Raw genomic sequence first — 57,671 nt, forward strand, 5'->3', positions numbered from 1 at the left:
AGCGAGCCCGGATGGAGCTCACCGTAGCCCGCCACCGCCGCCGCGCAGCCGAGCGCGAGGACGCCGCAGCCCGCGAGCGCGACCGCCGCCGGCTGGGCCCTCGCGAGAGCGCGGCGGGGGAGTGTCATGAGGCCGATGCTGGCCCCTCCGAGCGGGGCCGGGTGCGCGTGCTGTCCGCCGTCACGGGACGTCGAGGCTACGGGCGACCGCCGGACGTGCCGACGCCAGAAGCAGCAGAACACCTTGGCGGCCGAGGCATGCCGGTTGGGATAGCGACGTCGCTGGGACGGCGGTGCAGCGGTCGGCCCCGCCGCGGAGATCCGGCGCCACGCCGGCCGTCACGGGGCTGCCACGCCGGGAGCCGCCACCGGAGCCCGGCCCGCGGCTAGCGTGGGACACCGCTGTCCGGGGGATCGCCATGCGCCGCACCGTTCTGCTCGCTTCCTGCCTCACCGTGCTCGCCGGTTGTGGTTCCGGAGGTGATGACGCCGCGCCGGGCGAGGGCGCCGCCAGTACCAGCACGCCGGCGCCCGTCGCGGACGTGGGGGACACCGTTGCGTTCACCGACCGGGTGGGCGGGACGGCCACCATCACCCTCGACGGGGTCTTCCGCACCGATCGGGCGGACAGTTCCCAGCTCATCGCCGACGTCACCGTCACCGCCGCTGGCGGTGCAGTGTCCGTGGATCCGCTGCGCTTTCGGGCGCAGACCGTGGAGGGTTCCTCCGTCGACCCCGGGAACGGCGTGATCGGTCGTCCGGCGGAGGGCGGGATCGCGTTCGACGTCCCGGAGGGCGAGGTGCTGATCTCCTACGTCGACCCGGACGGGGAGGTCCTGGTGGCATTTCGCATCAACCTGGCCAGTCAGGTGCCCCCGGACGACGAGGTCGAGTTTCCGCCCTTCAGTTGCGACATGGGCGTGGACGGCATCCCGATCTGCGAGGGTGACGTCCCCGACTCGGTCGGCGTCTATCGGACGCCTGACGGTGTCCTGGTCGGCGACTGACAGTGCTGCCGGGTAGGCGTCGCTGGACGTCAGGTGCACGTCCCCGAAGCGGTCGGTGACGATGGCGCCGAAGTCGACGGGGACGACGTCGGCGACACTCTCGGCGCTTGCGGGGCGGCGAGGATTGCCACGCGGTCGGCGGCATCCTCGTGCTCCGTGATGAAGCACAGCGTCCGGTGCAGGAGCAGAGGCCGCGCCGTCCCGGTCGTTCGAGCCCGCGGGCACTGTCGATGACGAATGCCCACCGCTTGCAGCGATGTGGGTTCAACTCGGTGTCCGAGGGGGGACTTGAACTCCTAGCCCCGGCTAAGCATCTAGATGCGCCCTAGTGCCCTGAGCTGCGCGTTCGTGAGTTCGGTGGCGTGTGGTCGGACCTCAGGAGGCATCCTGATACCGCCAGATACGCCGTCGTCAGTATCACGTTGGGTATCACGGGCCGGCTCCGCCTGGGGGTGGGACTTGGGCGGGACGGGCTTTCCACGCCAGCATGCCGCCGCACCGATCGCGGAAGAACGGCCGCGGGTCGTCGGGGTCGCCGCTAAGAGATCGTTTCTGAATGACTCCGGCGTGGCAGCCGGGGTTGGCGCCGGTCCCGAGCAGCCTGGTGCGGGTGATCGAGGAGCTCGTCCCTGACGGGCTGTGGGAGCGGATCGCGCCGCTGCTGGCCCCCGCCCAAGCCACGTCGCTACCGGCATCCGGGTCGGCGGCCGGTCGATGACCGGGCCGCACTCGCCGGGATCGTGTTCGTGCTCAAGAGCGGGATCACCTGGAACCAGCTGCCCACCTCCCTGGTCGGCTGCTCCGGGGGTGACCTGCTGGCGGCGACTGCGGGACTGGACCGAGGCCGGCGTCTGGCCGGCCCTGCACGCACAGCTGCTGGACCAGCTGCGCGCCCTCGGCGAGCTGGACCTGGACCGGTGTGCGGTCGACGGCTCCCACATCCGCGCCCTCAAAGGGGGGACCACGTCGGCCCCTCCCCGGTCAACCGCGGCCGGCCCGGCTCCAAGCACCACCTGATCGTCGACGCCGGCGGCATTCCGCTGGCGGTCACCCTGACCGGCGGCAACCGCAACGACATCACCCAGCTGATTCCGCTGGTCGACGCCATCCCGCCGATCCGCGGCCGGCGCGGGCGGCCCCGCCGCCGACCGCGGGAGCTGTTCGCCGACCGCGGCTACGACCACGACGTCTACCGCCGCCGGCTGCGCCGGCGCGGGATCACGCCGCGGATCGCCCGCCGCGGCGTCGCGCACGGCTCCGGCCTGGGCCGCCACCGCTGGGTGGTCGAGCGCGGCTTCGCCTGGCTGCACGCCTTCAAGCGGCTGCGCATCCGCTACGAGCGCCGCGCCGACATCCACCTCGGGCTACTCCAGCTGGCCTGCGCCCTTATCTGCTACCGACAGCTACCCGTCGTTCTGAAGTGAGTTCTAAGGGTGGCGGCGAACCCCACGTGCACGAAACAGCGGAAAACCGCAGTGCCCGAGGGCGCGTGACGCTGCTGTGACGGCCCGCGCCTAGCGTCGTCCCCGGCCCGGGTCGTGGCGTGTCGTGCCACTGCGCAGGCTGCTGTCGGCGGCCGTGGCGGCAGCCAGTCGTACGCGACCGCTCCGTGAGGATCGGGGCCCGGAGGCAGAGAGGGCAGTCCATGGCGGTCGGAACGACCTCGTTCCACATGGCGGCCTCACCGGTGCGGTGGCGGCGGAGCGCTCGCCGGCTCACCCCCGGGCAGGTCACGCTGCTGCGCGAGGCCTTCAGCGCGACGATGGCCATCGGCGACGAGCGGGGCTACAACTACTTCGCCGGCCTGCACGGCCTCCCGCGCCCGATGGACTGCACCGTGGCCCACGGTCGGCCGTTCTTCCTGCCGTGGCACCGCGCGTACCTGTACTTTTTCGAACGAGCACTCCGCGACCAGGTCCCGGAGGCCACGCTGACCTGGTGGGACTGGCGGACGCCGACCGTCCCGGCGATCTTCGCCGCCGAGCGGTCACCCGACGGCCGACCGAACCCGCTCCACTCGGCGCCCGTAGACCCGGTCGCCCTCCAGCAAGGGGAGGCTGCTCGGCCGCCGGTCCTGGCGAGGAGGTGGACCGAGCGGGACCCGGGAGCACCGGGCACCCCTCCGCTCCCGACCGCTCAGGACGTGCAGAACGCTCTCGAGCAGAACGACTACTTTTCGTTCACCGACGCGCTGGAAGAACTGCACAACCGGGTGCACCTGTGGACCGGCGGTCGGTTCGGTCACATGCGGCTGGTCGAGTACTCGAGCTTCGACCCCATCTTCTGGGCGCACCACGCGATGGTCGACCGGCTGTGGCGGTTGTGGCAGTTGGAGCACCCCGGGGCGCGACCGCCCTCTTCCATCCTGCGGACCGCGCTGCCACCCTTCCCGATGACGGTGGAGCAGACACTGGACACGACAGCACTCGGCTACGACTACGCCGTGTCCACGAGCTCGGCACCGACCCCCTGAAGGCAGCCATGGAGATTTACACGTCACCGCCCCTCGACGTCGCCGCCCCGGGCGCGGCCGGCGGGGCCACGGTCGCCGTCTTCGACCGAGCGGACCTGATCTTCCACGGCGTGGACCACTCCGGGCCATCGTTCACCGCACGGGTGTACCTCGCCCACCCCGAGGCCGACGCCGCCACCCCGACGACCGCCGAGGCCGGTTACGCCGGCTGCTTCACCATCTTCGGGCACGGCGGCTGCGTGGGTACCGACGACGACCACTGCAACCCGAAGGCCCGGACCGTCGACGACTTCGACCTGCGCATGCCGCACCCGCTGCTCCCGCAGACCAAGGTCGTGACCGTCACCGAGGCGCTGCGCCGGCTCGGGCCGGTCAGCCAGGTCACCGTCACGGTGGTGCCGGTCGTGCCCGGCGAGACGGGACCCGAGGTCACCGATGCACTCAGCTTCACCACGCTGCGGCTCGCCGTGTACCGGGATGACCGGCGGCTGGAGGAGGACATGGAGGAGGAGGAAGCGGTCTCCGGCTCCCACCCGGGGTGACGCCGACGTGACGGGGGCTGGGCACGCTGACCGGAGGAGATCGAACTCCTCAGCCTGTGCCACGGCGGGGCATCACCCGGTCCCGCGCGAGGGGAAGCCGCCATGTCGTCCTACGGAGATGACCGGCCCGGCGACGGGCCCGACCGACCGGACCCCGGGCAGGGCCGTCGACGTCCGCCCTGGCTGCTCGTCCCGCTGGTGCTGATCGCCCTCGTCGCGCTCGCGGGGCTGTTCCTCCCCGTCAACGACCGGGGCCGGGCAGGGCCGTCGACGTCCGCCCTGGCTGCTCGTCCCGCTGGTGCTGATCGCCCTCGTCGCGCTCGCGGGGCTGTTCCTCCCCGTCAACGACCGGGGCCGGGCAGGGCCGTCGACGTCCGCCCTGGCTGCTCGTCCCGCTGGTGCTGATCGCCCTCGTCGCGCTCGCGGGGCTGTTCCTCCCCGTCAACGACCGGGGGACGACCACAGTCAGCTCCACGCCCGGGCCGACGGGGTCCGCCGGGCCGAGCGGCCCGCCCGGGTCCAGCGCCTCTGCAGTGCTCCCCGGGTCCACCGACGGGCCAGGCACGAGCAGCGGGTCCGCCGCAGGTGGTGCCCCGGCTCGGGGGGCACGCCGGCGGCTGTGACGCCTGTCGGCTCCCCGGACACGGGCGGGGGCGGCACGTCGTCGTCCGCAGACGTCGTCCTCGTCGCCGCAGGGGTGACGGCACTGGTCGGTGCCGCCTTCGTGGCCGGGTGCGTGGTGCGGCGGCGCGACGACGGTGTTGAGCACGGACCGACCGGGACCGGCCCGGGAGGCCCGTGACCGGCCTCGCAGGCGGCCGGCGCGGCTGGCCCGCGGCGCTCGGCGTCGGCCTGCGCCGCCGGGGTCGCTGGGCCAGCGCCCTGCTGGGCGCGGCGGGCCTGGTGCTGCTCCTCTGGGGTCTGCCCCGCTCGCCGGAGGCCGCGCTTCCGCGAGCCGCGGCGCCACCCAGCGCCCAGGACCTGATGGTCGATCCGGTTGCGGGTGCCGGTGGGACGGGCACCGCCACCCCGACGTCGGCTCCGCAGCAGTCCCGACCCGTCCACCTCGACATCCCGCGCATCGAGCTGCGCACGGACCTGGTCCCCGTGGGCCTGAACCCGGACGGCACGGTCGTCGTCCCACCGCTGGTCCCGGGAGCCCCGGCCGCCTGGTACCAGTATCTCGCCTCGCCCGGGGATCCCGGCCCCGCCGTCCTGCTCGGGCACGTCGACACCTACCGCGGACCTGCGGTGTTCCACCGGGTCCACGAGCTGCGGTCCGGTGACGCGATCGAGGTCCAGCGAGCCGACGGCCGTTTCGTCGACTTCGTCGTCGATGCCGTGCACACGTACGCCAAGACGGAGTTCCCGTCCGAGGCCGTGTACGGCCCGTCCGCCGAACCGGTGCTGCGGCTGCTGACCTGCGGCGGGACGTTCGACCGGGAGCGGCGGACGTACCTGAGCGTCGTGGTGGTCTACGCATCTCTCGGAGCTGCCCCGGGACGCTGAGCTGCGGCCCCGGTTCGGGGCGGCCACCCTCCTCGAGCGGGTGGCCGCCGTCGACGTGACAAAACGGTGACGCCCCGCCTCCTATCCTCGTCCGCGATCGAAACGGAGGGGGAGACATGCCAGCTCAGCCGTTGTCCGATCACAAGGCGCTGCCGGAGCGGGTCCCGACGGGACCGGTGCTGCACCTGCTCGACGGTCCTCATGTCTGTGTCGACGGATCTCGCCGAGAGGTCCCTGAGGGCGGCAAGCGACTGCTCGTCTTCGTCGCTCTGCGGCGCCGGCGCGTGGAGCGGCGGTACGCGGCCGGCTTGCTGTGGCCTCTCGGCAGTGACGACCGTGCGGCGGGGAACTTGCGCTCGGCGTTGTGGCGACTCCGCGGGGCGGACATCGACCTCATGAGCGTTGACAAGTGTTCGCTGCGTCTGCGCGAGGACGTCGCGGTGGACGTCGAACTCGCCCGCGACTGGGCCACCGGCCTCATCAGCGGCACGACACCCGCCGATGAGCTCACCATCACCCCGTCCTGGTTCGATGCGCTCGATCTGCTCCCCGGTTGGTACGACGACTGGGTGATCATGGAACGCGAACGGCTGAGGCAGCGGATGCTGCACGGACTGGAGGCGTTGAGTCGCCAGCTCGTCAGGGAGGGACGCTTCGCCGAGGCTGTCGAAGCGGCGATGGTGGCTGTCTCGGTCGAGCCGCTCAGAGAGAGTGCCCAGCGGGCACTGGTCACCGCCCATCTCGCTGAGGGGAACCGTGTGGAGGGCCAGCGCTGCTTCGACGCTTACCGGGAAGTCCTCCGCCGCGATCTGGGAGCAGAACCGGCACCCGAACTGACCGCCCTGGTGCACCCCGACTCGTCGGGGACCCGAGCCCCGGAGGTGTGGCGGTTGAGGCCCGCTGCGGTCGCCACCGGCTGACCGTCGGACGGGATGGACGAGCATGAGGCGACGGTTCGACGCGGTCGTGGTCGGTGCGGGCATCAACGGCATGGTCGCCGCTGCTGAACTGGCGCTCGCCGGCTGGAGCGTCGCCGTCATCGAACGCAACCAGAGGATCGGTGGATTCATCGCCACCGAAGAACGTACGAAGCCGGGCTATCGGCATGACACGTACTCGTCCTGGCACACGCAGTTCGTCGCTAGTCGTGCCCACGCAGCGCTCGGCGAGGACCTGCGCCGCCACGGTCTCGAGTACAGCAACACCGACCAGGAGCTGTGTGCCACCGTCTCGTACGACGGCGAGGTCACCCTGGCGTACCGGAGCCTCCGACAGACGGCTGCGCTCGTGGGCAGTCCCGAGGACGGCCGCACGTACCGCAGGTGCATCGAGCGGATGACCCGGGACGCTGCCGACCTCAGCGCGCTCACCGCCGGTGACCTGAAGTCCCTCGCGGCTGCACGAGCCGCACTGTCATTGCTGCGGAGCAACGGGCTCGCCGGTTGCGAACGGCTGTTGAGGGACCTCGTCACGAGCGGCCGCTCATGGTGTCGCCGTGAGTTCGACGGCCCCGACGTGGACCGTCTCTGGGTCCCGTGGCTGCTGCAGGCCGGGCTGTCGCCTGACCACGCCTCCGGAGGGGTCCGGCTGCCGGCCATCGCGGCCTCCCTCCATGAGGACGGGGTCCCGGTGGTCGTCGGAGGCGCTGCCCGTCTCGTCGAGGCCTTCGAAGGCCTCCTCGGATCGCTCGCCGTCGAGACGATCACCGGAGTCACCGTCGAGCGCGTCGTGCTCCGCGACGGCCGGGCTGCAGGCGTTGTGACCAGCGGGGGCGAGGTCGTCGACGCGGAGGTCGCTGTCCTGGCTTCAGTCACACCCAGCGCGTTGTACTGCGAACTCCTACCGCCCGAGGTCGTCGGCGAGCAGCTCGCGCGTGAGGCGCGACGCTTCCGTCACGGGCGTGCGGCCATGCAGCTGCACGTGGCCCTGCGCGCTCCGCTGCGATGGGATGACAGCCGACTGGACACGACTCCGGTCGTGCACCTCTCCGACGGCAGTTCCAGCACCGGAATCGCCTGCGCTCAAGCGGAGGCCGGGTTGTTGCCTGACCGGCCGACCGTCGTCGTGGGTCAACAGCACGTCCTCGACTCCACACGAGTGCCGCCCGGCGGCGGAGCGCTCTGGATACAGCTCCCCGAGGTGCCCTTCGTGCCGCTCGGGGACGCACGAGGCGAGCTCGACGTCTCCGGTGGCTGGACGGCTGACCTCACCTATGCGTGCGCCTACCGTGCGTTGGACTGCCTCTCCCGGCACGTGCACGGCTTGAGGCGGGCCGTGCTGAGGGTGGACGCGATCAGTCCTCCGAGCTTGTGGGACCACAACGTCAACGCGGTCCGGGGCGATCCGTACGGTGGGGACCCCCAGCTCGACCAGTCCTTCGGTTGGCGACCACTGCCGGGGAGTGGTCACCGGACCGCCGTGCGGAACCTGTGGCACATCGGTGCCAGCACTCGGCCGGGTGCTGGTCTCAGTGGGGCGTCCGGTCACCTCGTCGCGCAACGGCTGATCGGGACCACCTGTGTCCAGCCTCGCGCCCGCGACGCGGTGTCACGGTGGACCAAGCACCACGGGCGGTCGTTCCTGCGCTGACCGGTGGATAACCCGCCCGCGGCGGTCGCCGGGTGACGGACGGGTGACAGCGCCGACCTAGCGTTCCTGGTGCAGCAGTCGGACACCGGTCCGCACTGAGCCCGGAGAGAGGGCGACATGACGATCCCGACCTTGCACCCCGGCGTCTACGTCCAGGAGATCCCCAGCGGCGTGCGGGCGATCACCGGTGTCGCCACGTCGATCACCGCCTTCATCGGCCGGACCCGTCGGGGTCCGGCGAACGAGGCGAAGGAGGTCAACGGCTTCACCGACTTCACGCGGCTCTTCGGCGGGCTCTGGCCTCAGAGCCCGGTCAGCTTCGCCGTCCGGAGCTTCTTCCTCAACGGTGGGGGCCGGGCCATCATCGTGCGCCTCACCCGCAATGCCGCCGCATCCACCATCGACATCGGCGACCTCCACCTGGAGGCCTCGGGTGGAGGGGTGTGGGGGGACGACCTCTACGCCGCCGTGGACACCAACGTCTCGGCAGATGTCGCAGACCGGCTCGGAGTTCCGGTCGCCGGCCTGTTCAACCTGACGGTGACCTACAGCGTCCCGGAGAACCGGGGCGGCGACCTCAGCGTGGAGGTGTTCCGGAACCTGACCGTCGTCCCCAGCCCCCGCAACATCCGGGACGTGCTGGAGGCCGAGTCGGATCTCGTACGGGTCGTCGGTGCACTTCCGGCCGCCCCACCGGCGGCCACCGGCGCCCCGGCACCCGGGGTCCCGGCCGGCGTCAAGGCCGGCGGAGGCAGCGACGGGGATGCCCCGGACACGGCGAGCTACATCGGCCCGGGCATCGGCCCCCGTGAGGGACTGCGCGCACTCGACACGGTGGACCTATTCAACCTGCTCTGCATCCCCCCGCCCTCCCTGGACGACGACACGCCTCCTGCCGTCTACGTCGAGGCGCTCGCGTACTGCAGGGAGCGCCGAGCGATGCTCGTCGTCGACCCGCCCGCGGCGATGACGGTGGACACCGCCGGCGCCCAGCTCGGACAGCTCGGCCTCAACGGGACGGACGCCCGCAACGCCGCGCTGTACTTCCCCCGGCTCCGTCAACCGGACCCGACCGCGCAGAACCGGATCAGGACGTTCGTGCCCTGCGGCGCGGTGGCCGGTGTCATGGCGCGCACCGACTCGGCCCGCGGCGTGTGGAAGGCACCGGCCGGGATCGACGCCGGGGTGGCGGGGACCGCCGACCTGGAACACAACCTCACAGACGCCGAGCAGGACCGGCTCAACCCGATCGGGGTCAACTGCCTGCGGTCGTTCCCGATCATCGGCCGGGTGGTCTGGGGTGCCCGCACGCTGCGGGGGGCCGACATCCTCGCCGACGAGTACAAGTACGTGCCGGTGCGGCGGCTGGCGCTCTACATCGAGGAGAGCCTCTACCGGGGGACGCAGTGGGTGGTGTTCGAGCCGAACGACGAGCCGCTGTGGGGCCAGATCCGGCTCAACCTGGGCGCCTTCATGCAGAACCTGTTCCGGCAGGGCGCGTTCGAGGGCACGAGCCCGCGCGATGCGTACTTCGTCAAGTGCGACCGGGAGACCACGACCCCGAACGACCAGAACCTCGGGCGGGTCAACATCCTCGTCGGCTTCGCCCCGTTGCGGCCGGCCGAGTTCGTGATCCTGCAGATCCAGCAGATCGCACGGGCACAGGCCTAGGAGGGGTGACTCGTGGCCCAGTTCACCGTCAACGCCGAGCGCTTCGACCCGTACAAGAACTTCAAGTTCCGGGTGAGGTGGGACGGCCGGTTCGTGGCCGGCGTGAGCAAGGTGGGCACGCTGAAGCGCACGACGGAGGTCGTGAAGCACCGGGACGGCGGCGACCCGAGCACCAGCCGGAAGTCGCCCGGCCGCACCGAGTACGACGCGATCACCCTCGAGCGGGGGGTCACCCACGACGTCGACTTCGAGCAGTGGGCCAACAAGGTGTGGAACCTCGGCTCCGGGCTCGGGTCGGAGGTTTCCCTGCTCGACTTCCGGAAGAACGTGATCATCGAGGTCTACAACGAGGCGGGGCAGCTCGCCATCGCCTACAAGGTCTTCCGCTGCTGGGTGTCGGAGTTCCAGGCGCTGCCCGATCTGGACGCCAACGCCAACGCGGTCGCCATCCAGCACATCAAGCTGGAGAACGAGGGCTGGGAGCGCGACTACGAGGTGGCGGAGCCGACCGAGCCGACCTTCCTGGAGCCGGGGGCGTGAGTCTGCTCGACCCCGCGTCGCTGCTGGTGGCCTGGGAACGGGGACGCGCGGAACCCGCACTGGACCGGGCGCTGACCCTGCTGGCCGTCGACACCGGACGGTCGGTGCAGGAGGCAGCGGCGCTGGACGTCGGGAGCCGGGACGCGCGCCTCGCGACAGTGCTCGTCCGCATCGTCGGCAGCACGGCGTGGGCGGCGGTTGAGTGCGGTTCCTGCGGGGAGCGGCTCGACGTACCGGTCGACATCGCGGCCGTCGCCCGGTTCCCCGCGCACGAGCCGGGCGAGGTGTTCCAGACCCGGGTCGGCGACTCCACGGTCTCCTTCCGCCTGCCGACGACCGCGGACCTCGCGGCGCTGCCCCCCGAGGACCCGGTCGCGGCCCGTCGATCGCTGCTCGATCGTTGCATCGGGTGCACCGGCGACGAGCTGCCCGACCTGGTCGGGCAGGCCGTGGAGGCCGCCATGGAGGTCGTGGCGCCGGGCGGGGCGGTCGACGTCGCCGTCCGGTGCACCGGCTGCGGAGCCGAGACAGCGGCGGTGCTCGACGTCCCGGCGCTGCTGTGGGCGGAGGTGGAGGCCGAAGCGGCCGCCCTGGTCGAGGACGTGCACGCCCTCGCCGCCGCCTACGGGTGGAGCGAGGCGGAGGTGCTGCGACTGAGTGCTCGCCGGCGGGCGGCCTACCTGGAGCTGGTGCGCGGATGAGTGAGTACCTGGACCGGATGGTCGGTCGCACGCTCGGCCTGCTGCCGACGCTGCGACCGCGGCCGAGGTCGCGGTTCGAGCCCTCGGCCTGGACGGGCACCGACGTCCTCGAGTCCGCCGTCGAGCAGGACGCGACCGGGCAGGCGCAGGGCCCGACGTGGTCGGACCCCGGCCGGCCGGCGGACCGATCGGGTCCTCGGCAGTCGGCGATCCCGGCGGCTGCAGCGCCCCTGGGGCAGGACGGCGACCGGGATGACGGCGGACCGTGGCCCGACAGTCCTCGGCGTGCGGACACGGCCCACGCAGGCACTGCCGCGAACTGGTCCCCGTGGCCGCGACCGCAGGGAGGCTCGACGAGCCCGGACGCCGTGGAGGCAGTCCCCGTCCGAGCTCCCGCCGGTGACATCGCCGTTCCGGGTGTCTCGTCCTCGCTCACGGACCTGCGGGGGCGTCCTGGGCCGACGCCTCACCCAGACGGGGCCCGGACGCCTTCCGTCAGACGGGCGATGGCCGGTGGAGCTGGGCCGCCGCTGCCGGCCGGCCCGAGTCGGAGCAGGTTCGGCGAGGGGACGGACTCCGGTCGCGGGGACGTCCGCTCACCACGCGACACCACCGTGGCAGCCGCTCCCCGCTCGACGGCGTCGGGCCCTCGACGAGCGGGCGGCGTGGTCGAACACGGGTCCCCGGCCGCCGACACACCGAGCGCGTTCGTGCATCGTCGTGAGACCGCCGGCCGAGGTCCGGTGGTCCCGATCGGCCCGGCGGAGGCGGCCGTTGACGCCCCCTCCGCCACGGGTCCCGCAGCTCAGGAGGTCGCCGCCGAGCCGGCGCGGATCGCCCAATCGGCGGCCATCCGCCAGCCCGGGTCCCGTTCGAGTGCGTCCCCGGGAGCGCCGGAGGTCTGGACCGACGACGTGCCGCCGACACCCGACCGGCTCCCGATCCGGGGTGGTGCCCCCGCCTCCGGTCCGACGGCGTCCCTCGGCGCCGCATTCGCACCTCCAGGGCTGCTGGAGGCCGTGGCCAACCTTGTCCCGATGGCAGCGGCGCGCGGTGCCCCGCCGACGCACGTCGGCCCGCCTCCCGTTCCACGTGCCGGCCAGCGTCCGGGGTCAGGGGACTCTAGGCCCGGCGCCGAGGTCCCGGCCCCCGCGCCCACCGCGCCCACCGCACAGCCGGCCGCGGCGCCGGCCGCCACGCCGGGGCCGCCGGTGGCCGCACCCGCGCACCGGTCCAGCGGCGAGCACCCGACCGAGGGCAGGACGCCCGATGCACCTGCACCACGGGTGACCGTGACCATCGGGCGGGTGGAGGTCCGCACACCGCCCGTACCGCCGCCTGTGGCGCCCGATCCGTATCCGAGGCCCCGACAGCTGTCGCTCGACGCGTACTTGGGCCGTCGGAACAGCTGGCCACGATGAGCAACTCGCTGTCGGTCGCGATGGTGACCGCCGCCCTGAGCCGGATCCTGAGCGAGGCGCTGCCGCTGGTCCCGGGCGGAGGAGTGGAAAACGCGCGGGTGACGACGCTGCGCCCCGACATGCTGGCGAGCGTCGACGGCGAGGCCCGTGGCATCAACGTCTTCCTCTACGAGGTCGTCTCGAACGGTTCGTGGACCGCGGCCAACCTGCCGACACGTCGGCCCGACGGCACGGTCCTGGCGCGGCCGCAGCAGGCGCTGGACCTGCACTACCTGCTGACGTTCTCCGGTGACGAGAGCGCTCTCGAGCCGCAGCGGATGCTCGGGGTCGCGATCACCACCCTGACGGCCCGACCCGTCCTCAGCCGCGAGCTGGTCCGCGACCTCATCGAGCGGGCGACCCAGGCCGACCCGACCACGTGGGAGCGGTTCTCCGACCTGGCCGACCAGGTCGACGTCGTCCGCTTCACCCTGCTGCCGTTGAACCTGGAGGAGCTGTCGAAGCTGTGGTCGACCTTCTTCCAGGCGCCCTACCGGCTGTCGGTGGCCTTCCACGCGGCGGTCGTGCTGCTCGAGGACGACCTGGCGCCGGCGCCGGCGCTGCCGGTGCTGAACCGGGGGGTCGACGTGGCGGCGCTGAACATCCCGTCCATCACCCGGGTCATCGCGGACGCGGCAGCGACCGATCCCCTCCTGCCGGGAACGACGCTGCGTATCGAGGGCAGGCGGCTGCGTGGGCCGTTCGTCACGCGGGTGCGACTGGACGGCGTGGAGGTCCTCGTCCCGGAGGACCAGGCGACCGGCACCCGGCTGGTCGTCCCGCTGCCGGCCGGCGTCACCGCAGGCGTCCGCGGCGTCCAGGTGGTCCATCCCCGGATGGTGGGCACCCCGCCCGTGGAGCGGGGAGGTGCTGCCTCCCAGGCGGCGCCCATCCTGGTCCGGCCGGTGGTCGCCGGCCCCGTGACCACCGCACCCGGCGGTCCGGACGTCGTCGAGGTCACGGTCCCGCTCATCCCACCGGTGGGGGTCCGCCAGCACGTCGTCCTCACGCTCAACGAGCACCACCCGCCCGACGGGGAGACGGGGCGGGCGTACGCGTTCGTCGCACCGCCGCTCGATCCGGCGGGGCCCGCGACAGCCGATGCCGTGACCGTGCCGGTGACCGGTGTGACAGCGGGGGAGTACCTGGTGCGCGTCCAGGTCGACGGTGCGGAGAGCATCCTGACCCCAGGGGCCGACGGCCGCTACGACCAGCCGAGGGTGAGCATCCCGTGACCACGGTCATCGGACCCGTCATCGAGCGGATGGACGACTGGGTCGAGGCGAACCACCGCTACCTCACCGCTGCGCTCGACGTCGTGCGCCGCCGGCTCGCCGGTGAGGAGACGGAGGGCGCCGTGTGCCGTCGCGACGCGCTCCGGTCCGCGATGCTCTCGCCGCCGGCTCTGGACGGGATCGCGGACGCGTTCGGCCTCTCGGGGTTCGAGCGGGACGTGCTCCTGCTCTGCGCCGGTGTCGAGCTTGACGCCGCGGTGGCGCGGGCCTGCGCGGCGGCGCACGGCGATCCTGGGCGACCGTGTGCGACCTTCAGCCTGACGATGGCCGCGCTGCCGGACTCCCACTGGAGCGCGACGACGCCGGCGGCGCCGCTGCGCCGCTGGCACCTGGTCGAGCTGGACCACCCCGAGGTGCCCACCGCCAGTCCACTGCGCATCGACGAGCGACTGCTGCACGCCCTCACCGGGATCTCGTACCTCGACCCGAGGATCGAGGTGCTGGCCGAGACGCTGCCGCCTGCACCCCTGCTCACGCGCCCCCTGCGTGCGGCGGCGGACCGTCTGACGTCCTGTTGGGCGTCACCGACGGCCCGGCGGGCGCGGATCTCCGGCCGGCAGCCGGCCGACCTGCGCGCCCTCGTGTCCGCGGCGTCTTCCGGCCTGGGTCTGCAACCTGTGCGTCTCCGGGCGGCGGACCTCCCGGCAACGGCGGGGGAACGCGACCTGCTCGTCCGGTTGTGCGAGCGCGAGACGGTCCTGAGCAGCAGGTCGTGGCTCGTGGACGTCGAAGACCAGGGGCCCGAGGCGGGCCGGTCGACGCTCGACTTCGCCGTCCGGGTGCAGGCGCCGGTGGCGGTGGTGGGGCTCCCGCCTGCGGCTGACCCGGGCCGCCGTCTCACGGCGATCGATGTGTCGCCGTCCGACGCGCAGGAGCGGCGCACGGCCTGGCGCGCCGCCCTGGGTGTCACCGCGCCGTCGCTGGAGTCGTGGGTCGACCGACTCGTCGGACAGTTCGACGTCGGGCCTACCGGAGTCGACGCCGCCACCGAGGAGGTGCGGGACGTGCTGGACCGGGCCGACGCCGGCCCCCGGTTGTGGGACGCGTGCCGCCGGCAGGCGCGACCGGCACTGGACGACCTCGCCCAGCGGATCGAGCCGCGGGCGACCTGGGCAGACCTGGTCCTCCCGGCCGGCCAGTCCCAGCTGCTGCGTGAGATCGCTTTGCACGTCCGGCACCGCCTGACGGTCTTCGAGGACTGGGGCTTCGCCGCCCGATCCGCCCGGGGCACCGGCGTGGCCGCGCTCTTCAGCGGGCCGAGCGGCACCGGTAAGACCTTCGCCGCCGAGGTGCTCGCCGCCGACCTCGCGCTTGATCTCTACCGGGTGGACCTGAGCCAGGTCGTCAGCAAGTACATCGGCGAGACGGAGAAGAACCTGCGCCGGATCTTCGACGCCGCTGAGGCCGGCGGCGTGGTATTGCTCTTCGACGAGGCTGACGCGTTGTTCGGCAAGCGCAGCGAGGTCAAGGACAGCCACGATCGCTACGCCAACATCGAGGTCAGCTACCTGCTGCAGCGGATGGAGACCTACCGCGGGTTGGCCGTCCTGACCACCAACCTGAAGAGCGCGCTGGACTCGGCATTCCTCCGTCGGCTGCGGTTCATTGTCCAGTTCCCGTTCCCCGACGCTGCCGGCCGTGCGGACATCTGGCGGCGGGTCTTCCCGGCAGAGCTGCCGACCGAGGGACTCGACGCCGCGCGGCTGGCTCGGCTCACGGTGGCCGGCGGGACCATCCGCAACATCGCGCTGTCCGCCGCCTTCCTGGCTGCTGAGGCCGGTGAGCCGGTGCGGATGTCCCACGTGCTGTTGGCGGCTCGTACGGAGTACGCCAAGCTGGAACGACCACTCACCGACGCGGAGGTGGCGGGATGGACGACGTGACGATCCACATCGACGACCTCGTCCTGGACGGTCCCACGCCGCCCGACGCGATGGCTCTCACCGCCGCCCTGCGGGGTCAGATGGGCTCGGGGGTCGAGCCGGACCTGGTGGAGGCAGCAGCCAGTGCCGTCACCGGATCGGTGCTCGCCTCGATGCCCGAGCATCCGCGATGAGGGCGGCCCAGGACGTCCGACTGCCTGCCGCCGGCGGTTCTGTCCCACCTGCCAGGCGCGTCCAGCGGTGCGGACAGCCAGGCTGCCCGTGTACCGATGAAGAGCGGACGGCCGTCAGACGGTCCGCTGGTGCGGCAGTCCCCGCTGGGGCTGTCGGCGAGATGGTCGACGACGTGTTGGCGGAGCCGGGTCGCCCACTGGACCCTGAGACCGCTGGCCGCTTCGGCGACACACTGGGCCACGACTTCGGCAGCGTCCGGGTACACGACGGGCACCGAGCCGACCGGTCGGCGAGCATGCTGGCCGCCCACGCGTGGACCGCGGGCTCGCACGTGGTCTTCGCCGGTGGGCAATACGCCCCGGACACCGAAGCGGGTGGTCGGCTGCTCGCCCACGAGCTCACCCACGTGGCCCAGCAACGAGGTGCTGGTGGGCGATCCGTCGGTCTGGTCATCGACGACGACCCGGCGGCCGAACGGGAGGCCCGGACAGCAGCGCAGGCATGGGGCCCGGCTGTCCGCTCCGCGGGGGCGGCCGGAGACACCCGGTCTTTTCCGACCGCGACCACCCATGCCACTGCCAGCATCCATCGCGCTCCTGCCGATGCGGGCACGGCTCCTGCCGATGCGGGCACGGCTCCTGCCGATGCAGGCACGGCTGCCGCCGATGCGGGCACGCTCACCGCTGATGCCGGCACCACTGGCGCGTGCGCACTCACCACGTACACCGGGTCCAACTTCGTGGGGGATGCGGTCACCGCGGACGTCGAGTTCGCGGACTCCCTCGCTGCGATCAACACCCACGCCGCGGCGAACGACGTCGACGTCTACGTCTACGTCACGAGTTCATTTCGGACCAGCACCGTCGTACCCGGTGCGGTCGTGACCCCGGCCACGATGTCGAACCACCTGGCCGGGCACGCGATCGACATGAACGTCAAGTACGGGGCAGGGAAGACATCGTGGTGCAACTCGACGTGCCTCGGTGGTTCTCCGCCGGCCGGTGTCAAGGAGTTCATCGCAGCCGTCCGGGGCGACGCTGGCCTGCGATGGGGTGGCGACTTCACGATCAAGGACCCCGTGCACGTCGATGACGGGCTCAACGTGAACGACGCCGCGGCGTACACAGCCCGGCATCAAGCCACTCAGCAGGCCCGAACGTCCGGCTGTGGCTAGGCGGCGGAGGCGGCACCATGAGGACGTTGGCCGACAGGACGAGCATCGGTGTGGCTGGGCCGGTACACCGTTCGGCGCCGGTCCCGTCGGTCGGTCTACACCGGGGTGTCGACCGACTCACACGATCGCTGCACCGGTACAGGGTGAGTGACCCATCGGACGCGGCGGAGCAGGAGGCAGACCGGGTTGCGGACCAGGTGGTGGGAACCGTTCGGCCGGCGTCACCGCCCGCGTCCTGGCGCTCACCGCCCGGATCAACGGTCTCCCGGAAGGGACTCGAAGGCGGGTCGTGCGACTCCGCCCCCGGCGCGGTGGTCGAGGACGACGAGGACCAGGCGGGCGCTGGGACCGGCGTGGGTGACGTGACGCCGGTCCTACAAGCAAAGGGGGACGGCGCAGATCGGTTGGACGCCACTGCGTCGGTACCCCTGCCGGTGGGGGACGGGGGTGCGGCGCTGGAGGACCCTGCTCGGGCGTTCTTCGAAGCTCGCTTCGGCCACGACTTCGGGCGCGTACGGGTACATGCCGGCGACGAGGTCTCCCGCTCGGCGGCCTCCCTGGGAGCCGCGGCCTTCACGGTCGGCGGCCACATCTACTTCGGGCCCGGCAGGTATGCACCCGACACGGACGCCGGCCGAAGGCTGTTGGCGCATGAACTGACGCATGTCGTGCAGCAGGGCGCCGCACCACCGGCGAGGGCGCACGCCGTAGGGGACGCGGTCGTCCAACGCCCTTCGCCGGCGCAGGTCCAGCGCTACTCGCTGAAGGGCTTCCCGCCGGCCGAGGAGACGGCGATGAAGGCGGCAGTCCCCAGGGCCATCGCCAAGGTCAGATCATGCTCCGGCATCAGCTGGTGGGGCCGGCGCAGCATCCCCCTCGCGATCAATGACATGCGATTCGACTACGTGCCCCAGTTGGGTCTGTGCGGTTGGACCTTCCCTGGGGCCTGGTACATCGAGATCGGCAAGCAGGCATTCGACCCGGCCACCTGCTGTGAGCTGGCGTCCACGATCGCGCACGAGGCGTCACACACTCAGCTGTACACCGAGGGCCGAGCGCGTCGGCTTGAGTGCACGTGCTTCGGCTGTAGTTGCTGAGCCGGTCGGCTGCGACGGGAGTCGGGGAACGATCAGGCGGGTCGACCGCGAGGATCGCTCCTGTGACGACGCGGCCTCCGCCCGAGTCGCACAGCAGGCCTCGCGGCACCGGAAGAGCGCGACACGGGGCACCCATCTCAGCGATCAGACGTGCTCGTTAGAGGAGTTGGAGAGAGCGGGACGGCCACGAACCTGGTGGATGTTCAGTACGAAGTCTTCAGACCCCGGACCAGCCAGCAGCTGCCAGGACAGATGCCGCGCGAGTCGCCCCAGGCGCACGCCGAGAAGTCGACGTGCTTCCGTCGGGCCTTCGCTGTCGGCGGCGCTGTCCTGAGCCAGCAGGTTGACCGGAACAGTGCCGATCTGCACAACATGACCTCGATCCGCGTGCAAGGCGGTGGTGAGCCGTTCGATGAACTGCAGCCCGTTCATCCGCCCTCGGGGAAGGGTGACCACAGTGTCGAGTAGCGGCGTCCATTCCACTAGGCCGCCGGCGGCCGACCGGTAGGCCCGAGGCACGAGATCGACTCGAGCGCCCACCACGACGACGCTGAACTTCCCAGCATTGCCCGCTCGTTCGTGAGCCTGCACCACGCGGCCCAGCACTGCCCCAGCTGTCTCACCTTCCGCGTATTCGATCCTGATCGACCCTGAACGAGGGATTGACATCGAGCCTGGTCCTGGACCTAAGCCAGCGGGATCGATGTACGGCGGCTCCTCATAGGTGATGGCTCGCTGGAAGCGCTCTTCCAGCACGAGAGCTGCGGCTGCCAGCGGCCGCGGCCCGGTGACCGACAACTCAACGCGCCCCTTCGATACCGAGGACATCAGGGCCAGGTCCGCGATTTGCTCTGACCGTCGCGTGTGCTACTCACTGTGGTGGCACCGATCGTCATCGTCAGAGTGTGGTTCTTGTACTGGACGTCGCCGCTTGGCCGGACCACACGCATCGACTGTGGGAACGAGGCGGTACACGGTGCTCGGCCCTGAGCCCGGTAATACGTGACGGCCGGCGAGAACCACCCGACGAAGTCGTTGCCCCACCGGTTGTGGGAGTCCACCCCCCAGGTACCGCCAGTGACACCTGTGAAGGGGGCAAAGGTCGATCCCGGGAAGTGGCACGTATCGGAACCCCCGCCCGGGTCAGCCTCGGTGACCGAGCACCCTTGGAATGACCGCGTCGTGGGAGTCAGCCGCTGTCGCCACTGGTGAACGGTTGCCATGTTTCCTGCCCCCCATCCCCTCGACGTCGTCGTCTCGCTTACGGGAAGCCCGTGGTTGCCGGGAGCGGCGACGTGCAGCGCTGCCCAGGTCGACGCGTCGCAGACTCCGGTGCCGAGGAGGGGAGGGACTCGGCTCGTTTGGAAGTTCCTCACTTCAGTCTGTGTCAGCGGGCCGAAACGGCCATTCACGGGTAGAGCGGAGCCGGTTGCGTTGAGGGCTTCCTGCAATTCGGGCACTGGGCACCCGACGTCTCCCTTGCTCGTGGTTGGCTGACGTTGAATGACATAGCGGGCGCCGCCGACCCAGCTCTGCTGCACGACATGGGCAAGTTCATGCCCTAAAAAGCGTCGGCCTTCAGCGGTGCTCTGTGGACGTGCACCGGCGCCGAGCACCACATCGTTTCCCACGGTGTAGGCAAGCGCACCGACGGATGCCGCTGATGTCGCTGCCTGCGGTCCGTGGTGGACGCGGACCTGACCGAAGTCGAAGTCGAACCTCGATTCGAAGAAGGCCCGATCGGCCGAGGAGAGGGGCGCCCCCTGTCCCATCGACGGCATAGAGCCGCTCACATGTGGGCTGCTGGTCCGGCCGATGGACTGGGTCGCCGGGGCTGCGATACCGGGTGAACCAAGCGGCACAGCCTCGTTGCCAGTGGTCGCCTGGTCGCCACCGTCCTCCAGCTCCAGTTCTCCGCTTGCCGGCGCGATGCCTTCATCTAAGTCCCGGGTGAGCGATTCCTCGATGCCGGGCGCTGCTGACTGACGTTGGCCGGCGCCGGCACAGCCACATCTGCTGCCGACGTCCTCGCCGTGAGCCTGGCCGACGGCGGCGGAGTCCGGCATCATCGCGACCACCGCTGCGATTCGATCAGCCTCCAACTCCTCGGGATCCCCGGGAGAGCTCACGGTGAGCTGTCCGGCGAATCCCGGTATTCGCTGCGTCTGGCGGTGAGAGTCCGGCGGTCGGGAGCCCTGCAGATCGCGTCGGACTCGCTGTGGCGCGTATTGCCTGCACATCCTCGTTCACGTCCTCATCTCTCGGTGGCGGCACCCTCTGGTGTTGGAAGACCTTCGCAACCCCGACGACCTGCGTTCTCGATCTCTCCGATCAAGTAGGTGAGTCTGCTCGGGACCAGCCCGTACCAGCAGAGACCGCATCGCCACCTATCACTACTCATGGGACAAGCCCTCGCCGTCTTGTTCAACGTTTCCCTCGCCCGAAACCCGGAAGGTGGAGTGAACGGCGAAGTCGACTCCACTGTCGGCCAAGAACTGCTGAGGGATGAGCAGCGTCCAGTCGCCCGTGAGTTTCTTCACTTCGAACTTCTCGGAGAAGCCTCCAGGATTCTGCCAGGTCCCGAGCGCCGCCAGGGCTGCGTTTGTGCTGCGCTGGGCAAGCGCAGGAAGGGAACCGAAGAACGAGACCTGGAAACCGTGCCTCCCCCTCTGCCACTTGTCGTTCTCCATGTAGGGGAATGAGTATCTGTCGGTGACGGTGTAGACCTTCCCGCCACTTCCATCTCCGGTGATCTCCAAGTCGAAGGTCCCCAGAGAGTTGCGCATGTCGGGAATCCCCCAGGCATAGGCTCGTTTGACCTCTTTGTACCTGCCCGGTCTCTTGTAGGCGCTTGCGATCTTCATCGCCCACTCGCGAGGCATGTCGAGCGCGTAAGGAGCACCTCGGCCGCTCATGTAGTGACGTAGCAGGTCCGCTGAGACGTCGTAGTTCAGATCTTCATAGCCGAACCAAGCGACTGCCCCGTTGACGAGGTCGGCCAGGCCGATGCCTGCCCAGCTGAGCCATCGCCACACGGCTCCCGGTGACGCCCCGGTGTCGCCCCGTTCGCCCTCGGTCTCACCGAACAGTGTCCAACGAGGCGAGTCACCGGCGTCCTCGGCTTGCCGGGACAGGTGGGCCTGCGATGAACCCCCGCCGTCCGCACTGGACACGCCGATTGGGAGGCCAGCGGTACGCGGAGGGGTTCTGGCCAGGGCATCCCCGGCAAGGCGGCGAGACCGGCCGGCATCCATCCCGTCTCGGCCCGACGTGCGCGAGAAATCCTCGGCAGCCGTGTTTGCGCCGAGCGCATCCGTGGCCGGCCGATCTGCCTCCAGGTCAGCGACATCGGACGGTGACGAGATCACCGAGTCCGTATGGGGCGTCGCGACATGCTGCTGCAGTGTGTGGACGAGCTCGTGGGCCAGGAGCCGGCCACCGGATCGGGTGTGTGGGCTGTACTCGTGGCGACCCATCACGATGTGCTGGCCGAGTGTGAAGGCACGAGCATCGATGGCGCGAGCGGACTCGGCAGCCTCCGCATCCGTGTGGACTCGGATCCGACTGAAGTCGTGACCGAGCGTCCGTCCCATCTGCTCCCTGACGGGGGCCTCCAGTGGCTGACCGGGGCTCTGCAGCACGCGCGCCACGATCGGCGGCGCCGCAGCTGGGCGAGCGGGGTGGCGGGCCCACCGTTGGATGGTCCCCCCGTCGTCGTGGTCGCAGGTGCCTGGGGGGCACTGCACGCCGCCGCAGCGTTGGATGTGCGGCCGTACGGACATCGGCCGGACGGGCGCGGTGGCCACTTGAGCCGATACGACAGATGGTCGCGCGGATGCCGTCACAGTCTGATCGCCTTCGTGAACCCACCGAGGTCGGTGAGCGGCCGGATGCTGGCGTCATCGGTGACGACGCCGTCCAGCTGCTGGTCGGCGGCCGTCCGTGCCTGGACGGCGGCGACGAGGTCGGTCGTCGGGATCAGCTCCAGCTCGACGCCCGCTTGCTGGAGCCCGTCGCGGGCGATGGCTGCCGCCTCGGCGTACCGCTCGTCGACGACCACCACGAGCCGACGGCCGTTGCCGTTGCCGTTGCGGAAGCCGAGAGCCGCAGCCCGCTCAGCGGCTCCCAGGTCCGGCTCCCGGCCGTGGAGCACACGGACACCTGCCGTGAGCCGGGCACGCATCTCGTCCCTGGGCAGGCTGAGGTCGATGGCGTCCCGGACGGTCTTCCGCCGCAGGAGCCCAGCTCGGGTTGGCACGACCACCAGGTCGGTCACCTCCGTCACCAGCCAGAACCACAGGGTGAAGTCCGCACCGTGCACGTGGTCGACGGTGGGCAGCTCGAGATCCGTGCGGTTGGCGCTGCCGGGCCGTCCGAGAGCCAGCCCGTTGACCACCCGGCGGTCACCGTCGGCGGAGTCGGCGACGGCCCGCCCGGTGAGGGTGAGGTGGCAGAGCACCCGGTCGCCACGGTCGAGCTCGGACATCTTGCCGAGCAGCCTCGGCAGGAAGTGGGCGCTCCCGTCGGTGGGTGTCCACGTGATCGCCGGGTCGTCGCCCACCTGGCCGAGCGCGACGTTCCCGGCGAGCGTGAGGGGTGTCGTGCCGATGACATCCGCGTCCCCGTCCGGGAACCACAAGTTCCGGTCCGAGTCTGAGAACGGGTAGGGCAGGTCGGCGGTGACCGTGAGGACCGGCTTGCCGTTGACCGTCGCCGGGAGCGGGCTGCCGTCGAGGACCACGCCGACGCCGAGGGTCAGGGTCTCGCCGGTGATCATCCCGTCGTTCAGCAGCGGCTGCGGGGGCTCCCCGAGGGTCACCACGTCCGTCACTCGCAGCCCGGGCCAGTCGTCCCGGCCCCGCTCGAGGCTGGCGGTGAAGGCCACCGTCGTGGGCTGCTCGACGGGCGCGTCGTCGGGCAGGAGCTCGGCGACGAGCGGTTGGACCTGCTCATCCGCCCCCAGCCGCCACCAGCAGGGAGCCACTCCGTCGGCGCCGGTCGTGAGGTCCACCGTCGTCGTCGCTGTGCCCAGGTCGGCGGTCTCCGCGGCGACTGCGCCGGAGGCGACCGTGAACCGCACCTCTGCGCCGGCCACGGGCCCACAGTCGGTGCGGACCAGCACCTCCGCGGGCAGCGGCAGGTCGCTGCCCGGCGCGCCGGACTGTCCGTTCCCGCCGACGACGGCGACCGACCGGGCGGTCACCAGCTGGTCGAGCGCGCCCTGCACGGTCGTCACATCGGTCAAGCCGCCACAGTCCCCGGCTTCGAACCAGACTCGGTCGGCGAGGCTCAGGCTGGCCGAGAAGCGGATCGGGCTGCCATGGGCCTTGCCGTCGGAGCCGACCAGGCTGGCGGTCACGCGCTGGCTCGGCCTCGCCGGATCGCCGACGGGGCGCCAGTAGCAGCTCGCCACGCCATCCGAATCCGTGGTGGCCGTGATCGCCCACGCCGTGGAGTCGGGCAGCTGCTCGGCCTCCTCGGCCAGGCGGCCATCGGCGTCTGCGGCCTCGAAGCGGACTGCCACCCCCGCCACGGGACGTGCCCCATCGGTCACCGACACCTCGAGCGGCTGCGGCAACGGCTGACCCGGCAGGGTCTCCTGCCCGTCGCCACCGGCGTACTCCATGTCCAGGAGGCCGCCGAGCGGCGGGAACAGGTTCCGGCAGTCGGCGCAGCGCGTCCACCTGCCGTCGACGCGATCCAGCAGCGCGAGCGGGGCGTAGTGGTGCTCGATCCCGACCGGGGGCCGGAAGAGCGGCTCTCCATCGTCGCGTGGCCACTCCACGTCGCCGGCGAGGGCGGGGTCCACCACCTCTCCGGTGAGGTTCGCCGACCGGGCCGGGATGAGCCAGTAGTCACCGGTGCGGAAGGAGCCCGCCTCGAACTGCACCTGGACGCCGTCCTCCAGGTCGGTCCACTGACCCGGATCTGTCGGCACCACCAACGTCACCGCGCCGTCGGAGTCCCACCGGCGTACCACAGGATCCGCGCCGAGGCTGTCCAGCGTGGGGGCCCCCTCGTCCCAGCCGCGCACGGTCAGCTTGGTCCCGGTGGCTTCTTCCAGCTGCACGAGGAGGCCCGGTTCGCCGCGTCGGGTGTGATCGGAGCTGATGGCCTCGACCCAGTCGTTCTTGGCGAAGCCGAGGTCCGTGTCCCGCCCCGGCGCCGCGATGATCAACGTGGGTCCCTGGATGTCGACCAGTCGGGCGGTGACCGACCCGTTCTCCCGCGACCAGACGAACGTCACGGCGCTGGACTCGTCGTCCGCCGCGGGGGAGTCGTAGGCCTTCTCGGCAGGGACGTCAGCCGGGGCGTCGGCAGCGTCCTCCACGTCCGGGGACGGGTAGCCGTAGTGGTCGTCGGTGAGAGCGCCGCCCTCCTGCCGCAGGGGAGGCGAGCCGTCGCGGATCTCCACCCGGTAGAGCTGGTTCTCCAGCCGGCGGTAGCCCGCGGTCGCCGGGACGACGCACGGCCCCTCGTCCGTCTGCGGCGCCTGTGCTCGAGCCCGCAGCTGCCCGGGCTCCCCGGTCCCCTCGGGGGGTGTCCACTCCTCATCGGGTGCCGGGCACGTCTCGCGGTCCTCCCTGCACAGACGCACCTGCCAGATCGTCCTGCTGCGGGTCGCCGTGTCCGGACCTCCGAGAGCCACCTCGCGGAGCTCGGGCCGCTCGAGGGCCGTCACGTGCTCGGCCCACACGTCGAGGTAGGCGACGTAGCGGCCGGCGTCGTCCGGAAGCTTCACACGGGGCAGATCCGGTTGGGCAACGAGCGGCACGTCCGCGTCGTTCTCGCACAGGATGCCGTCGACGTAGTACCGGCCCGCCGAGATCCTCAGGTCGGCTCCGGCGCACCCCGTCGTGACGTCCCCGGTCGAGCAGACGATCTCCATCCCCGCGCACCCGATCGGGGCGCCGTGCCGACCGATCGTGTCCCGGGTCGTCGTCCGGTCCAGGTGATCCTGGATCTCGGCCTGCTCGTTCCAGTCAGCGTCCAGCTGGACCCGCCCCTGCTGCATCAGGACGCTGCGGTAGTGGTTCCGCTCGCGGAACGTCCGCCGGGTGAAGTCGCCCTTCATCACTGCACCTCACGTTCTGAAGAAGAGCCCGGCTTCGAGCCCGAAGCGCAGGTAGGTGTCCAGCTGCGAGGTCAGGTTCGCCTTCCGTCGGTGCTGTCCGAGGAACCCGAACGCGCCCATCTCGCCCTCGTCCTCGGCGCCGGTCAGGATCTCGGGTGGGCAGTCGGCCGCCAACTGACCCAACGCGGGGTCCGCCGGCTGCACGGAGGTGAAGGTCGGCGCGATCCTCGAGGCGCCCGCCAGGTCCACGGGCTGGCACCGGTACCGGCGCGGTGACCGCGACTCCAGTGGCAGGTAGGAGAAGCGCAGGCAGCCCTGCTGGCGGACCTGGACGTCGACCAGGCCCCGCAGGATCGAGTCGCTGCCCGCGAGGCTCCGGGCGCGCGTGCGGCCCAGGATCGTGCAGGCCTGCACCTCCACGTGCGCCGAGGCCGCATCGACGGCGGGTGCGTCGAGCTCGCAGTCGGCGTGCACGATGCAGTCGGTCAGCCCCAGCCCCGGAACCCCCGTCAGCCGGACCTGGGCGCAGATCGTCCGCAGCAGGCGCACGGTCAGCCGAGGGTCGTCGGTGGCGTCGACCACGCCGCCGTCCGGCCCGTACTCCCGCTGGGCAGCGAGGAAGGTGCAGTTGGTGACGACGAGGCTGCCGAGGTTCCCCCGAGCGACGGTCAGCCCGCCCTCCACCGAGAAGCCGCTGAGCACGAACCCGCACGGGGACTCCTCGTCGCTGCCCGTGCCGGTGACGTGGATGCTGCCGATCAGGTGCGGCCACACCCGGCTTGCCACGAAGCTGCCGGGTCGACGGGCGCGCATCCCCGGCACGTCGGGGCTCTCGCGCTCCGGCCAGTAGGCGGCCACGAGGAGCAGCCGGTCACCGGCCTCCACCTCGATGCTGACGTCCTCGGTGTACGTGGCGCTGTCGGTCACCGCGATGATGCCGACCTGGCCGCCGGCCCGGCGTGGGCGGGCGTTCCACAGCCGCACTGCGTCCCCGATGGTGCGGACGATCCGACCGGGGACCGGCTCGAGGTCACGGCCGACGCCGACCTGCCAGCCTCCCTCGTGCTGCCAGGTCGCCTGGTCCGGCCACGGCCGCCCGGCGACGGTCAGGCCGTCAGCGAGGGTCGCCCGGCGCTCGTACGGTCCGGCGCCGAGGTCGCCCGGGAAGCCGTAGGCGTAGTCGACCAGCACCCGGCGCGGGGGAACGCCCGGCGGAAGGGTGAGGCGGCCGAGCACGGGGTCCACCGCGACGGTGCCCCCCGCGGCCGGCCGGCTCCAGGTGCTCAGGTCCGCGCAGATCAGCGAGCGCGGATCGACCGGTCGCCCGTCCACCTGGACCCGGAGGGCGGGTGTCGGCTCGGCGAAGAAGACCGGCGTCGCGTCCGGGTCCGTCCGCAGTGCCGTCAGCTCGTCGTGCAGGGCGCGTCGCCGGAGCTGCCCGGGCACGTCGACCTCCTCGGCGAGATGGGTCAGCGCCGGCTCGGTCCTGGGCCGGTTGAACAGCGGCACGTCCCGCCCGGCCGGGTCGAAGGTCCACTGCCCGAGGTCCTGGTCGACCGCCCGCGCGTCGGCGCCGGCGACGGCGTAGGCGCCAAGACGCCAGAGGTGGAGACCGACGTGCGGGATGCCGTGCCTGCCGCGTCCGGTGTCGATGTGCCGGACGTCGACCGTGTGCGCGGTCCGGTCGAACGGCGTGCCGATGAGCTCCAGCGGTGCGGAGTCGCGCAGATCCGGCGTCCGCACGTTCGCCGGCCGGATGTGGTCGAGGTGCTGCGTCGTGCCGAGCAGTTGGAAGTACTCGACCACGCGCGCGGGCCACCCGGTCGCGTCCCGGGCCACCTGCTCGAGCACCGCCGGGGTGCCCTTGCGCCGTCGGTAGGCGAGCGTGTTGGCGACCAGCGCACGCCGGCTGAGACCCCCGCCGACGACGGAGCTCAGTCCCTGCACGCCCAGCAGGTCGGCGATGTAGGGCACCACCCACTCGTCGCAGGTCTCGATGAACCAGTCGTCGTACATCCCGTCGACGTCGTCGACGAGCCGGCGCCACTCCTCCTCCACGATGCCGAGCAGCGCCTCCAGCGGTCCGCCCCGCTCGGTGTCCCGGATGCGGTGGATCGCCGGCAGCAGGTCGTACACGGGGGATCCGCCGGTCATGGTGACATCTCCTCCAGCTCGATCTCGGCCGCGTCGAGGAGCAGCAGCTGAGCCGGGCAGACCCGGTCCCGCGCGCCGGGACACGGGTAGAAGTGGGCGTCACGGGCGAGGAGCACCTCGTGGACGGTGGGCGCCTCGTGCGCCAGGTGCAGCGCGGTCAGGACGACGGCGACGACTCCTGGCACGGACTGGATCGACGTCACCACCTCCGCGGCGCTGACGGGCTGCCCGAACGAGCGCCGGTCGGCTCCGAAGGCCGCGCGCACGGCGGCCTCTACCGCAGCCTCGACGTCGGACCGGACCCGCGCCGGGTCGGTGAGCAGCGCCGCGGCCACCCGGAACGGCTGCAAGTCCACGCTGTCGATCCGCAGCCGGTCCGCGTCACCCCCGAAGCCCGTGATCGCGTCGCGCAGGTTGCCGACCGTCGTCGCGTCGACCGCCGATCCGTCGGCGGTTGCCACGGTCAGGTGCACGAGGAGGCTGGTCCGCACCCGCAGCGCCACCGCCCGCGCCTTCCCGATGCCGATGAAGGCACGCGCGAAGTCCTCGTGGTCCCGCACCGAGACGACCCGGTCGAGGGTCAGCACGGTGAGCGGCGCGTTGGCCCGGGCGTCGTCCAGGCCCTCCGGGGCCAACCCGCCGGCGGCCGGCAGCGGGTTGGTCACCGAGGCGATGCCCAGCGGGCGCTGCGGCAGCAGCGTCAGGGCGTCCGCCGCCACGTCGCCGTCCGGACCGATGCCGCTGCGGTACCGCGCGCGGACGTTCTCCTGGCCGGTCGGCAGCCGGGAACCTCGGACCCCGTCGCCGAAGAGGACGGTGGCCCGGGACTCGTCGTCGATGCGGACCACGTACACCTGGTCGTGGGGGCCGGCGAGGAACAGCGACGGCACCTCCGCCCACAGCACCCCGTCGACCCGGACCTCCAGCGTGCTGGCCACCCCGTTGGTCGTCGCCGCCGAGACGTGGGTCAGGTCGGGCTTGCGCAGCACGAAGGTCTGGTAGGTGGCCGTGCCGTCGCCGCTGCCCAGCACCTCGTCCTCCACCGTCTCCCCGTGGGTCGCGGGGACGACGTTGCCCAGGATGCGGACCGACTCCCGACGCAGCTCCGGCAGCGCCGGGGCGAACGTCGTCTCCACCCCCGGGCCTTCACTGACGGTCGCCCGACGGACGACGGGGAGATCGGCCTTCGTCGTGCCTCTCACGAGCACCGTGGCCCGCTCGATGAGTGGCGGCTGCCCGTCGACTTCCACGGCCTTACCCGCCGGGACCAGCTCCGGCAGGGGCTCTTCGGCGAGCCCGAGCGGTTCCGTCTGGGTGTGCACGACGGCCTGCCGTCGGTCGAAGGCGGCCAGGCCGTCCACCCGGTCCAACTCGACCCGTGTCGTCCGGGCCGTGATGCCGAAGTCCGCCCCCGCTGCAAGCTCGGCATCCTCGACCGTGTACACCGCCGGGGCCTGGCCGGGCTGGGTGAGCACCAGCCAGGAGCCCGGAGCCACGGCTGGATAGGCGGCGTCCAGGTCGATCACGGCGGGCTCGTTCGCGCCAGGGAGACCGAACCTCGGCCAGGTGACGAAGTCGCCCTGCCTGCCGGGAAGGGCGTAGCGCCGACGGATGATCGTGGGCATGCTGCGCCAGTCGGCGGCGTTCTGGCCGAAGATCGAGGCTCGTAGCCGGAAGGCATGCACCACGGTCGTGGCCTGGCCGGCCGGGGCTTCGTCGAGGGGCTCGTCCCAGGAGACGAGGGTCGTCGACGGCTGGTCCGGACGAGCCGAGGGCTGTGGGTCGACCGCCCGCAGGACCCGGAACTCGCGGCACCTGTCGGCTACCGGAGCATCGGCCACCTCCCGGACGACGAGGACGGCGTCACCGGGTCGAAGGCCGGTCGTCACGCCGGCGAGGTACAGGCTCTTCTGTCCGGCGCGGACCCCCTGTGGTTGCCGCAGAGGCAGCCCCACCTCGTTCAGCTCGACCAGCGCGGGCAGCGCCCCGGAGGTCTCGAACGTCTGTGACCGCTGGCCCTGCCCGGGGACGCTGAGCACCTTGGTGCGCTCGGGCACGACCGCGCTGGTCGGGGCGCCCGGCGCGGCGTCGACGGTGAACACGAGGTCCGTCGTCGCCGCGACGCCCGGGCGCAGCTCGTAGCCGATGGCCCGGGCGAGCTCGAGCACCGAGCGGCGCTCGGTCGCCGTACGGAGGAACCCCTCGTTGACGATGCGTTCCTGGTAGAAGGTGACCACGTCCGCGACCGTGGCCCAGGCGTCCAGCAGCGCCACCGACGGGTCCTCCGGGTCGCGCGTGGTCAACGTCGGCAGGACGGTCGCGAGCCGCGCCAGCATGCGTCGCAGCACCGTCACCTGGGTGCCGCTGCGGTAGGCCAGCGCCGAGAGCCCCGAGCGGTTGGTGAGCGCACTGTCGACCGGGGCCGCGCCGCAGCAACCGCAGTCGTCGGAGGTCGTTCCGCTCATGGTCACAGCCCCCCCACCATGACGAACTCGATCCGGCCGTTCTCCGGCTCGTTGGGATCGCTGTCGCACCGGGCGATCTCGAGCCGGTCCATCGAGATGCGGCCCGACGTCCGCTCGCCCGCCGCCGGCCGACCCCAGCGCCGGAACCGGTTGGGACTGCCCGGTCCCTCCTCGGTCTCCACCCAGCGGACCCCGTCGACGGACATCACGGCTGCCACGACCTCGCTCAGGAAGACCGGCTGGCCGAAGGTGAAGTTGTCCGGGTGGAAGAAGCCGCGGCCGCCGCCGGGCAGGTCACCCGCGGAGAAGCGGTCGACCAGAGCACGTCTCACGCCGGCGCGGAAGTGCCCCTCCACCACGCAGACGGTGAGCACGATGTCCAGCGACACCGCGACCGGGGCGTCCACCGCCACGTCAAGCCCCGCCATTCGGAACGGCTCGAGGAACGCGGCCAGCTCGCTCCGGAAGCCGGGGTCCACCGGGTCGCCGCGACGCCGGTCCACGGTCACGAACTCGGTGTACCAGGACCCCGTCCAGCGCCGGGTGGCCGCAGCCCGCTGGACCTGCGGGTGCCGCCCGGCGACGGTTCCGTAGTCGGCGTCGGTGACCGCGCGCTGCTGCACCCGGAAGGCCTGCGGCGCCCACTGCCGCACCTGCTCCACCGGCTCCGGGTCCTCCCCGCCCTGGGCCGGCAGCGGGTTGCGCACCCACAGGCCCGGCACCTGCGTGGCGAGCACGGTGAGGACGTCAGGGCCGACGTTCCCGGCCCGGCCACCGCCGACCCGGTAGCTGACGCGGAAGCTGTCGCCCGACAGCGGTCGCCGGCCGAGGACGTCGTCGCCGAAACGCAGGTGCGCCCGGCCGTCGTCCTCCATCTCGACCACGAACTCCGGCTCGAAGCGGTCGCTGCCCAGCAGGTCCGGGCGCACCGTCCAGTCGTCCCTGCCATCGCTGAGCCGGACGACCTGGGGCACAGCCTCCTCGGGACGCGCGAGGAGAGCGTCGACGGCCGGAGCCGCGCGGGCCCGGTCGTGGTCGTACGGGACCGCGTGCGCCAGTCCCGGCTGGTCGACCGTGGGGCGGTAGTCCCCGCGGTCGGGGACCTGCTCCGGGACCAGGGGCTCGGGCCCGACGAGGCGTCCGTGCTCGACGAGGACGACGTTGCCCCTGGCCACCGACGCGCCGAGCGGCTCCTCGCAGCGGCCACGCGGGAACAGCCGCAGGCACAGCGGGAACGGCAGTTCGTCCTCGGCCCGCCAGGCCACGTCCACCAGGTCCGCGCCGGTGAGGGGGTCGCGACGGTCACGCGGGTCCGCCACGAGCCGCACGGCCCACCGGTGCGACCTGTCAGCGCCGGCCGCAGCGCCGTCGCCGTCGAGCACCTCTTCGAGGAGCAGCACGTCCCCCGCGTGGAGGTCCAGCTCGGAGCAGGTGCCGCGCAGGGTCGCCCGCGTGGCCCCGCGCGGCAGGCAGCTGTCCGGCTCGCCCCAGGTGTAGAAGTCGATCGCCGACCGGGAGGCCCGCACCGTGAGGTCGTGCAGGGTGTGGAAGACGACGGACCCGTCGGCGGCGTGCACCTCGGTGCCTCTGACGAGGGTGGTGCCGTCCGCGGCCTCGTCCGCCTCCACCACCAGCCACGTCCGGGACGCCGCGCCGTTGTGCATCCGGTAGTCGAGCAGCCGCGCGTGCCGCGCCACCGACACCCGCCGCCGGGCGGTGCCCAGGTAGGCCTCGGCGGAGACCGCGTCCTGGGCGTACGCGAGGTGGTCCCCGAGGTAGGCGAACAGCTCGACGAGCGTCACACCAAGATCGGCGACGTTGCGGTCGGCCCAGCGCGGGAGCACGAGGGAGAGCCGGTCGAGCAGCAGCTGGCGCAGTCCGGTGAAGTCGCGGTTGAGGTAGTCGATCGTCGGCTCCGGCAGCCGCTCGGGCGGGCACGGAGCCGGGACCGGGCAGTCGAAGTCGGTCGGACAGTCGACCTTGAAACCGAAGTCGGCGGCGGCCAGCCGCGGATCGAACTCGTACCGGTCCGGCTCGACCACCACGAGCCGGTACCCGGAGAAGTCACCCGACGAGCTCGTCCGCACCACCAGCAGGGTCTCTGGGTCCGGCAGCGCGCAGAAGGCCTCGGCGTCCTGGGCGGTCACCAGGCCCGTGTCCCGCGCGGCTGCCAGGCCGCTGGCGACGACCGCCCACTGCACCCGGACCGGGTTGACCGCCGGGTCCGCCCGAACGCCGCCCTGCACCTCGAGATCAGCGGAGCCGAGATCGGCGGGCACCGGGAGAAGGCAGCGGACGAGGAGCGTGCGTTGCGCGGGGACGTCCGGCGGGTGCCCCGCGTCCACCTCGAGGTGGTCGATGCCGTTGAGCCACCCGCCCCCGCGGGTCTCGTCGAGCCGGGGCCCGGCCTTCGCGTACCGGTGCTCGTGCATCCCGGTCACACCCGCCTCGTGAGGACCACGGTCTGCGGCTGCGGCGAGGGGAGGACCCGGTAGCGGACAGCCACCTGGAGCGTGGCGTCCGCGGTCGTGACCTCGACCGCCTGCACCTCGACCACGTCGGCCAGCCACTGCTGCAGGGCGCTCTGGACGAGGAACTCCGTCGCCGTCGCCACCTCCGCTCCGTTCGGCTCGAAGACGAGCCGGAGCACACCGCTGCCGAACGTCGGACGGTTCACCCGCTCCCCGGGGGCGGTGAAGAGGACCTGCTCCACGAGGTCCCGGACATGGTCGTCGGAGGTGGTCCCCGCGGTGCGGCCGCCGTCGTCCACGCGGAACGGGAAGTCGAGGTGCATGTCAGGTCCCCCTGACCCGCAGCTGGGTGACCACCACGGTCAGCGGCGTGCCGGTCGGCACGCACACCGCCTGGCTGTCCTGCAGCACGGCGGGCACGCCGCCGACCAGGACGCGGGTCGCGGCCACGACCCACTGGGCGGTCACGCACGGGCCGTTGCCGCCCGGGGGGACGAACGGGCAGCCCGCCACCACGTAGGGCACCGGCTGCGTGGCGACGGGCTGGCCGCTCACCAGGACCCGCGGGGCGGGCGACGTCGGCTGTGCCTGGCCACCGTGGGCGCAGAGCACCGTCGCGCCGAGGTGCACCATCAGGCCCGGCATCACAGCACCTCGAGCGCGCCGTTGTTGAGCGACACCGAGACCGGGCTCAGCTTGACGCTCGCGGAACCGTTCGACAGCAAGATGCCCGAGGAGTCCAGGGCGATCTTCAGCGCGGTCGCCACCACGGGCGGGGACACCTCGACCGTGACCCCGCCAGACCCCGGCAGGTCGTTCACGGTCAGGGTCAGGCCGTCGGTCTTGAACACCTTCGTCTGCGCGACGGCCGGCGTCACCGGCGCCTGACCGGGCTCCCAGAAGCACCCGGCCCAGATCGGGTGGTCCGGGTTGCCGGCCTCGAACTCGACCCACACGTTCGCGCCGTTCGGCGGGATGGCGAAGAAGCCGACGCCGTCGCCGGCGTACGGGACGCTCGGCATGGCCCAGCTGGACCGGCCGGGCCCGAGGACGTCCGGGCAGCTCACCTGCACCCGGCCCTGCTGGTAGGGGTCGGTGTTGCTGACCACCTTGCCCCGGTGCTTGCCGAAGTACTGCCTCATGGCGCCACCACCGCCGTCGTCGAGCCGACGCCCTCCCGGGTCAGGGTGAAGGCCTGGGTGTACTCGCCGCGCTGGATGGTGTGGGTGACCCGCTGCACGTAGTAGAGCCCGTCGTGCTGCCAACCGGCCCCGCGCAGTCCCACCAGGCCGCGGGCGGTGAGGACGTCCCCGTAGCGCAGGGCGTCCAGGCTCCCGGTCGCGGTCAGCGAGTCGGTGGATGCCTCTGCCATCCCCTGCGCCCGGGCCAGCGCCTGGGCCGTGCTGAGGCCGCTGTCCCGGAAGACCGTCGTACGCACGTTCGGCAGGTTGACCAGCCAGTCCGGCAGCGCCGCGAGCGGCGGGCGCAGGCTGCCCGCGCTGCGGACGGGCATCGCGCGGTTCGTCAGCCGGTCCTGGATCTCGCCGACGACCTGGGTCGGTGCGAGCCCGTCCGCGCGGAAGGTGATCTGCTGCACGTTGGTCTCCGCGCCGAGGTCGACCGACAGGGCGCGCTGCGGCCGTCCGGTGCGCACGGGCGGCCCCCAGTAGGCCGTGTTCGTCATGGGCGCGGGTCCGGCGACGACGAAGAAGACGAAGCCGAAGCGGCGGGCCATCTCGGTCAGGTGCCCCAGGTCGGTGCCCTGCTGCACGGGGATCCGTTCGACGGGGACGGGCGGGTCCAGCGACGGTGGCGGCACGACCTGCGGGACGAGGCCCAGGGACGGGTACGAGAGGATGATCCGGGTCGCGATCGCGGTCTCGTCCTGCGCCGGGTGCTCGACCGTCTTCTCCTCCAGGTCCATGAGCACGCTGACGTCCTCGCCGGTGACCGTCAGCCGTGTGGCTCCGGGGGTCGAGCCCGGCGTCACCTCGCGGTGGGTGATGACGCCGTCCATCAGGACCCTCGGGGTCCCCGCGAACGTGACCACCAGGACGACTCGGTGGAACGGGCGGAGGAGGGGCAGCCGCAGCAGCGGGAAGTCCAGCAGGTCGGCCGGCCCGGTGCGCCCAGCGGCGAGCACGAGCTGGAAGCCGGAGCGGGCGGTGTCCGACGTGGTGACCTCGACCCGTTCCAGCGCGTCCACCAGCAGCGGAGGCGCGGGTACCGCCAGCTGGGGCCCGGTCAGCAGGGTCAGGGTCGTGTTGAGCACCGCCATCGCGTCCTCCCCTCACACCTGGGGGACCGGGATGCGCAGGAGCTCGCCGATGCGATCCGCAGCGGTGAGCTCGTCGGGGTGGATGACGAGGCCGGCGTCGCAGATGCGCCAGAACTGCGTGGGGTCGCCGAGGTACCTGGCCGTCACCACGTCCAGGCGGTCGCCGCGGGTGACGGGGTGCTCGGCCAGCGTCGCCAGGGTCGAGGGCTGCGGCGGGAAGCGTCGGCCCAGGTAGCGCACCGTGCGGGATCCACCGACACCGTCCGGCACCGTCGTGGTGGCGATCGGCATGAGGGCGTACCGACTCGTCGGATCGACCACGTCACACCCCCAACGGCAGCGAGCCGGCGGCGCCGGTCCCCACGGTGGCGACCGCCGAGGCGCTCGCGATCGTCGCCATGACCTCCTTGGCCACCTGGTGGGCCAGGAAGACGTGGTAGCCGGGATTGGTCACGTCCAGGTCGCTGTAGGAGAGCACCCGCAGGCCGAGCGACACCCGGGCCCGGATCGGGTTGAGCCCGGGGTCGTACGCCTGCTCGGTGATCGAGAACTGGGTGAGCCGTACCGGCAGCACCCGCTTGATCCCCCAGACGAGCAGGGTCAGCGGCGCCTCGGCCGGCACCAGCTCGATCGACCCGGCCAGGGCCAGTGCGGTGTTCGCGATGACGACCGAGCTCTTCGGGTAGAGCAGCATCTCGAGCGACGACAGCTGCGGGTAGATGCCGAGTTCCGAGGCGAGTGGGTCACCGCTGTCCAACTGATCGGCCGCATCCACCTCGATCGCCAGCGAGATGTTCTCGATGGGTGCCCCGGTGAGGCGCAGGGCCTCGCTGCGCGCTCCCCCGGAGAGCCCGCCGCCGGTGGCCGCCCTGGCCTGCAACGTGCGGGTCATCTCATCGGGGTTGTACTGGAAGAGCACGACGCTGGCGAGCGGGTTCGCCGGGTCCAGCCCGATGAGGGCACCCCGAGCGGTACGGGGTGACCCCGCGAAACCCGTCACCGAAGAACTCCTGGCAGCGCCTGCATGCCCAACAGGCTGGCCGTCCAGCGTCACTGCTCCGTCACGTGCAGCGGGATGCGCACGAGTGACGGCCGGGTGACAGACGCCCTGCAGGATCGCCACGCACCCCGGAGAGGGAGGACCCATGAACATCCCCACCGAGCCCAGCGACCCTGGCGACTACCGGCCGGAGGACCCTCCGCCGCCGGATCCGAACTGCGGTGGCGACATGCTGGACGACTACACATGTGCGGCCAAGGGGATCGAGGCTCAGGCCGCGTACAACGCTGCCCATCTCCAGGCGCTCGACACAGCCCGGACCCAGTACAAGGGCATCCGGAAGGCGTACGGCGCGGCATGGGATGCGGCCGCGCCGCTGGCCAAGGAGGCCGGGAAGCAGCTCGGCAAGCTGATCGAGCAGCTGCAGTGCCTCATCGACCACTCCGGGACGGTCCGGAAGCTTGACCGTGCGTTCGACCGCGTCGAGGACCGCCTCGAGCGCTGCGGCGATCAGAGCGGCTGTTACTGCGACACGGACTGCGACTTCGACGACCAGCTCACGGATTGCCCACCCCAGGAGCTCGCGGCACGGATCGCCGACATCGAGTGGCGGACCAAGGAGGCGGAGGCCTGCTTCGCCGACCTCATCCAGGAGCCGACCAAGTTGACCGAGCGCGTCACGGCCGTCCAGGCCGAGATCGCCGACATCGCCACGAAGACCAGTGGCAACCCGGAGACGACGGACTTCCGCCGGCTGTACGCTGCCGCTCTCGTGGCGCGCCGGCACTCGTCGGCCGTCCGGCGGGGGTTCGTCGATGTGAACGCCTACGTCGACTGCATCTGCGAGGTCCTCGCGTGCATGTTGAAGGGGCACGCGGCCATCGCCGAGCTCAAGCGACGAGAGGCAGTGGCCAAGTGCCACGAGGACGCCGGCGTGGCCGCCTGCACGCTGCTGCGTACCAACACGGTCGACGAGGTCATGGCCGAGTACCTGAGGCTCCAGGACGAGTACGGCCCGGACGACGGCGGAGGGCCGGGGGAGTACGTCGACCAGCGACCGGCGCCGTACGGCGACCAGCCGGCCGAGCAGGACGGGGACGAGCGGCCGGAACCGTACGGGGACCGAGGCGGGAGTGACCGGTACGGCGGGGACCGGGAACGGGACCGGTACCGCCGACCGGACGAACGCGACCACGGGAAGGACGACCGGTACCGCGACGAGGACCGGAACCGGTACGGCGACCGCCCTCGTGCGACCGGGGCTGCGCCGCGCTGACGGCGCCGCACGGGTTCCAGCGGTGCGGCAGCCACCAGGTCCGCTCGATCGGTATCAACCGGGCCGCGCGGCCCTCACGTAGCCCGGGAGGTGCTGCATGCACACAGCACCCAGGCACCGGGGAGACGACCCGTGGACGTCGGACCGGCGCGTGTGGCTCTGCTCAGGGGGTTCGGGCTGGGCCTGCGGGACGAGGCGGTGGTCGACCTGCCGCGCGGGGTGCAGCGCCTGGTCGCCCTACCTGGGCCTGGCGCACCGCCCGGCGCCCGCCGCTGTCGCCGGTCAGCGGTGGCCCGACGTGCGCGAGGATCAGGCGCACGGCAGCCTGCGCTCGGCCAGCGGTGCCGCGGTGGCCACCTGGCAGTGGCGACTGGTTCAGGCGCTGGGCCGGACCTTCGCGGTCTACGAGGCGTTCGGACCCGCGACCGAGCAGGCGACGCGTGACTTCCAGTCCGCCCAAGAAGTGGCCGTCGACGGCATCGTCGGTCCGAACACCCGCGCGGCGATGGTGCGCCGCCCTGGGCCTGTGATGCAGCCACGTCGAGGGACGCAGGCGATGGCGCCGGTGACGCCGCGCCACCCCCGGCCACGAGTGACCGAGGGCAGGTGATCACCCTGGAACCCGCGGAGGCGCCCGACCCGCGAGCAGGACTGCTCGACACCATCCGGGCCAGACGAGTCGGCATCGAGACCTACGTCCGGAGGAAGGCTCCGGTGAGCAGGCGGCTGTCGACCGTGAGCATCGTCAGCAGTGCCGTCATCGCCGCGCTGACCGCGGGCCCTGCCCTGGGCGGCCCCAGCTTCGCGGAGAGGGTCCAGCAGGGGCTGTCGCTCGACGCATCGCGGACGGTGTGGCAGGGGCTGTGCTTCGCCGCGCTGGTGGTGTCGATGACGGCGGCCGTGTCGGCGCACCTGGAGAAGACGAGTGACCTGAGAGCGCGGGTGGGCGCCGCAGAGGCGGCAGGGGTGATGCTCGCTGGGTTGCAGGCGCGGCTTGAGTACGGCGGGCTCGCCATCCAGGAGGCTGCACAGGAGTACCGGGACATCCTGGCCGGCATTCCCTTCGTCCCGGAGGCGCAGGGTGGGACCACGTCGGCCTCCGGACGCCGCGAGCCCCGCCTGGCGTTGCAGCTGACGGTCGTCGTCCTGGCAGCGCTCCTGCTGGCTGTCACCTTTGTGGGACTAGTCCGAGGCGGCGTGGCTGTCGAGCCGGGCGGCGAGGACGCGGGCACTCCGCCGACTGCGTCGGAGGTGCCGACGCCCACACCGGCGCCGTCGCCCGGCTCGACCTCGGCGACGCCCACTCCCTCGCCACCCGCGAACGCCACGCAGGGCGTCTTCGGAGGTGACACGCTGGACGGTAGTGCCAGCCTGGCCATCGTCATCGACGCGGACCGGGCCATCGCGTACGTCTGCGACGGGCGGCAGTTGGAGGCCTGGTTGCAGGGGTCCTTCGTCGACGGCCGGCTGGACCTGAGCTCGCCGAGCGGGGCGAGCCTGACGGGCGATCTCGGGGACGGCGCCATCTCCGGCGAACTCCGGACCCCCACGTTCGACACACCGTTCACGGCCACGGTGGCCACCGAACCCGCCGGGGTGTACGAGGCGAGGATCCAGGTCAACGGCACCCCGGCCCGGATCGGCTGGGCCGTCCTGCCGGACGGCAGCCAGGTCGGCGTCATCGCCGTCGGTGACACGCGCAGTACAGCGCCCGACCTGGACCTGACCGACCTCACCTTCACGCACAACGGCAGCCGGTTCACGGCCCGGAAGCTTGGACCGTGACGCCCGGGTCGGCCGGCCGCGCCGAGAGGTCGTCGCGAGCGAGGCAGTCAGGCGCAGGCTCGAGGACCCCCGGGGTCGAGTTGGGACGCGGGGGAGAGGAGGAGGCCGCGGGCGGGCGAGCCGGACAGGAGTGGTGCGGCCACGACCTCGGTGGTCCGCTGCCGCTTCCAGGCGGGCAGCGCGGTCACCGGGGACCGTGCGCCGGGCCGTAGTCCTCCGGCAGCGCGATGCGGTGGACGAGCCGCGCGCTGGACCGGAGCCAGCGCTCGTCGTGCCACGTCGATCCGAGTCACTGAGCTGCAGGAACACCGGGTGAGTGTGTGTCCGAGGGGGGACTTGAACTCCTAGCCAAGGCTAAGCATCTAGATGCGCCCTACTGCCCTGAGCTGCGCTTTCGTGAGTTCGGGGGAGTGCGGTTGGACCTCAGGAGGCATCCTGATACCGCCAAATACGCCGTCATCGGTATCACGGTGGGTATCACGAGCAGGCTCCGCCAGGGGTGGGATTTGGGCGGGGGCAGGCTTCCCCATGCCAGCATGCCGCTGTACCGATCGCGGAAGAGCGGCCGCGGGCCGTCGGGTGTCTCGCCGTCAGGGCTGAGGCGAGCGGACCGGCCGAGGGCCTCCAGTCGGGACGCGTGCCTACCGGTCGCCGGAGCCGGCGTCGGGGACTCCAGGACCTTCATCGACGCTGACGCCCAGAGCGGCCAGCAGGGGCAGGCGGGGGATCAGCACGCGCCTGCCGAGGCGGAGTGCCGGCAGCTCGCCGTTCTCGATGGCACGGCTCACCGTTCGCACGTCGACACCGAAGACCGAGGCGGCCTGCGCGACCGTCACGACCGCGGCTCGGCTGATCCGTAGGTCGTCGAGATCCACGGCAGCTCCTGGGTGCGTGCGTCGAAGTCGCCGGCTCACGGCGACGAGCGAGAGTCACCGAGGGTGGGGGACAGGTCTGCAGGGCACCTCCGGTCGCCGGCGCTCTCCAGCGCCGGTCCGCCCGTGGTGCTGCGCCCCCGTCCCTGCTCATCCTCCAGTTGCCCAGGAGAGCTACTGAAGAAGCGCACGAGGACTCACGTCAGCGCAGGTCGGGAGCACCACGGAGGCGCTGTAGGTGCCGGTATGCCTCCAGTAGCGACCCGAGCTCGACGGACAGTGCGCCGAGGTCACGGTCGTAAACGCGGCCGTCATGGAGCTGCCTGGTGAGCTCGCGGAGGATCTGGGGCCAGGCCTGTCGGCTCGGTGAGAAATCGGTCGGAACCTCGACCCGCCGCTCGACGACCTGAAGAGCTGCGCGGCCGGACGCTGCGGCCCGTGTCTGCTCCCACGCCCGGTGGCGACAGGTGGCCGAGCACCACTTCGGGATCGGTCCTCGCGATCGCGGCTGGATCACACCGCCGCACCAGGCGCAGGACGAGGCGGCTGCCCGTCGGGCATCGCCACTCGCCGCCCCGTTAGCGGACCAGGTGCGCCGGGCCGGGATCTCCTTGGCGTCCGCCTGTGCAGCGCGCTCCCGACGCTGACGCTCGCGCTCCTGACGGCGCGCCCGGTAGCTGGCGCTGCTCCCTCTCCCCATGTCCCCAGCGTCCGAGGCGACCTGCAGGAATCCCGTCACAACGAGTTCCGGGACGCCGAATGCATGAGGTGTGTGGCACATGATCTTGGTGCATCTCCAGTAGCGACCAACCCCAAGCAGCGCGGGCGGACCGCCGTCAGCAGCCGGTCGACGGCAGGCACTGTGATCTCCCGGAGGCGCAGCCGGCCAACGCCGGGCAGGACGTAGTTGTTCAGCGCAAAGCGATAGAGCCGTTCGGTGCCGGTGGCCAGGTCGCTGTCGTCGATCTCGGCCAGCCACTCCGCCGCAACGGTGGCCAGCGGGCTGTCGGCGGTCCGCCCCTCGTCGACGGAGCCGTCGCGGTCACGCAGGGCGGCGCGGAGACGGCGTTCGGCTTCGGCGCGGGTGCGTCCGTACCGGGTGACCAAGCGGCGATGACCATCGAAGTCGCGAAAGCTGGCTCGCGGTTCAGTCTTCAGTGAGCCCGGCGTCGCGCGCCAGCAGTACCGCCTGGGCTCGGTCCGCAACACAAAGCTTCGTGAAGACGTTCGACAGATGGTTGCGCACGGTCTTGGGTGAGAGGCCGAGTTGACTGGCGATGTCCTGCGTGGGTCGGCCGGTGGACAGCAGACGCAGAACCTGGCGCTCGCGGTCGGTCAGTTCAGGGAGTACGGCGCGGTGAGGCTGCGGGTGGGAGAAGTGCGCAAGGACACGGTCGGCCACCTGAGCGCCGAACACCGCCTCGCCGCGGGCGACGGCCCGGATTGCCTCGACCAACTCGGCCTGATGCGCGCCCTTGAGCACATAGCCGCGGGCACCGGCGCGGAGTACGGCGAACACGGACGCGTCGTCCTCCAGCATGGTGAGGACGAGCACCGCCGTGGCGGGATGCTGGCCTGTGATGCGTCGAGTGGCGGTGGCTCCATCGAGGCCGGGCAGGTGCAGGTCCATCAGCACCACGTCAGGTGTCAGTCGTCGCACCTCGGACAGAGCCTCCTCGGCCGAAGCCGCCGTTCCCACGACCTCGAGGTCTCGGTGGAACGACAGCAGTTCACGTAGTCCCTCGGTGAAGAGGGCGTGGTCGTCGACGAGCAGCAGGCTGACTCTGCTCATGTCGGGACACCCGGAAGCCACGCGCGGACCTCGGTGCCGCACCGGTCGGCAGGGCCGATGGCCACCCATCCGCCAAGTGCGGCAGCGCGCTCGCGCATCGACTGCGTGCCCACACCCGTCGGCACCAGTTCCGGGATGCCCCGGCCGTCATCAGTGACGCTGAGCCGCAGTCCGTCCTGCCTGCGCAGGACCAGGCGGCAGTGCTGGCCGCGGGAGTGGCGAGCGGCGTTGAGCACGGCCTCGACGGCGATGCGGTAGGCCGCGACCTCGACGGCCGCGGTGAGCGGCCCGAGTTCGTCCGAGTCGAGTTCGACGCTCAGCCCGGCCGGCTCGGCAACCTCCGAGGCGTAGCGCCGCAGCGCCTCCGCGAGCCCACACTCGTCCAGCGCCGGCGGACGGAGACCGGAAACGATGTGCCGCAGGCTGCCGAGCATGGCGTCGGCCTGCCCCCGCAGGCGGTCGAAGACCGCGGCGAGGCTGGTCTCGGCCGGTGTGCCCGCGGCGAGGTTCTGGGCTGCGTCCAAGCCCATGGCCAGGATCGCGAGCTTCGGGCCGAGGCCGTCGTGGAGGTCGCGACGCAGTCTGCGGCGTTCCTCCTCAACGGCCGCGAGGAGCTCCGCACGAGACTGACGGACCGCTCTGCTGAGACTCGCTGAATGCAGGCCGGCCGCCACGGGCACGGCGACGACGACCAACGCCCGCCGCTCGGCGGTGCTCACCGGTCGAGGCGCGGTCAGCGCGCCCAGCCGGATTCCATGGTGCGACAGCGGAAGCGTCACTCCTGGCTCGGCGGCGGGGTCGTCGGGGAAGTCGGGCAGCACGACCCGGACGCCGGGCAGCCGTAGCGCGTCAGTGACCGCCTGGGCGGCTGCTTCGGGGATGAGGTCTGGGTCCCTCACGGTCGCCAGTCGCTGCTCGACCAGCTCGGCGGCGCGCTTTGGGTCGCCGGCCAGTCCGAGCACCGAGCGCTGGACGTGGCCGACGACCCGAGTTCGGACGGATCCGGCCGCGGTGGCGGTGATCGCGGCGGCTGCCGCCACAGCGACGCGCGAATGACCTCCGATCAGGAGACCGACGACGGCCGCGACGACGACGAACAACAGCGCCAGACCCGCGACCGTCGCGGCGTACGCGAGGGTGCGCGCGACGAGGAGATCCAGTTCGTACAGCCGATACCGGGTCACAGCGAGCCAAAGGCCAGCAGGCATTCCGAGGGCCGCGACGAGAGCTCCTACGAGGGCGACACCTTCGCCACCGACCCCGACCGCGTGGACCGCCAGGGCCAGCGCGATCGCCACCGCCAAGGGAGTCCCGGCCGCGGCCAGGGCGAGCCGGTCGGAGCGGCGTCCCCGTCGCCACCGGCGCCCCAGCGTGAGGAGCGCCAGCACCGCGGCCACGAGCAGCAGGAGGGCTGTCCCACTCAGCAGCACCGGCTGGAGTGAGCGGAGCGCCGGGACGCCCAGGGGATTGGCCGGGCCCGGCGTGTCGCTGAGCCCGGCGAGTGGCCCGGGCATGAACGCCGAAGCGAGAGCGACCAGCGTGACCCCGGCGATGCCCGCTCGGAGGCCCCACGTTCCGAGGTGGCCGAGCTCGCGACCATCTGGGAACACGAGCGCCATGAGAGGCAACAGCGGAGGACCGAACGCCCACAGCACCGCGGCGACCCAGGCGCCCCAGACAGCTGCAGGAGCGGACGGCTGGTTCTCCGCGACGTGCCCCGCCGCGCCGGCCACAGCCGTTGCCGCACTCGAGCCCAGCAGCAGCCAACCCACCGGCACCCCGACCCGGGCTGCCAACACCGCGCCCACCGTCGCCGGCGTGAGGACGACGAGCGCGATGACGGCGGCATGCCAGACGGGTTCGGCGGAGGCGATGCTCGCCGTCCACAGCGCCCCGGCCACCACGACGACCAGCCATCCCGCCCCGGCCAGCAGCGACCGGGCGCGCCAGCGCGTGGCCTGGACGTCTGTGTCGATCTCGGTGACAGCGATGACGATCACCTCAGTGGCAGTCTGGCACCGGACGCAGTCAGCCGGTCGGCAGCTCGGTGTCGTGAACGGCCGCCGGCCGACCCGCGCGCAACGGGCGATCGTCCTGCCGTGATCGGCGGATCAGCAGGACCGCCACAACGATCAGCCAGACCCACGTCAACGGCAGAGCGACGGGCCCGATGACCGAAGCGGGCACGAGGATCACGCCGACCACCAGCGTCACCAGCCCGAGCCACCCCGGCAGCAGTGCCGGCGCGGCGCTGCGCCTCGTGGCCGTCGCCGCGGCGACGAGAGCCACTCCCACAGCCGCCGTCCCCGCGGCCTGAGCGAGGTGCGCGGCCTCGCCGAACGCGTTGTACACCGACAGGGGCATGTCGTGCGCCTCGGCAGGAGCCGCTGCGGTGGCCAGGCTGGCACCGGCCCAGGACGCTGCCTGACCGGCGACGACCGCGGCTAGGAACAGGTCCCGAGCGCCACCGGCCGGCAGCAGCCTGCGCACCCCCACGGCGAAGACCAGCCAGGCGAGTCCGGACAGGACGAACAGGAACCATGCGACGAGCAACCGGCCGCCGGCGCGCTCCAGGTAGTCCGCCAACTCGGCCTGCGTCGTCACGTCCTCGATGCGGGCAACGACCAACGCACCGAGCGATGTCCCCAGCGTAACCAGCGCTGCACCGGCCGGGATCCGCCTGCCGCTGTCGTCGACTCTTCTTCCATCACCGGGTACGGACACCTCGACACCTCCATCGAACGATGAGGGATCGAGCCTGTCGGCCGAAGCGTCCCGTCCGCATGGGCCCACGTCCCGCACTCCCCGGGTCATCGCCCGACACACTGGGCGCCACGTGACCCCGTGACCGGCCCATGGCGGGTGCACCAGTGGCCCACCCTCATCCGGGCTGTCTCGGAACCTCGTCCGACGGCCCACGGCGTCCTGGCCTCGGGTCAGCAGCCTGCCGCGCAGCACCGGCACGCAAGGCGGCACCGACCCAGACATGACCAGCCGCGAAGGCCACCACCGACAGCGGCCCGAGTACGGGCACAAACGGTCCCGCGAGCAGCGCAAACGCAACCGCACCCACTGCGAGGGTGAGCGCCGCCCCCGCCGGCACCAGGCCCGAGCGCCACAGCGCGAGGCCGAGCAGAGCCAGCCCGATGAACCACAGGGCGGCCAGAGACCCGCTGGCGACAACGGCCCACGAACCGACGACGGGACCGTTCCAGGCGAAGGTCCCGGGTGCGTGCCGGGCGATCACCGGCAAGAGGAAGGCCTCCCAGTAAAAGGCGCATGCCGCCAGGACCAACCCAGGAACAGCAAGTGCGAACCCGACGGCACCCACTCGCCCCAGCCGGTCAGCATGCCCTGCGTACAGGCCCAGGAGCCCGACCAGCGACAGGATCACGGCCACGACCAGACCCGCGTGCATCGGCACCCAGAGACCGGTGCCGAGCGCGGCATGCGCCAACGTCGCCTCGAAGATGTCGGGGTGGCCGACCACGGGGATGATCAGCACGCCGGCCACCACCAGGCAGCCTCCCGACCAACGGTCGAGTCGTCGGCTCGTTGCTTCCCGGTGCGAGGTAGCCATGTCGCCTTCCTCGGGTCGGGACCCGCGCGGCACGGGTCAGTGTGCTCCCGACCTGACTCTCGTGGACCAAGCCGGAACCGCGCCCGTCCGGAAGGACTTGTTGGTGACGGTGAGCGTGGTTAAGCCTGTGTGGTGGTGCGACCACCGGAGTCACCTGGGCAGTCGCCGCTGGAGGGCAACAGTTCGGACGGCCGGTCCCCGTCCCCGTCCCTCCGGGGGCGGGCCCAGCGGAACGGCCGTGCCGTGACCTGTCCCTGGATGGGTCGCTCGGGGCGCCGCACACCTCGATGTCTGGTCTGCCTACAGCGGCTGGAAGGGTGTTGGCGGACGACTCGTCCCAGTGGTGTTGTGCAACGCTGTCGAGCTACCGGTCATCGGGCATGACGAGCATTCGATGAGGCGGAGATGGGCCCTTCCGAAGCCCCAAAGGTGTCGAGCGCTGTCCCGGTGGGCGATCGGTCGTCCCGGGCAACCAACTACTCGCAAGCCGCTGACCTGCATTTCCAGCGCTGACACAGCACCGCCGACAAGGCATGATCACTTCGCAGGGTTATTGGTTCGAGTCTAATCGGGGGAGCAAAACCGCAGGTCAGGCGTCGGTCGGGTCCGGCGCAGGCGTCGCTGCGACGCAGGTACGACGCAAAAACTCAGGAGCTTCGGGTCCCATCGAGGGCCGTGTCGAGCCGCGTTCGGACGTCGTGTGTTCCGGTGATCAGCGCAGGCGCCGCAGCGCCGCGGCGGCCTCGGGGCTGGCCACTCCGCGCCCCAGGTAGACGTCCTGGGTGAGGCTGGGCCGGGTGTGCCCGAGGTGGTCGGCGATCTGCCGGGCCGACAGTCCCGCCTCGTCCAGGCGGGTGGCCACCGTCTTGCGGAACGCGTGCGAGGTCACCCAGTCGAAGCCGGCGCGGTCCAGTGCGCGGCGCAGGTCGCTGCTGGTGTTGAACGGATCGCGCAGCAGGCCCTTGGGGCTGGGGAAGACCACCTCGGCGGCGCCGGTGAGCGAGACCTGCGTGCGCCGCCGCAGCAGGTCGAGGACGAAACCGGGCAGGGCCAGGGTGCGCCGCCCGGCTGTGGTCTTCGGCACCTCCTGGACGGCCAGGCCCTGCCCGGGCACCCGGATGAGCGTCGCCTCGATGCGGACGGTGCCGGCGGGCAGGTCGACCGCCGACCAGCGCAGCCCGCAGGCCTCGCCGATGCGCACGCCGGTGCCGAGCATGAAGTCGACCAGGTCGGGCAGGTCCAGCCGGACGGCGTCGGGATCGGCGGCCAGCCGTGCGCGCAGCTGGCGCACCTCTGCGGCGGTCAGTGCCCGCGGCCCCGGTGTGCCGCGGCGGGTGCGCCGGCCCGGGGTGTCGCGGACCGGATTGCTGGGCAGCGCGCCGCGGCGGACGGCCTCGCTGAGGATCCCCGACAGCACGCTGCGGGTCGCCTTGGCCGCTCCGGCGCCGTGCGTGCTGCGCACCGTGCTCAGCAGCCGGTCGATGGCCGGCACCGTGACCTCGCGCAGCCGCAGCTCGCCGAGGCCGGGCAGCACGTAGCTGGTGACGGCGAAGCGGTAGAGCCGCTTGGTGCCCGCCGCCAGGTCACTCCCGTCGATCTGGGCGAGCCAGGCGGTGGCCACCGTGCACAGGCGGCTGTCGGCGGTGGCGGAGTCCTCGACGGATCCGGCGCGGTCGCGTAGCGCCGTTCGCAGCCGGCGCTCGGCCTCGGCGCGGGAGCGGCCGTAGCGGGTCACCGTCCGGACCCGGCCGTCGAAGTCCCGGAAGCGGGTCTGTGCCCGGACGTGACCCTTGCCCAGGACCAGGAAGTTGATCCGCCCGAAGGTCCCCACGACCAGCGGAGGCCGTCCCATGCTGGCCCTCCTGGCTCGTCCTGCGGCGCACGGACCTGCGGGCCCGGCCTGACCTGCCAGCGTTGATCACCTGCCGAGGGATCAGGGCGACGTCCTGGGATCTGGGGATCTCAGCGACGTTGTGGACGTGCTCCCGCTCTCCGTGGGCGCCAACCGTGCGGCCGCGGTCTCCGGTCCTCCTCCCGTGGCTGTGAGCAGTACCGATGAGCAGCGCGCCGAACTGCAGGAGGTAGCAGTAGGGCCATGGGGAGCAACTGCAGTTCGGCTTCCTGGAGCGCCAAGAGCCGCGTGGAAGCGGGTGGGACCGGGTGCACAGCAGCATCGGACGGGCAACGAGCGGCCGTCTCGCCGGTGCCGTCGACGGCCTCCTGGAGACTCGGGTCGCCCCGACGTTGACCGAGCCAGCCGAGCGCACCGTGGTGGGGGCGCTCTCTCTATCGGCTCCCAGCCCGGCGTCGGCAGTCCCATCCGCCTGGACCCCCGGAGGAACCGTCGCGGAGTGGCGGCCGACGGCTGGGGGACGAGCTGTCCAGCCCTTCCACTCCGCTGGCGGGCGTTCAGTTCTCAGTGACACATCGGCCGTGCGGTCAGCTGACTGGAGAAGGACTGCGGGACTTCCACAGCCGTACTGGGGGATGTCCGCGCTGGGTGGGAGGGTGACCGGACGCCCATCTTCCGGGAGGGGACCGAGACGAGCCTCGACCGGCGTAGTCGGAACGTCCGGGCGTCGGTACGCGCGCTTCCGGGATCCTTCCGGTGCGCAGGTGGTGAAGGTCTTCGACCGCAAGGTGGACGCCGAGCGCCATCTGGCGGCCGGGACCCAGGTGGGGCCGACCGTTGACCGGCGCCGAGATGGGCTTGTGCGCTGTGCTTGCCGTAGCCCGCCTCCACGCCATGGAGCGGAGGCGGGTCAGGCCCGCTTGTGGAACCGCCCGCCCGTGGGGCCGCTCCGTGCAGAGGGCTACCTCGGCGGTTCCGGCCGTGCCACGCTGGTTCATGAGCACCGCGGGCGGTGAGGGTCCGCGCCAGTGGGGACAGCCCTCCTCGCAGGACACCGGTACGGCGACCGGTCTGGACGCGCTGGCCCGGCGACTGGCCGAGGCCGCCCGCAGCCTGCAGCGGCAGACCTCGCCCCAGCAGGTGCTGGACGGCGTCGTGCACCTGGCGGTGGCGCTGGTGCCCGGCGCCGACGCGGCGACGATCACCATGGTCGGCAAGGACCGCCACTGCTACTCGGCGGCGGCCACCAGTACGTGGGCCAGCGACTTCGACGTCCTGCAGGACGAGACCGGTCAGGGTCCGTGCCTGGACGCCATCTGGCAGCAGCAGACCGTCCGGGTGGACGACCTGGCCGGCGATCCGCGCTGGCCGGTCCTCGGTCCCCGGGCCGCGGAACGCGGCGTGCGCAGCATGCTGTGCATCCAGCTGTTCGTGCACCGGGACACCCTCGGCGCGCTGGACCTGCTGGCCCACTCGACGTCCGCCTTCACCGACGAGTCCGAGCACGTCGGTCTGCTGCTGGCCAGCCACGCCGCCATCGCCGCAGCGGACGCCCAGCAGCTGGAGAACGTGACCAGCGCCCTGGTGAACCGGGACATCATCGGCCAGGCCAAGGGCATCCTGATGGAGCGGCTGAGGATCACCTCGGACCAGGCGTTCGCCGTGCTGGCCAAGGTCAGCCAGGACACCAACCGCAAGCTGTCCGCGGTCGCCGAGGACCTCGCCCGCACCGGCATGTGGACTCCTGGCGCGCGCGCCGGTCAAGACCGGCAGGACACGCCCTAGGCGACGCGGTGCGCGTCCGTCCGATTCACCCATGGCACGACTGGGTCGGTACTGAATGACCACCGCAGCGGAACTGTCGTCTCGTCACCACGGGCCGTCTCAGTCGGAGGAGACGTGACGCGTTCGGACGAGGTGGCGGCCCGATCCGTTCACCCTGGACCGCCGACCCGGCGGTGGCCGGGGACAGTGGGTCGCAGCGTCTCCAGCGCCGCCGCGGCGTGGGTGGAGGTGACCTGGCGGCCGAGGTAGACGTCTTGGGTGAGGCTCGGGTTGGCGTGACCCAATTGGTCGGCGATGGCACGGGCGGACAGGCCGGCGTGGTCGAGCATCGTCGCGGTCGTCTTGCGGATCACGTGGCTGGTGATGTAGTCGAAGCCGGCGGTGGAGAGTGGTTCTCAACATTCGACGACCACATCGATACTCGGGTGGGCAGCAGATTGCGTCGGAGGCGTCCCTGCGGTGGGAGGCATCGATGAGCGCCATCGGCCCGATGGTTGAGGTGCCACGCGGGCGCAAGGCCCTCGCGCCGCTCCACCCCGTTCCTCGGCTGAACCAGCGCAAGCGGTGGTCGTCGCTACAACCCCTTGGCCGCCATTGTTCCCTGTTCGGGCTCGTCTACGTGGTCCGCTGAAGCCCCTTATGTCGGTTGACCTGCAGGCACGTACTCCTGCGACTCGCAGCCGAGACGCTGCGCAGGTCTGGGTTCCGGGGCCGAGGAGTCCCCGGCGTCGTCAAACCTCCGGGTGCGTCGCGGGCACGGCCGTCTGGCCTCCGCTGGGGCTCATCACGGCGGGCGACCGGGCTGGAGGATCACCGGAGACGAACTGGAGAACGCAGACGACGCTCCAGCAGGGGTTGCCGGGCTGCACTCTTCCTCAATTGGTGCTCCACAGGCTGTTGTGCGTCCACAGATTGGTAATCCGGCAGTCGAGCGCCCGCCGTCGGCGGTAGTCCGTCATGGGGCCGGCAGCTGCGGCACGCCGGGACCCTCGACGCACGAGGACGTGGAGGCAGTCAATGGCGGGTGCGCGACGACGTCAGGCGGGCGAAGGCGGGATCAGCGAGTACCAAACGAAGGCCGGGCCACGCTTCCTTATCAAGTACGCCGCTCAACGCGCCGACGGCACCAAGCGTGTCGTCCTCAAGCGCGGGTTCCGCACCCGCCGGGAGGCTGCTGCGGTACTGCGCGCGGAGATCCGCAAGACCGAGATGGGGGAGTGGGTCGAGCCGTCCAAGCAGCGTCTCGACGCCTATCTGGCCGAGTGGATCGCGACCCAGCGGCTGAGCCCCTCGACGGTGTCCTCCTACCGGAAGAACATCCGGCTGCACATCAACCCCTACCTGGGGGTGCAGCCGTTCGCTCGCCTGACCGGGCCGATGGTCGACGCCTGGATGCGCGAGCTCGAGGTGTCCGGGAGGGCTGACGGAACAGGTGGACTGTCAGCACGGACTGTCCGCTACGTGTTTACCATCCTGCGAGCGGCCCTCAGTGACGCGGTCAGACAGGGACGACTGTCCGTGAACCCGACCGATCGAGCGACTCCACCGAGCCCGTCGGATGCCCGGCCGCCGGAGATGCAGGCCTGGACCGCTCCGGAGCTCGCCCGGTTCCTCCGCTGGGCGGACGCCGATGACCGGGACCTGGCCATGTGCTGGCGGCTGCTGGCGGCTTCGGGGATGCGCCGGGGTGAGGCCCTCGCGCTGCGGTGGCGCGACGTCGATCTGGACGCTGCCCGGATCGCGGTGCGGCGCAGTGTCGGGGTGGTGAAGGAGAAGGACGCCGGCCAGCAGCTGGTCGAGGGCCCGACCAAGACCGGCCAGTCCCGGGTGGTCGACCTCGATGCGGGAACCGTCGTGGCCCTGCGCGCCTACAGAGCCGCTCGCGCACAGGTGTCCGGGGATCTCGTCCGGGACTCCGCGCTGGTGCTGGGCGGGGTGGATGGCGCTCACCGGCATCCGGACCGGTTCTCTCGTCGCTTCGGCGCCCAGGTGGTGCGGGCACGGAAGGCGCTGGGGGAGGAGCTGCTGCCATGGATCCGGTTGCACGACCTCCGCCATACCCACGCCACACTGCTGCTGGCCGACGGCGTGCCGGTGAAGGTCGTCTCCGAGCGCCTCGGGCATGCGAACGCCACCATCACGCTCACCGTGTACCAGCACGTGCACCCCGGCATGGGCCGCGAGGCCGCCGAGCGCTTCGCCGCGTTGCTCGACGGCTGATCCAGCCGCGAAGTATCAAAGCGGTATCACGAGGACCCTCGAGGCCCGGACACGGAAGCGCCCCGGGCTCCTGACCTGCAGGAACACCGGGGCGATGCTGTGTCCGAGGGGGGACTTGAACCCCCACGCCCGATAAAGGGCACTAGCACCTCAAGCTAGCGCGTCTGCCATTCCGCCACCCGGACGAGTGCGTCGCCAAGACTACCGGACGCCGATCGCCGTCCGGCACGGGTACCCCGTCGTGTCGCATCGCGGAAGCCGGAAGCCGGCTGTTCGACCTGCTCAGCCGCTGAGACGGGCCCGTAGGCTCGCGGGGTGGAGCGAGGACCCGTCCAGGCCCAGTCCGAGGTCGCCGAGCTGCTCAGCGAGCTGATCCGGATCGACACGACCAACACCGGCGACACCGCCACCAGCGCCGGGGAGCGGGTCGCCGCCGAGTGGGTGGCCGGCAAGCTCGACGAGGTCGGCATCGACTCGGTGATCCACGAGTCCGAGCGCGGCCGCGCCAGCCTGGTCGCGCGCATCCCCGGCGCCGACCGCAGCCGCCCCGCACTGCTCGTGCACGGGCACCTCGACGTCGTCCCGGCCGACCCCGCCGAGTGGAGCGTGCACCCCTTCTCCGGCGAGGAGCGCGACGGCTACGTCTGGGGCCGCGGCGCCGTCGACATGAAGGACATGGACGCCATGGTCCTGGCGCTGGTGCGCGAGTGGGCCCGCACCGGCGTGCGGCCCCCGCGCGACATCGTGCTGGCCTACGTCGCCGACGAGGAGGCCGGCGGCAAGCTCGGCGCCCGCTGGCTGGTCGACGAGCACCCCGACCTGTTCGAGGGCTGCTCGGAGGCGATCAGCGAGGTCGGTGGCTTCAGCATCACCGTCCGCGACGACCTGCGCCTCTACCTCGTGCAGACGGCGGAGAAGGGCCTGGCCTGGATGCGCCTCACCGCCGGCGGCAGGCCCGGGCACGGCTCGTTCGTCCACGACGACAACGCCGTCACCCGGCTGTGCCAGGCCGTCGCGCGGCTCGGCTCGACCCGCCTGCCCACCGTGCTCACCCCGCCGATGCGCCAGTTCCTCGCCGCCGTCGAGGAGGCCTACGGCATCGAGATCGACCCCGACGAGCCCGAGGAGGCGCTGGCCCGCCTCGGCAGCATCAGCCGGATGCTCGGCGCGGCCCTGCGCAACACCGCCAACCCCACGATGCTGCAGGCCGGCTACAAGACCAACGTCATCCCCGGCACGGCCAGCGCCACCGTCGACGGCCGCTTCCTGCACGGGCAGGCCGAGGAGTTCGAGCGGCAGCTGGCCTCGCTCATCGGCGAGGGCATCCAGCGGGAGTGGATCGTCCACGACCAGGCCGTGGAGACGACGTTCGACGGCCCGCTCGTCGACTCGATGGTCGCCGCCCTGAAGAGCGAGGACGACGGCGCCCGCCCGGTGCCGTTCACCATGAGCGGCGGCACCGACGCCAAGAGCTTCGAGCGCCTCGGCATCCGCTGCTTCGGCTTCTCCCCGCTCCGGCTGCCCGCCGACCTGGACTTCGCCTCGCTGTTCCACGGCATCGACGAGCGGGTTCCGGTGGAGTCACTGCGCTTCGGCGTCCGGGTGCTCGACCGGTTCCTCCGCGCCGTCTGACGCCCGTGGTGTGATGCGGGGGTGACCTCTCCCACACCTCCCGGCCCCGGTTCCGTCGCGCTCATCACCGGAGGGACCGGCGGCTTCGGCCGCGCCCTCACGACGACGCTGCGCCAGCGGGACGTCACCGTCGTCGCCGCCGACCTCGACAGCGAGCGCAACCGGTCGGTCGCCGCCGAGCTCGGCGCGCACTTCGTCGCCCTCGACGTCACCGACCTCGCCGCGAACGAGGCCGTCGTCGCGCAGGTGGAGGCCGAGCACGGCCGGCTCGACGCCGCCTACCTCAACGCCGGCATCTCCGCGGCCAAGAGCGACGACGCCCTCGACCTCGACGAGTTCATGCGCGTGGTGGAGATCGACCTGTTCGGCGTCGTCTACGGCGTGCAGGCCGCCCGTCCGGCGATCAAGCGGGCCGGCGGGGGCGCGATCGTGGTGACCGCCTCGCTGGCCGGCCTCTCGCCGATGCCCACCGACCCGGGCTACAGCGTGGCCAAGGGCGGCGCGATCGCCTTCGTCCGGTCGATGGCGCCGCGGCTGACCCGCGAGGGCATCACCATCTCCGCCATCTGCCCCGGCTTCGCCGACACCGCGATCATCGACCGCATCCGGCACGAGTTCCAGGCCGCGAACTTCCCGGTGATCCCGGCCTCCGAGGTCGCCGACGCGATGGTCATGGCGTGGGAGTCCGGGGAGCCGGGCGCGGCCTACGTCATCCAGCCCGGCGTCGGCACCGTGCCCTACCGGTTCAAGGGCGTGCCCAGCGCGAAGACGGCGACCGGCGAGACCGCCGTCGTCCCCGAGGCGCTGCGGCCGCCGTCGATGCTCTGAGGCGTCCCGGAGCCCCGGTGACCGGCGTCACCGGGGCTCTGGCAGGGTCGGGAACATGCGCGCATGGCGGGTCCACGAGCTCGGCGACCCCTCGGAGGTCATGAGGTTCGAGGACGTCGCGGAGCCGGTCCCGGCCGAGGGCCAGATCAAGGTCCGGGTGCGGACCGCCGCGCTCAACTTCCCCGACGTGCTCATGGCCCAGGGGAAGTACCAGGAGCGCCCGCCGCTGCCGTTCACGCCCGGCGTCGAGCTGTGCGGGGAGACCGAGGACGGCCGCCGGGTCATCGGCGGGCCGGCCGGCGGCCCCGGCGCCTTCGCCGAGTACGCGCTCATGAACGCCCGCGACGCCTGGCCGGTGCCCGACTCGCTGTCCGACGAGAAGGCCGCCGCGCTCTACCTGACCTACCAGACCGGGCACGTCGGCCTGCACCGCCGCGCGCACCTGCAGGCGGGGGAGTGGTTGCTCGTGCACGCCGGCGCCGGCGGCGTCGGGTCGGCGGCCATCCAGCTCGGCAAGGCGGCCGGCGCGAAGGTCATCGCCACGGCCGGCGGCGCGCACAAGACCGAGGTCTGCCGCGAGCTCGGCGCCGACCACGTCATCGACTACACGGCCGAGGACTTCGTCCCGGTCGTCAAGGAGCTCACCGGCGGCGAGGGGGCCGACGTCGTCTACGACCCGGTCGGCGGCGACGTCTTCGACGGGTCCCGGAGGTGCATCGCCTTCGAGGGCCGGCTGCTCGTGGTCGGCTTCACCAGCGGGCGGATCCCCGAGGCGCCGGCCAACCACGCGCTGGTGAAGAACTACAGCGTCGTCGGCCTGCACTGGGGGCTGTACAAGAAGAAGGACCCGGCCGTGATCGGCCAGACCCACGACGAGCTCGTGCGGCTGGTCACCGCCGGGCAGATCGACCCGCTGGTCGGTCAGGTGCTGCCGCTGGACCAGGCGCCGCGCGCGCTGGCCGCGCTCGCCGACCGTGGCACGGTCGGCAAGGTCGTGCTCGTCCCCTGACGGTTCAGGTGACCGGCATCGGGAGGTAGGACAGCCGCGCGCGGCGGCGGAGGATGGCCTTGCGGGTGCCGTCGGCGTGCAGCTGGAGGCGCGCGAGCTCCCAGCCGCCGACGTCGACCTGCAGGCTCAGCATGGTCGCCGCTGCGGTCCGGGACGTGCCCGGCGGGATCCGCAGCGGCGCGTACTCGTAGTCGTCGGCCGTGCTCACCCCAGCGATGTTGCCACGGCCGACACCGGCCGGTCACCCGCTCGTCGTCCGCGGGGCTGCCGCCCGGGAGCCCGGACGGCAGGATGGACGACGACCTGCCAGCCGCACCCGAGGGAGCACGACGTGACCGATCCCGGTTCCGCCAGCGACGCCGACCGCGCCGAGCAGGAGGCCCTCCTCGAGCCCTCGGCGCCGGCCCTCGCCGGGGAGGCGGGCCCGATCGCCGACGGCGCGGACGAGGCCGACGCACTCGAGCAGCAGCTCGCCGCCGCGCCGGGCTCGGCCGGCCCGCTGCGCCCGATCGGCGACGTCGACGCCAACGAGGCCGACGTCCTCGAGCAGGAGGCCGACGTCCCCTACGACGAGGACGACCGCACCTCCTGACCCGTGCCGACGACGATCGCGCTGGTCGCCGTCGCGGTGCTGGCCGTCGGCGTGCCGCTGGCCGCCGTCGCGGCGAGCCGCTGGCGGGGGTGGTCGCGGCTGCGGCCGGGACGGGTCGGCGAGCCGTGGACCGAGGTGATGGAGCGCCACGGACTGACCGGCCTGCAGATGCACGAGTTGGCGATGCACCTCGGGCGGACTCAGCAGTGGCCCTGGGCCCGGCCGCCCGACGACCCGGTCCTGCGCGCGGCCGGGGCCGACTGGCTGCGGTGGGAGCTCGACCGCGCCGAGGCGCGGGCCGCCCGGGGAGGCGTCGGCGGTGTGCTGGCGCGCGTGCTCGAGGTGCCGTGGCGGCGGTACTGGCGCGGTCAGCTGCGGCGGTGGAGCGCGGCACCCGATCGGGGGAGCGCCTCGCGCTGAGGAACCGCGGCACCGACGATCCCGGGCGTGACCGCCGCCGTCGTCTCGATCGTGCTGCTGCTCGTCGGCCTGCCGCTGCTGGCGTTCTGGCTGGCCGGGCGGCGGTTCTGGTCGCGGCTGCGCCCGGGACGGGGCGCCGACCCCTGGGGCGATCTGGTCCGGACGCACGGCCTGGACGCCGGCGAGGCCGCCGCCGTGAACGCCGCGGTCGCTCGCGGACGGCGGCTCGACGACGAACGGCTGCGGCGGGCCGCGGTGGCGCACGCGCGGCAGGCGCTGTCCGGGCTGCAGTGGCGGGAGGCGACCCGGGGCCGGCGGCTGCTGCTCGTCCTGGTGGCGCTCTGGCTCCTCCTGCAGGTCGCGGGCGTCGTCGTGCAGCTCGCCGCGGGGGAGCCCGAGGACGTCAGCTGGGGCGTCGTCGCCGTCCTCGCCGCGGCCGTCGTGGCGACCCTGGTGTTCCGGCGCCGGCTGCGCCGCGCCGTCGAGCTCAACAGCGGGCCGCCCGCCTGATCTGTCGGTGCCGACCGGTAGGACCCCGGGCATGACGATCGTGGTGACCACGCCCACCGGGAACGTCGGCTCGCGGGTGACGCGGCTGCTCGTGCAGGCCGGGGTCCGGCCGCGGGTGCTGCTGCGCGACCCCGCGCGCCTCGAGGAGGGCCTGCGCGCCCACGTCGACGCCGTCCCCGTGGACCTCACCGAGCGCGACGCCGTCCTGCGCGCCACCGAGGGCGCCACCGCGCTGTACTGGGTCAGCCCGCCCACCGGCGCCGACGACCCGGTCGCCGCGGCGGCCGAGCTGGGGCAGACCGCGGCGCTCGCCGTCACCACGCACGGCATCGGGCGCACGGTGTTCCAAAGCAGCGTCGGGGCGGAGAAGCGCTCGGGCACCGGGGACATCGACGGGCTGGCGCGCACGGAGGAGGCGCTCGACGCGGCGGCGGCCGCCACCACCGGCGCCGGCGTCTGCCACCTGCGCTGCGGCTACTTCACGACCAACCTGCTCATGGACGTCGACGCCCTGCGTGCCGGGGTGCTGCGCACGCCGTGGGACCTCGACGCCCCGATGCCGTGGGTCGACCCGCGCGACGTCGGCGACGTCGCCGCCGCGCGTCTGCTCGCCGCCGACTGGACCGGCCGGCAGGTGCAGGCGGTGCACGGCCCGGCCGACCTCACCTGGCGCCAGGTCGCCGCGGTCGTCGCCGACGTCACCGGGCGGCCGGTGCTCGCCGAGCGGATCAGCGACGACGACCTGCGCGCTTCGCTGACGGCGGCCGGGCTGACCGACCGGCAGGTCGAGGCGGTCGTCGGCATGGCCGCGGGCCTGCGCGACCACGACCCCGAGGACCGGCGCACGGTCGTGACCACCACGCCGACGACGCTCGCCGCCTGGGCGCACGAGCACCTGCGCCCGCTGCTGGCCGCCTGACCCGGTGCGTCCCCCGTCCGGGGTGGCCGCGTCCGCGGGCGGGCCCTCGCCGGGCATGCTCGGCGGGTGCCCCTCCTGCTCGTGCTCCTGCTCCTCCTGGCCCTCGCGCTCCCGCTGCTGTCCTGGTCGATCGCCGGCCGCCGGTTCTGGGCGGACCTGCGCGGGCCCGGCACGCGCGACCTGCGCGCGGAGGTCGTCGCGCGGCACCGGCTCAGCGGCGGCGACGCCGACGCCGTGCAGACGGCGGTGACCCGCGGCCGGCCGGTGGGGGAGTCGCGGCTGCACCCCGCGGCCGCGGACTGGGCCGGCACCACGCTCACCGTGCTCGACGAGCAGCGCGCGCGGCACGCGGGGCGCGAACGCGCGGCCGCCGTCGTCCTCGGCCTGGCCGGCCTCTGCCTGCTGGCCGCGCTGGTGCTCGCGGTGGTGCTCGACGCCGGGGCGCTGGTGTACCTGGTCGTCCTCCTCGCCGGCGGCGCGATCGCCAACCTGGCGCTGCTCCCGGTCCTGGTCCGGCGCAACCTGCGACGGGCGGTCGCGGCCAACGGAGGGTGACGCTCCCGCTTCCCGAGGGGATCAGCTCAGGTTAGGCTAACCTGAGTCGTCGTCCCGAGGGGGAGCCTTGACCACCTGCCCCGGTTCTCCAGCGCTCTCCGTCGCCGGTGTGCCCGAGCGTGCCCGCACCGCCGCCACGCGCAGCCCCGCCGCGCTGTGCGTCGCGGGCCGCGAGCCGAGCCGCCCGCTGGCGCACGCCACCACCGCCGCCGGGCAGGTGCTGGTGCTCGTCCCCGCCGACGGCGAGGTCGCCGGCGTCCTGGGCGCCGCCCCCGACCGGGACGTGTCGGCGCTGCTCATGGTCAGCGACCGCGCACCCGTTCCGCTGCGTGACCCGGTGCGGGCCACCCTGTGGCTGTCCGGCTGGCTCACGCCGGTGGCCGCGGCCGACCGGCGCGCCGCCGCCGTCGCCTTCGCCGAGGTGCGGCCCGAGGAGGCGCTGCTCGACGTCGGCACGAGCGCCCTGCTGCTGCGCCTGGACCTCGCC

Annotated in this window: 49 protein-coding genes, 1 tRNA gene and 2 pseudogenes (1 of these 52 running past the window's edge); 29 read left to right on the plus strand and 23 right to left on the minus strand. The window is 72.2% G+C overall.

What is annotated here, in order from left to right:
* Positions 1-418 precede the first annotated feature (418 nt).
* The 15 genes and pseudogenes from FN207_RS11335 (at position 419) to FN207_RS11410 (ending at position 18,114) form a co-directional block, all read left to right on the plus strand.
* Positions 419-1,006, plus strand: coding sequence for a hypothetical protein (locus tag FN207_RS11335; RefSeq protein WP_142458629.1), 588 nt, complete (start codon positions 419-421; stop codon positions 1,004-1,006).
* Positions 1,007-1,616: 610 nt separating this feature from the next.
* Positions 1,617-2,430: pseudogene (locus tag FN207_RS11345) on the plus strand (IS5 family transposase).
* 221 nt (positions 2,431-2,651) lie between these two features.
* Positions 2,652-3,479, plus strand: coding sequence for a tyrosinase family protein (locus FN207_RS11350; protein WP_142458631.1), 828 nt, complete (start codon positions 2,652-2,654; stop codon positions 3,477-3,479).
* 8 nt (positions 3,480-3,487) lie between these two features.
* Positions 3,488-4,021 (plus strand): hypothetical protein, encoded by a 534-nt coding sequence (locus tag FN207_RS11355; RefSeq protein WP_142458632.1) that lies wholly within the window; start codon positions 3,488-3,490, stop codon positions 4,019-4,021.
* A gap of 798 nt (positions 4,022-4,819) precedes the next feature.
* The gene (locus tag FN207_RS11360; RefSeq protein WP_221888151.1) at positions 4,820-5,530 is read left to right on the plus strand and encodes a class F sortase; all 711 of its coding nucleotides are present in this window, start codon (positions 4,820-4,822) and stop codon (positions 5,528-5,530) included.
* A 116-nt stretch (positions 5,531-5,646) separates the two neighbouring features.
* Positions 5,647-6,450, plus strand: a complete 804-nt coding sequence (locus FN207_RS11365) for an AfsR/SARP family transcriptional regulator (RefSeq protein ID WP_142458633.1) — start codon at positions 5,647-5,649, stop codon at positions 6,448-6,450.
* 22 nt (positions 6,451-6,472) lie between these two features.
* Positions 6,473-8,119, plus strand: coding sequence for a phytoene desaturase family protein (locus FN207_RS11370; RefSeq protein ID WP_142458634.1), 1,647 nt, complete (start codon positions 6,473-6,475; stop codon positions 8,117-8,119).
* 117 nt (positions 8,120-8,236) lie between these two features.
* Positions 8,237-9,790 carry a phage tail sheath family protein gene (locus tag FN207_RS11375; protein ID WP_142458635.1) on the plus strand — a complete coding sequence of 518 codons (1,554 nt, stop codon included), beginning with the start codon at positions 8,237-8,239 and terminating at the stop codon, positions 9,788-9,790.
* Positions 9,791-9,802: 12 nt separating this feature from the next.
* Positions 9,803-10,330 (plus strand): phage tail protein, encoded by a 528-nt coding sequence (locus tag FN207_RS11380; RefSeq protein WP_142458636.1) that lies wholly within the window; start codon positions 9,803-9,805, stop codon positions 10,328-10,330.
* The gene (locus tag FN207_RS11385) at positions 10,327-11,031 is read left to right on the plus strand and encodes a hypothetical protein (protein ID WP_142458637.1); all 705 of its coding nucleotides are present in this window, start codon (positions 10,327-10,329) and stop codon (positions 11,029-11,031) included. Before FN207_RS11380 ends, FN207_RS11385 begins: the two co-directional genes overlap by 4 nt.
* 1,417 nt (positions 11,032-12,448) lie before the next feature.
* Positions 12,449-13,726: a Pvc16 family protein gene (locus tag FN207_RS11390; protein ID WP_142458638.1), complete on the plus strand. Its 1,278-nt coding sequence runs from the start codon at positions 12,449-12,451 to the stop codon at positions 13,724-13,726.
* Entirely contained in the window at positions 13,723-15,669 is a 1,947-nt protein-coding gene (locus FN207_RS11395; RefSeq protein ID WP_221888152.1) for an ATP-binding protein, read from the plus strand. The genes FN207_RS11390 and FN207_RS11395 overlap by 4 nt, the downstream gene beginning before the upstream one ends.
* Positions 15,657-15,842 carry a hypothetical protein gene (locus tag FN207_RS11400; RefSeq protein ID WP_142458639.1) on the plus strand — a complete coding sequence of 62 codons (186 nt, stop codon included), beginning with the start codon at positions 15,657-15,659 and terminating at the stop codon, positions 15,840-15,842. The genes FN207_RS11395 and FN207_RS11400 overlap by 13 nt, the downstream gene beginning before the upstream one ends.
* Positions 15,843-16,003: 161 nt before the next feature.
* Positions 16,004-17,017: an eCIS core domain-containing protein gene (locus tag FN207_RS11405; RefSeq protein WP_185938297.1), complete on the plus strand. Its 1,014-nt coding sequence runs from the start codon at positions 16,004-16,006 to the stop codon at positions 17,015-17,017.
* Between the two features lie 311 nt (positions 17,018-17,328).
* Positions 17,329-18,114: an eCIS core domain-containing protein gene (locus FN207_RS11410; RefSeq protein WP_221888153.1), complete on the plus strand. Its 786-nt coding sequence runs from the start codon at positions 17,329-17,331 to the stop codon at positions 18,112-18,114.
* Positions 18,115-18,258: 144 nt separating this feature from the next.
* Here FN207_RS11410 and FN207_RS11415 read toward each other — a convergent pair whose 3' ends face one another.
* The 13 genes from FN207_RS11415 to FN207_RS11475 form a co-directional block, all read right to left on the minus strand.
* Positions 18,259-18,942, minus strand: coding sequence for a hypothetical protein (locus tag FN207_RS11415; RefSeq protein ID WP_142458642.1), 684 nt, complete (start codon positions 18,940-18,942; stop codon positions 18,259-18,261).
* Complete coding sequence (locus FN207_RS11420) at positions 18,942-20,183, minus strand: eCIS core domain-containing protein (RefSeq protein ID WP_246066028.1); 1,242 nt, start codon at positions 20,181-20,183, stop codon at positions 18,942-18,944. The genes FN207_RS11415 and FN207_RS11420 overlap by 1 nt, the downstream gene beginning before the upstream one ends.
* Before the next feature lie 324 nt (positions 20,184-20,507).
* Entirely contained in the window at positions 20,508-21,755 is a 1,248-nt protein-coding gene (locus FN207_RS11425) for an eCIS core domain-containing protein (RefSeq protein ID WP_185938299.1), read from the minus strand.
* A gap of 200 nt (positions 21,756-21,955) precedes the next feature.
* A complete protein-coding gene (locus FN207_RS11430) occupies positions 21,956-25,189 on the minus strand; it encodes a DUF6519 domain-containing protein (protein WP_142458645.1) in 3,234 nt (1,077 codons plus the stop codon).
* A 9-nt stretch (positions 25,190-25,198) separates the two neighbouring features.
* Positions 25,199-27,343, minus strand: coding sequence for a phage tail protein (locus FN207_RS11435; RefSeq protein WP_142458646.1), 2,145 nt, complete (start codon positions 27,341-27,343; stop codon positions 25,199-25,201).
* The gene (locus FN207_RS11440; protein ID WP_142458647.1) at positions 27,340-29,808 is read right to left on the minus strand and encodes a putative baseplate assembly protein; all 2,469 of its coding nucleotides are present in this window, start codon (positions 29,806-29,808) and stop codon (positions 27,340-27,342) included. The genes FN207_RS11435 and FN207_RS11440 overlap by 4 nt, the downstream gene beginning before the upstream one ends.
* A gap of 2 nt (positions 29,809-29,810) precedes the next feature.
* Positions 29,811-32,240, minus strand: coding sequence for a putative baseplate assembly protein (locus FN207_RS11445; protein ID WP_246066029.1), 2,430 nt, complete (start codon positions 32,238-32,240; stop codon positions 29,811-29,813).
* A gap of 5 nt (positions 32,241-32,245) precedes the next feature.
* On the minus strand, positions 32,246-32,602 hold the full coding sequence (locus tag FN207_RS11450; protein ID WP_142458649.1) for a GPW/gp25 family protein: 357 nt from the start codon (positions 32,600-32,602) through the stop codon (positions 32,246-32,248).
* 1 nt (position 32,603) lies between these two features.
* The gene (locus FN207_RS11455) at positions 32,604-32,924 is read right to left on the minus strand and encodes a hypothetical protein (RefSeq protein ID WP_142458650.1); all 321 of its coding nucleotides are present in this window, start codon (positions 32,922-32,924) and stop codon (positions 32,604-32,606) included.
* Positions 32,924-33,421, minus strand: a complete 498-nt coding sequence (locus tag FN207_RS11460) for a phage baseplate assembly protein V (RefSeq protein WP_142458651.1) — start codon at positions 33,419-33,421, stop codon at positions 32,924-32,926. The genes FN207_RS11455 and FN207_RS11460 overlap by 1 nt, the downstream gene beginning before the upstream one ends.
* Positions 33,418-34,557 (minus strand): hypothetical protein, encoded by a 1,140-nt coding sequence (locus tag FN207_RS11465; RefSeq protein WP_142458652.1) that lies wholly within the window; start codon positions 34,555-34,557, stop codon positions 33,418-33,420. The genes FN207_RS11460 and FN207_RS11465 overlap by 4 nt, the downstream gene beginning before the upstream one ends.
* Before the next feature lie 12 nt (positions 34,558-34,569).
* Positions 34,570-34,878: a DUF3987 domain-containing protein gene (locus FN207_RS11470; RefSeq protein ID WP_221888154.1), complete on the minus strand. Its 309-nt coding sequence runs from the start codon at positions 34,876-34,878 to the stop codon at positions 34,570-34,572.
* A 1-nt stretch (position 34,879) separates the two neighbouring features.
* Positions 34,880-35,557, minus strand: coding sequence for a hypothetical protein (locus FN207_RS11475; protein ID WP_142458653.1), 678 nt, complete (start codon positions 35,555-35,557; stop codon positions 34,880-34,882).
* A 145-nt stretch (positions 35,558-35,702) separates the two neighbouring features.
* Between FN207_RS11475 and FN207_RS11480 the strand changes: the two genes are divergently transcribed.
* The 3 genes from FN207_RS11480 (at position 35,703) to FN207_RS11490 (ending at position 38,618) form a co-directional block, all read left to right on the plus strand.
* Positions 35,703-36,833, plus strand: a complete 1,131-nt coding sequence (locus FN207_RS11480) for a hypothetical protein (protein WP_142458654.1) — start codon at positions 35,703-35,705, stop codon at positions 36,831-36,833.
* Positions 36,834-37,131: 298 nt separating this feature from the next.
* Positions 37,132-37,443 (plus strand): peptidoglycan-binding domain-containing protein, encoded by a 312-nt coding sequence (locus FN207_RS11485; protein ID WP_246065993.1) that lies wholly within the window; start codon positions 37,132-37,134, stop codon positions 37,441-37,443.
* Positions 37,440-38,618 carry a hypothetical protein gene (locus FN207_RS11490; protein ID WP_142458655.1) on the plus strand — a complete coding sequence of 393 codons (1,179 nt, stop codon included), beginning with the start codon at positions 37,440-37,442 and terminating at the stop codon, positions 38,616-38,618. The genes FN207_RS11485 and FN207_RS11490 overlap by 4 nt, the downstream gene beginning before the upstream one ends.
* Positions 38,619-39,259: 641 nt before the next feature.
* On the opposite strand, the gene FN207_RS11495 is transcribed toward FN207_RS11490, so the two are convergent.
* The 7 genes from FN207_RS11495 to FN207_RS11530 all read right to left on the minus strand — a co-directional run bounded on the left by FN207_RS11495 (position 39,260) and on the right by FN207_RS11530 (position 46,714).
* Positions 39,260-39,493 (minus strand): excisionase family DNA-binding protein, encoded by a 234-nt coding sequence (locus FN207_RS11495; RefSeq protein WP_142458656.1) that lies wholly within the window; start codon positions 39,491-39,493, stop codon positions 39,260-39,262.
* Between the two features lie 732 nt (positions 39,494-40,225).
* Positions 40,226-40,597: a hypothetical protein gene (locus tag FN207_RS11505; protein ID WP_142458658.1), complete on the minus strand. Its 372-nt coding sequence runs from the start codon at positions 40,595-40,597 to the stop codon at positions 40,226-40,228.
* Positions 40,598-40,637: 40 nt separating this feature from the next.
* Positions 40,638-41,282 (minus strand): response regulator transcription factor, encoded by a 645-nt coding sequence (locus FN207_RS11510; protein WP_142458659.1) that lies wholly within the window; start codon positions 41,280-41,282, stop codon positions 40,638-40,640.
* Entirely contained in the window at positions 41,279-43,282 is a 2,004-nt protein-coding gene (locus FN207_RS11515) for a sensor histidine kinase (RefSeq protein WP_142458660.1), read from the minus strand. The genes FN207_RS11510 and FN207_RS11515 overlap by 4 nt, the downstream gene beginning before the upstream one ends.
* A gap of 28 nt (positions 43,283-43,310) precedes the next feature.
* Complete coding sequence (locus FN207_RS11520) at positions 43,311-44,006, minus strand: hypothetical protein (RefSeq protein ID WP_142458661.1); 696 nt, start codon at positions 44,004-44,006, stop codon at positions 43,311-43,313.
* A gap of 157 nt (positions 44,007-44,163) precedes the next feature.
* On the minus strand, positions 44,164-44,796 hold the full coding sequence (locus tag FN207_RS11525; protein WP_142458662.1) for a hypothetical protein: 633 nt from the start codon (positions 44,794-44,796) through the stop codon (positions 44,164-44,166).
* Between the two features lie 778 nt (positions 44,797-45,574).
* On the minus strand, positions 45,575-46,714 hold the full coding sequence (locus tag FN207_RS11530; protein WP_142458663.1) for a tyrosine-type recombinase/integrase: 1,140 nt from the start codon (positions 46,712-46,714) through the stop codon (positions 45,575-45,577).
* A gap of 996 nt (positions 46,715-47,710) precedes the next feature.
* On the opposite strand from FN207_RS11530, the gene FN207_RS11535 reads away from it, so the two are divergent.
* Positions 47,711-48,499: a GAF and ANTAR domain-containing protein gene (locus FN207_RS11535; RefSeq protein ID WP_142458664.1), complete on the plus strand. Its 789-nt coding sequence runs from the start codon at positions 47,711-47,713 to the stop codon at positions 48,497-48,499.
* Positions 48,500-48,648: 149 nt separating this feature from the next.
* On the opposite strand, the pseudogene FN207_RS11540 reads toward FN207_RS11535, so the two are convergent.
* Positions 48,649-48,867 (minus strand): annotated as a pseudogene (locus FN207_RS11540) (tyrosine-type recombinase/integrase); the annotation flags it as partial.
* Positions 48,868-49,516: 649 nt separating this feature from the next.
* Here FN207_RS11540 and FN207_RS11545 point away from each other — a divergent pair.
* Entirely contained in the window at positions 49,517-50,719 is a 1,203-nt protein-coding gene (locus FN207_RS11545; protein WP_185938300.1) for a tyrosine-type recombinase/integrase, read from the plus strand.
* Positions 50,720-50,819: 100 nt separating this feature from the next.
* On the opposite strand, the gene FN207_RS11550 is transcribed toward FN207_RS11545, so the two are convergent.
* Positions 50,820-50,904 (minus strand) — tRNA-Leu (locus FN207_RS11550).
* A gap of 130 nt (positions 50,905-51,034) precedes the next feature.
* On the opposite strand from FN207_RS11550, the gene FN207_RS11555 reads away from it, so the two are divergent.
* Genes FN207_RS11555 through FN207_RS11565 form a run of 3 tightly spaced genes read left to right on the plus strand, consistent with a single transcriptional unit; the run spans position 51,035 to position 54,188 of the window.
* Entirely contained in the window at positions 51,035-52,351 is a 1,317-nt protein-coding gene (locus tag FN207_RS11555) for a M20/M25/M40 family metallo-hydrolase (RefSeq protein ID WP_142458667.1), read from the plus strand.
* A gap of 21 nt (positions 52,352-52,372) precedes the next feature.
* Complete coding sequence (locus tag FN207_RS11560; RefSeq protein ID WP_142458668.1) at positions 52,373-53,179, plus strand: SDR family oxidoreductase; 807 nt, start codon at positions 52,373-52,375, stop codon at positions 53,177-53,179.
* Between the two features lie 55 nt (positions 53,180-53,234).
* Positions 53,235-54,188: an NADPH:quinone oxidoreductase family protein gene (locus FN207_RS11565; protein ID WP_142458669.1), complete on the plus strand. Its 954-nt coding sequence runs from the start codon at positions 53,235-53,237 to the stop codon at positions 54,186-54,188.
* A 4-nt stretch (positions 54,189-54,192) separates the two neighbouring features.
* Here the strand turns inward: FN207_RS11565 and FN207_RS11570 are convergent, their stop codons facing one another.
* Positions 54,193-54,396 (minus strand): DUF5703 family protein, encoded by a 204-nt coding sequence (locus FN207_RS11570; protein WP_093578803.1) that lies wholly within the window; start codon positions 54,394-54,396, stop codon positions 54,193-54,195.
* Between the two features lie 123 nt (positions 54,397-54,519).
* On the opposite strand from FN207_RS11570, the gene FN207_RS11575 reads away from it, so the two are divergent.
* From FN207_RS11575 to FN207_RS11600, 6 genes are all read left to right on the plus strand, one after another.
* Positions 54,520-54,780 (plus strand): hypothetical protein, encoded by a 261-nt coding sequence (locus tag FN207_RS11575; protein ID WP_142458670.1) that lies wholly within the window; start codon positions 54,520-54,522, stop codon positions 54,778-54,780.
* A gap of 3 nt (positions 54,781-54,783) precedes the next feature.
* Positions 54,784-55,200: a hypothetical protein gene (locus FN207_RS11580; protein ID WP_142458671.1), complete on the plus strand. Its 417-nt coding sequence runs from the start codon at positions 54,784-54,786 to the stop codon at positions 55,198-55,200.
* 27 nt (positions 55,201-55,227) lie between these two features.
* A complete protein-coding gene (locus tag FN207_RS11585) occupies positions 55,228-55,710 on the plus strand; it encodes a hypothetical protein (protein ID WP_142458672.1) in 483 nt (160 codons plus the stop codon).
* Between the two features lie 31 nt (positions 55,711-55,741).
* Entirely contained in the window at positions 55,742-56,629 is an 888-nt protein-coding gene (locus FN207_RS11590; RefSeq protein WP_142458673.1) for an NmrA family NAD(P)-binding protein, read from the plus strand.
* A gap of 66 nt (positions 56,630-56,695) precedes the next feature.
* A complete protein-coding gene (locus FN207_RS11595; protein WP_142458674.1) occupies positions 56,696-57,184 on the plus strand; it encodes a hypothetical protein in 489 nt (162 codons plus the stop codon).
* A gap of 67 nt (positions 57,185-57,251) precedes the next feature.
* Positions 57,252-57,671, plus strand: the 5' portion of a protein-coding gene (locus FN207_RS11600) for a DUF2470 domain-containing protein (RefSeq protein WP_142458675.1). Its footprint extends 351 nt past the window's final position; 420 of the gene's 771 nt are visible here — the first part of the coding sequence; it begins with the start codon at positions 57,252-57,254; its stop codon lies off the right edge, out of view.

This window comes from Geodermatophilus aquaeductus, assembly GCF_900182545.1.
GTDB classification, from domain to species: domain Bacteria; phylum Actinomycetota; class Actinomycetes; order Mycobacteriales; family Geodermatophilaceae; genus Geodermatophilus; species Geodermatophilus aquaeductus.

Bases quoted from the DNA above. Each gene is read 5' to 3' on its own strand.
- FN207_RS11335 (WP_142458629.1), top strand. From the start codon at position 419: ATGCGCCGCACCGTTCTGCTCGCTTCCTGCCTCACCGTGCTCGCCGGT.
- FN207_RS11350 (WP_142458631.1), top strand. From the start codon at position 2,652: ATGGCGGTCGGAACGACCTCGTTCCACATGGCGGCCTCACCGGTGCGG.
- FN207_RS11355 (WP_142458632.1), top strand. From the start codon at position 3,488: ATGGAGATTTACACGTCACCGCCCCTCGACGTCGCCGCCCCGGGCGCG.
- FN207_RS11365 (WP_142458633.1), top strand. From the start codon at position 5,647: ATGCCAGCTCAGCCGTTGTCCGATCACAAGGCGCTGCCGGAGCGGGTC.
- FN207_RS11370 (WP_142458634.1), top strand. From the start codon at position 6,473: ATGAGGCGACGGTTCGACGCGGTCGTGGTCGGTGCGGGCATCAACGGC.
- FN207_RS11375 (WP_142458635.1), top strand. From the start codon at position 8,237: ATGACGATCCCGACCTTGCACCCCGGCGTCTACGTCCAGGAGATCCCC.
- FN207_RS11390 (WP_142458638.1), top strand. From the start codon at position 12,449: ATGAGCAACTCGCTGTCGGTCGCGATGGTGACCGCCGCCCTGAGCCGG.
- FN207_RS11400 (WP_142458639.1), top strand. From the start codon at position 15,657: ATGGACGACGTGACGATCCACATCGACGACCTCGTCCTGGACGGTCCC.
- FN207_RS11405 (WP_185938297.1), top strand. From the start codon at position 16,004: ATGGTCGACGACGTGTTGGCGGAGCCGGGTCGCCCACTGGACCCTGAG.
- FN207_RS11415 (WP_142458642.1), bottom strand. From the start codon at position 18,942: ATGTCCTCGGTATCGAAGGGGCGCGTTGAGTTGTCGGTCACCGGGCCG.
- FN207_RS11420 (WP_246066028.1), bottom strand. From the start codon at position 20,183: ATGATGCCGGACTCCGCCGCCGTCGGCCAGGCTCACGGCGAGGACGTC.
- FN207_RS11430 (WP_142458645.1), bottom strand. From the start codon at position 25,189: ATGAAGGGCGACTTCACCCGGCGGACGTTCCGCGAGCGGAACCACTAC.
- FN207_RS11435 (WP_142458646.1), bottom strand. From the start codon at position 27,343: ATGACCGGCGGATCCCCCGTGTACGACCTGCTGCCGGCGATCCACCGC.
- FN207_RS11440 (WP_142458647.1), bottom strand. From the start codon at position 29,808: ATGAGCGGAACGACCTCCGACGACTGCGGTTGCTGCGGCGCGGCCCCG.
- FN207_RS11445 (WP_246066029.1), bottom strand. From the start codon at position 32,240: ATGCACGAGCACCGGTACGCGAAGGCCGGGCCCCGGCTCGACGAGACC.
- FN207_RS11450 (WP_142458649.1), bottom strand. From the start codon at position 32,602: ATGCACCTCGACTTCCCGTTCCGCGTGGACGACGGCGGCCGCACCGCG.
- FN207_RS11455 (WP_142458650.1), bottom strand. From the start codon at position 32,924: ATGCCGGGCCTGATGGTGCACCTCGGCGCGACGGTGCTCTGCGCCCAC.
- FN207_RS11460 (WP_142458651.1), bottom strand. From the start codon at position 33,421: ATGAGGCAGTACTTCGGCAAGCACCGGGGCAAGGTGGTCAGCAACACC.
- FN207_RS11465 (WP_142458652.1), bottom strand. From the start codon at position 34,557: ATGGCGGTGCTCAACACGACCCTGACCCTGCTGACCGGGCCCCAGCTG.
- FN207_RS11480 (WP_142458654.1), top strand. From the start codon at position 35,703: ATGAACATCCCCACCGAGCCCAGCGACCCTGGCGACTACCGGCCGGAG.
- FN207_RS11510 (WP_142458659.1), bottom strand. From the start codon at position 41,282: ATGAGCAGAGTCAGCCTGCTGCTCGTCGACGACCACGCCCTCTTCACC.
- FN207_RS11530 (WP_142458663.1), bottom strand. From the start codon at position 46,714: ATGGGACGGCCTCCGCTGGTCGTGGGGACCTTCGGGCGGATCAACTTC.
- FN207_RS11535 (WP_142458664.1), top strand. From the start codon at position 47,711: ATGAGCACCGCGGGCGGTGAGGGTCCGCGCCAGTGGGGACAGCCCTCC.
- FN207_RS11545 (WP_185938300.1), top strand. From the start codon at position 49,517: ATGGCGGGTGCGCGACGACGTCAGGCGGGCGAAGGCGGGATCAGCGAG.
- FN207_RS11565 (WP_142458669.1), top strand. From the start codon at position 53,235: ATGCGCGCATGGCGGGTCCACGAGCTCGGCGACCCCTCGGAGGTCATG.
- FN207_RS11590 (WP_142458673.1), top strand. From the start codon at position 55,742: ATGACGATCGTGGTGACCACGCCCACCGGGAACGTCGGCTCGCGGGTG.